A 57,671-nucleotide genomic window follows, 5' to 3' on the forward strand; every position below is an offset into this window, starting at 1 on the left:
CACACTGGAGGACGGCACCACCACGTCATAACCGCTGCCGCCGGTGAGCAACTTGGTCTCCAGCACTTCCGAAGAATCAAAGGTGTCGTAGCGCACATGGATGCCGGTTTCCTGCTCGAACCGTTGCAGGGTTTCGGGGGCGACGTAATCAGCCCAACTGTACAGATTGACCACGTTGTCTTCGGCCTGGGCCGATGCAGCCATGGCAAGGAATAGCGCGGGTAAACACAGCTTGAACACGGGAGCCATGACGAACACCTGACCGGAGGAAGTGGTTGCAGGATGCGTCGTCGGATACATTGGTGAAATATCAAGTTAATTAACCTGACTTTATGACGGAGTAATGTTTGATGCTCGGCCAACTGCATGATCTGGATCTGCAATTGTTGCGTCTGTTTGTCAGCGTGGTGGAGTGCGGCGGGTTCAGCGCAGCCCAGGGCGAGTTGGGGTTGAGCCAGTCGAGCATCAGCCAGCAAATGGCCAAGCTGGAAACCCGTCTCGGCTATCGCTTGTGCAGTCGCGGCAAGGGCGGATTCAAAATCACCCCCAAGGGCGAGCAATTGCTCAGCGCCACCCGCGGGTTGTTCCAGTCCATCGAAGCGTTCCGCCATCAATCCAACGGCGTCGCCGGACGCTTGATCGGCGAGGTGCGCCTGGGTCTGTCCGAAGCCCTGGATCAATCGGTGCTGCAACGAGTGGCCGATGCGATCCGGCGCTTCCGTGAGCGGGACGAGTCGGTGCGTATCGAACTGATCAGCGCCATGCCCGGCGAAATGGAACGCTTGCTGCTGCAACAGCGACTGGACCTCGCCATCGGTTATTTCTCACAAGTGCAAAGCGCGTTTGACTACCGCCAACTGTTCATAGAAACCCAGCACTTGTATTGCGCTCCCGGCCATCCGCTGTTCACCAACGCGCAACCGGACGATCAGGACCTCCAGGCCTGCGACCGGGTCGATCACCCCTACCGTTTCCTGCGCAGTGATGAACCCTTTCAGGGCAAGCGGTGTTCGGCGCGTTCGGAACAGGTCGAAGGCACCCTCGCCTTTATCCTTTCCGGCAAGCATGTCGGTTATTTGCCCAGCCACTTTGCCCGTGGCTGGGAAGAAAAAGGTTTGCTCAGGGCCGTACGTCGAAACGACATGAGTTTCGATGTCGCGTTTCATCTGGCCCGGCACCGGGCGCAGGTGGCCGGCGATGCGCAGAAGGCATTCGAAGAGGATTTGCTCGCCGCGTTTGCCTGAATACGCCGTGGTCTACGCTGAAACGATGCCGGTCATCACCATGCAAAAATGCACAGATAACCTGCACTTATTCGGGTTGTACAAGGCAAATTTGCACTGATACGATCCCCCATCGCTCGCGCGCGAGCATCTCGATAAAGAACAATAAAAGCAGGGAGTTAGTGATGACTGCTCAGGTTTCATCGAAGGGGCCGCTGTCCATGGATGCCATGCAAAACGAAGTGCTGGCCGAGGTGCGCAACCACATCGGTCATCTGACCCTCAATCGCCCCGCCGGCCTCAATGCCCTGACCCTGGACATGGTGCGCAACCTGCACCGCCAGCTCGACGCCTGGGCCCAGGATTCGCAAGTACATGCGGTGGTCTTGCGCGGCGCCGGCGAAAAAGCCTTCTGCGCCGGCGGCGACATTCGCTCGCTGTATGACAGCTTCAAAAGCGGCGACACACTGCATGAAGATTTCTTCGTCGAGGAATACGCCCTCGACCTCGCGATCCATCATTACCGCAAACCGGTGCTGGCCCTGATGGACGGTTTTGTCCTTGGCGGCGGCATGGGGCTGGTGCAAGGCGCAGACTTGCGCGTGGTCACCGAGAAAAGCCGTCTGGCGATGCCGGAAGTCGGCATTGGCTATTTCCCCGACGTCGGCGGCAGTTACTTCCTGTCGCGCATCCCCGGTGAACTGGGGATTTATCTCGGCGTCAGCGGCGTGCAGATTCGCGCCGCCGATGCGCTGTATTGCGGCCTGGCCGACTGGTACCTGGAAAGCGACAAGCTGGGCGTCCTGGACGAGAATCTCGACCAGCTCGAATGGCACGACACACCGCTCAAGGACCTGCAAAGCCTGCTGGCAAAACTCGCCGTCCAGCAACTACCCGACGCTCCGCTGAGTGCACTGCGGCCGGCCATCGACCACTTCTTCGCCCAACCCGATGTGCCGAGTATTGTGGAGCAACTGCGCCAGGTAAGCGTTGCCGACAGCCATGAGTGGGCCGTCACCACCGCCGACCTGCTGGAAACCCGCTCGCCACTGGCCATGGGCGTCACCCTGGAAATGCTGCGTCGCGGACGCGAGCTGCCACTTGAACAATGTTTCGCCCTTGAGCTGCATCTGGACCGCCAGTGGTTCGAGCGCGGCGACCTGATCGAAGGCGTGCGCGCCTTGCTGATCGACAAAGACAAAACACCACGCTGGAACCCGCCAACCCTCAAGGCGCTGGACGCCGAACACGTGGCGAGCTTCTTCAGCGGGTTTGACCGGAGCGAGAGCTGAGCCATGCACGATATCGAATTGAGCGAAGAGCAAGTCATGATCCGCGACATGGCCCGGGATTTTGCCCGTGGAGAAATCGCGCCCCATGCCCAGGCCTGGGAAAAGGCCGGCTGGATCGACGACGGCCTGGTGGCGAAGATGGGCGAACTGGGCTTGCTCGGCATGGTGGTGCCTGAGGAATGGGGCGGCACCTATGTCGACTACGTGGCCTACGCCCTGGCGGTAGAAGAGATTTCCGCCGGCGACGGTGCTACCGGCGCCTTCATGAGCATCCACAACTCCGTGGGCTGCGGGCCGGTGCTCAACTACGGCAGCGAAGAACAGAAACAAACCTGGCTGGCGGACCTGGCCAGCGGCCAGGTCATCGGCTGCTTCTGCCTGACCGAACCCCAGGCCGGTTCCGAGGCCCACAACCTGCGCACGCGCGCCGAACTGCGCGACGGCCAGTGGGTGATTAACGGCGCCAAGCAATTCGTCAGCAACGGCAAGCGCGCCAAGCTGGCGATTGTATTTGCCGTGACCGATCCGGACCTGGGCAAGCGTGGCATCTCGGCGTTCCTGGTACCCACCGACACCGCCGGTTTTATCGTTGATCGCACCGAACACAAGATGGGTATCCGCGCTTCCGACACCTGCGCGGTCACCCTGAACGACTGCACCATCCCTGAAGCCAATCTGCTCGGCGAGCGCGGAAAAGGCCTGGCCATCGCCCTGTCCAACCTCGAAGGCGGCCGCATCGGCATCGCCGCCCAGGCGCTGGGCATCGCCCGTGCAGCGTTTGAAGCGGCGCTGGCCTACTCCCGTGATCGTGTGCAGTTTGGCAAAGCGATCAATGAACACCAGAGCATCGCCAATTTGCTGGCCGACATGCACATGCAGTTGAACGCCGCACGGTTGCTGATCCTGCACGCCGCACGCCTGCGCACGGCCGGCAAGCCCTGCCTGTCGGAGGCGTCACAAGCCAAGCTGTTTGCTTCGGAAATGGCGGAAAAGGTCTGTTCGTCCGCCATTCAGATTCATGGCGGCTATGGCTATCTGGAAGATTATCCGGTGGAGAAGTATTACCGGGATGCGCGGATCACGCAGATCTACGAAGGGTCGAGCGAGATTCAGCGGATGGTGATTGCCCGCGAACTGAAGAACTACCTGGTGTGAAGCTCTAAAAGCATCGCGAGCAAGCCCGCTCCCACAAGGGATCTCGGAAACGCTGAGGTCCAATGTGGGAGCGGGCTTGCTCGCGAAAACGTCAGTGAAAACGCCGCATCACTTGCCTTGGAATTCCGCCTCACGCTTGGCAATAAACGCCGCCATTCCTTCCTTCTGATCCTGCGTCGCAAACGCCGCATGGAACACCCGACGCTCAAAGCGCACGCCTTCGGCCAGGCTCACTTCGAAGGCACGGTTGACGCTTTCCTTGACCATCATCGCAATCGGCAACGATTTTTTGGCGATCAACGCCGCGACTTTCAGCGCTTCATCCAGCAGCTCATCGCTCGGCACGATACGCGCCACGATGCCGCAACGCTCCGCTTCCACGGCATCGATCAAACGCCCGCTCAAGCACATTTCCATGGCCTTGGCCTTGCCCACCGCACGGGTCAGGCGCTGGGTGCCGCCCATGCCCGGCAACACGCCGAGGTTGATTTCCGGCTGACCGAACCTGGCGTTGTCGCCAGCCAGAATGAAGTCGCACATCAGCGCCAGCTCACAGCCGCCACCCAAAGCGAAACCGTTGACCGCCGCAATGATCGGCTTGCGGCGGTTGGCTACGCGGTCGCTGTCGCTGAACAGGTCGTCGATATAGATCTGCGGATAGGTCAGCTCCGCCATTTCCTTGATATCGGCACCGGCGGCGAACGCTTTTTTTGACCCGGTCAGGACGATGCAGCCGATGTTCGAATCGGCTTCCAGGCCATCGAGGGCGTGGTTCAATTCGCTGACGATCTGCGCGTTCAATGCATTCAGCGCTTGTGGACGATTGAGGGTAATCAGGCCGACGCGGCCGTGGATTTCCAACAAAATCGTTTCGTAGCTCAGCTCTTTGTCGCTCACAGGGAACTCCTTCTTATAGATTACGCGAAATGACCATGCGCTGAATATCGCTGGTGCCTTCGTAGATCTGGCAGACCCGCACGTCGCGGTAGATCCGCTCCAGCGGGAAGTCGTTGAGGTAACCGTAACCGCCAAGGGTTTGCAGCGCCGAGGAGCATACCTTCTCGGCCATTTCCGAGGCGAACAACTTGGCCATCGACGCTTCGACCAGGGCCGGTTTGCCGCTGTCGCGCAGGGCGGCGGCGTAGTGCACCATTTGTCGCGCCACGGCGATCTGGGTGGCCATGTCCGCCAGGCGGAACGCCACGGCCTGATGCTCGATGATCGGCTTGCCGAAACTCTCGCGCTCACGGGCGTAGTCACGGGCCGCTTCAAACGCGGCGCGGGCCATGCCCACCGATTGCGAAGCGATGCCGACGCGACCGCCTTCAAGGTTGGCCAGGGCAATCCTGTAGCCTTCACCCTCCTCGCCCAAACGGTTGGCCACCGGCACCTTCACGTCTTCGAAGAGGATCTGGCAGGTGTCGGACGCATGCTGGCCGAGCTTGTCCTCGACCCGCGCAACGGTGTAGCCCGGCGAGTCGGTCGGCACGATAAACGCGCTGATGCCACGCTTGCCGGCGTTCGGATCGGTCACCGCAAACACAATCACCACACCGGCATTGCGCCCGGAGGTGATGAACTGCTTGCAGCCGTTGAGTACGTAGTGATCGCCCTCGAGGCGGGCACGGGTTTTCAGGCCGCTCGCATCGGAACCCGCCTGGGGTTCGGTCAGTGCGAAGGCGCCGAGCATCGCACCGCTGGCCAGCGGTTTGAGGAAGCGTTCTTTCTGCTCATCCGTGCCGTAGTTGAGGATCGGCACACACCCCACGGAGTTGTGCACGCTCATGATGGTCGAACAGGCGCCATCGCCGGCGGCGATTTCTTCCAGGGCCATGGCGTAGGCCAGGTAACCGGTGTCGCATCCGCCCCACTGCTCTGGCACCAGCATGCCAAAGAAACCCAGCCCGGCCATCTCACCGATGGCTTCCTTGGGAAAGCGGTGTTCGCGATCCCATTCGGCAGCGAACGGTTTCAGCCGTTCCTGGGCAAAGTCCCGGGCCATGTCGCGGATTTGTTGTTGGTCGTCATTGGGGATCATGGTGAATCCTTGAATCAAGCTAAGTGCGAGTCCCTGTGGGAGCGGGCTTGCTCGCGAAGAGGCCGTGTCAGTCGACTTCTTTGTTGAATGACACACCGCTTTCGCGAGCAAGCCCGCTCCCACATGGGTTTTGCGTCTATTTCAGTACAGGCATTCCACGGCCATGGCCGTCGCTTCACCGCCGCCGATGCAAATCGCTGCGACGCCGCGTTTCAGGCCTTTCTGGCGCAGGGCCGAAAGCAAGGTCACGAGAATCCGCGCACCAGACGCCCCGATCGGGTGACCCAAGGCGCAAGCACCGCCGTGCACGTTGAGTTTCTCGTGGGGGATCTCCAGATGAGTCATCGCGGCCATGCCGACCACGGCGAAGGCTTCGTTGACTTCCACCAGATCGACGTCATTGAGCGACCAGCCGGTTTTTTTCATCAATTTCTTGATGGCGCCAATCGGTGCCACCGGGAACAGGCCCGGGGTGTCGGCGAACGCCGCGTGACCGTGAATCACCGCCAATGGTTTCAGGCCTTGTTTCTGCGCTTGCGACTGGCGCATCAGCACCAGCGCCGCCGCACCGTCGGAGATCGAACTGGAGTTGGCCGCCGTCACGCTGCCACCCTCGCGGAACGCCGGTTTCAGCGAAGCGATCTTGTCCAGTTTGGCTTTTGGCGGCTGCTCGTCATTGCTGATCACGACTTGCTCTTTGCCGACCGTCACGGTCAGCGGGACGATTTCGTCCTTGAAGCTGCCGTCCTTGATCGCCTGCTGGGCGCGGGTGGTCGAGGCGATGGCGAACGCGTCCTGGGCTTCACGGCTGAAGCCGTTGGTTTCGGCGCAGTCTTCGGCGAAGGTGCCCATCAGGCGGCCCTTGTCGTAGGCGTCTTCGAGGCCGTCAAGGAACATCGAGTCCTGCACCTTGCCATGGCCCATGCGGTAGCCGGCACGGGCGCGGTCCAGCAGGTACGGCGCGTTGGACATGCTTTCCATGCCACCGGCGACCACCACGTCGGCGCTACCAGCCAACAACATGTCGTGGGCCAGAATCGTCGCTTCCATGCCGGAACCACACATCTTGTTCAGGGTGGTGCAGCGGGTCGATTTATCCAGCCCGGCACCCAGCGCCGCTTGACGCGCCGGGGCCTGGCCAAGGCCAGCCGGCAGTACGCAGCCAAACAGCACTTCATCGACGCTATCACTGGCGACGCCGGCGCGTTCAACCGCAGCCTTGATGGCAGCAGCACCGAGTTGCGGCGCGGTCAGGCTTTTCAGATCGCCCTGGAAACCGCCCATCGGAGTACGGACGGCGCTGACGATAACGATTGGATCGTTGGATATAGTCATGACAAATCCTCCTTACTTGGCGGCCATGCGCAAGGCACCGTCGAGACGGATCACCTCGCCATTGAGCATGCTGTTTTCAATAATATGCCTGACCAGCCCGGCGTACTCGCCCGGTTTGCCCAGACGCGGCGGAAATGGCACGCCAGCCGCCAGGGAGTCGCGGACCTCCTGGGTCATACCCGCCATCATCGGGGTCTCGAAGATGCCGGGGGCGATGGTCATCACACGGATGCCGAAGCGTGCCAGTTCGCGGGCAGCGGGCAAGGTCAGGCTGACAATCGCACCTTTGGACGCCGAGTAAGCCGCCTGACCAATCTGGCCGTCGTAAGCCGCAGCAGAGGCGGTGTTGATGATCACGCCGCGCTCACCGTCGGCATCCGCTTCGGTTTCGGCAATCGCCGCTGCCGCAAGACGCAGCATGTTGAAGCTGCCAATCAGATTGACGTTGATCACCTGGCTGAAACTGGACAGCGCATGCGGACCGTTCTTGCCGAGAATCTTCTCGCCACGCACGATGCCGGCGCAATTGACCAGACCATTGACGCCGCCGAAGGCTTTGACCGTCGCTTGTACAGCCGCTTCGGCCGCCGCTTCGTTGCTGATGTCCGCCACCACGCTTTGCGCGCCAAGGCGCTGGGCCTGGGCCGCAACGGCCTCGGCGTTCATGTCCACCAGCATGACTTTCGCGCCAGCGGCGACCAGCACCTCGGCGGTGGCGGCACCGAGGCCGGAAGCGCCGCCAGTGACGATAAAAATCTTGTTCTCGATCTGCATCATTGTTTCCCTGGATTCAAGCTGGAACGTTCTTCGCCGCAGCCTCTTGAGCCTTGGCGATTTCCTGGTTGCGCAAGATAAAGCGCTGCAATTTGCCGCTTGGGGTTTTCGGCAATTCGCTGACAAATTCGATTTCACGGGGGTACGAGTGCGCCGCCAGACGCTTGCGCACGTGCTGGCGCAGCTCTTCGGCCAACGCAGGTTCTGCGCGGTATTGCGGGCTGAGCACGACGAAGGCCTTGACCAGTTCGGTGCGCTCGGGATCGGGCTTGCCAACCACGGCGGCCTCGACCACGGCCGGGTGTTCGATCAACGCACTTTCTACGTCGAACGGGCCGACCCGATAACCTGAAGTGGTAATCACGTCATCACTGCGACCGACGAAGCTGATGCTGCCGTCCGGGTTCCACTCGACGGTGTCGCCACTCAGGTAGTAGTTGCCAACGAAAGCCTTGGTCGGCCCGCCTTCGTAGCCGGCGAACCAGCACATCGGCGATTGGCTGCGGTCGATGGCCAGGATGCCCGGCTGGCCGACACCCAGCTCCTTATAGTCGTCATCCAGCACCACGATGCGATGGCCCGGCGAGGCGAAACCGGCGGCGCCCATATGAATCGGGTGTTCCAGGCCGTGGTGGTTGCACAGCACCATGCCCAGCTCGGTCTGACCGTAATGGTCGTGGATGACCACACCGAGATTGTCGGCGAACCAGCGGATCACTTCCGGGTTCAGCGGCTCGCCGGCGCTGCTGACGATACGCAGCTTGCCCTTGATCGACTTGGCGAATTCATCGCCACCGGCAATCAACAATCGATAGGCCGTCGGTGAACCGGTGAGGTTGGTAATCCCGTACTTGTTGATCACCCGGCAGGTGCTTTCGAGGGTGAACGGGCCATCGTAAAAGGTGATCGGATGGCCCATGGACATCGGCCCCGTGACACCGAAATAGATGCCATAGGCCCAACCCGGGTCGGCGACGTTCCAGAACGCGTCTTCCGGGCGCAGATCCACCGCATCACGGGTGTAGCTCTGGAATGCAACGATGGCCTTGAGCGGCACCGACAGTGCTTTCGACGGGCCGGTGGTGCCTGAGGTGAACATCAGCAGGAACGGGTCTTCGCCGGTCAGCAGCACTGGCGTGCAGTCGGCGGAATAATTGGCCAGTTCGGCCCAGAAACTGAAGTCGCCACGAACCAGGCCCTGCCCTTTGGCACCGGTGACGGTAACCGTGGTCGGGCAATCGGCGACTTCGGCGAGTTTCGGCCGGTTCACCGCATCGGTGACCACCACTTTGGCACCCGAGCAGCTCAGGCGGTGCTCGATGGCTTTGGGGCCGAACGCGGTGAATAGCGGTTGATACACCGCGCCGATGCGCCAGGTGGCGAACACGGTGATCAACAATTCGATGTTGCGTGGCAACAGGCCGGCGACCTTGTCGCCCTTCTTCACGCCCTGGGCCAGCAGATAATTGGCGAAACGCGCGGCCTTGTCCTGCAATTCGGTGAAGGTGTACGTCGCACCGGTGCCGTCGCGGCCTTCCCAGAACAGCGCGATGCGCCCCGGCAAGGCATGCCGGTCACAGCATTCGACACAGGCGTTGAGGGCCGTCAGATCGCCTGCGAGTGCGGCGTCGACGGTGTGCTGATAATTGAACTGAGAAGTAGCAGACAAGTAATCGCGCATTGCCAGAATCCCTCTGTGTTTTTGTTAGGTTGGGGGAACCGTAAACAACAGGGAAATACTCGCTCTGCTTGGGGTGGCGGGCAATGGTCAAAGCTATCAAGTTGTCTGACTGCTTTGGCCAAAGCCCTCAGGCATCAGGAAGTGAAGCGCACCCCCGGTTTAGCGCGCTCGTCCACGGTCAGCTCGAACACATCCGGGCGAGCGTAGTGACCGACCACGTCATAGTCGTAGCGGGCGCGCACCAGGTCGTCAGTGTCGATTGATGCGGAAAGCAAACCGACGCTGTCGCGCAACGGTCCGGCGAGAATGTCGCCCATGGGACCAACAATCACGCTGCCGCCAGCAATCAACGGCCGATCCGCCGGCCAGTTGGCGACGTCCAGGCCCAAGGCCCGGGGAGAGGCCTGGACTTGACAGGCACTGACCACGAAACAACGCCCCTCATGGGCGATGTGGCGCATGCTGACCTGCCACATCTCCCGTTCGTCCACGGTCGGCGCGCACCACACCTCCACGCCCTTGGCGTACATCGCGGTGCGCAGCAGCGGCATCATGTTTTCCCAGCACACCACCGCGCCGATGCGCCCGACCTGGCTGTCGATCACCGGCAGCGTCGAACCATCACCCTTGCCCCAGATCAGCCGTTCGGTGCCCGTGGGCATCAGCTTGCGGTGTTTGGCCACCAGCCCGGCCTGGGGATCAAAGTACAGCGCGGTGCAGTACAAGGTGCTGCCGGCACGCTCGATGACGCCGATCACCAGATTGGCCCCGGTGCGTGCGGACAGCGCCGCCAGCGCCTCGGTTTCCGCGCCGGGTACGTCGATGGCATTGGCAAAATAGCGCGCAAAGGCTTCGCGCCCTTCCGGCAGCCGATAACCGAGCTGCGTGCCAAAGCCCTCGCCTTTGGGATAACCACCCAGCAGCGCTTCCGGCATCACCACCAGCGCGGCGCCGGATTCGATGATCGCGTTTTCATAGGACAGGATTTGTTCCAGGGTTTCAGCCTTGCCACCGGGTAAGGCGCCGATCTGCAGGGCAGCAACGATTGATTTGGGCATTGCACAGACTCCATTGGCATCAGGTGTTGCTCATTCTCCGGCGCCACGCAATCATCAATAAAGACCGATTCACTGCTGAATGATATGAGCCAAATGAATATCACCGACATCGACCTCAACTTGCTCAAAGTCTTCGAAGCGCTGCACGAAGAGTCCAGCGCCAGCCGTGCCGCCTTGCGTCTGGGTGTGACCCAATCGGCGGTCAGCGCGGCCTTGCGCCGGTTGCGCGAGGTGTATGGCGATCAGCTGTTCGTGCGCACCGGACGAGGCCTGGCCCCCTCACTCAAGGCCAATCAGCTCAAACCGGTGGTCAGCGATGCCTTGAACAAATGCCGGCAGAGCCTGGCGATGGTCGATCCGGCCGCCCGGCAGTACGAAGGACGCTCGGTGACCGTGGGAATGTCGGATGATTTCGAAATAGCCTACGGCCGGCGGCTGATCGAAGAAATCGCCCGTTGCGCGCCGAAACTGCGGCTGATTTTCCGCCAGACCCACAGCCAGATCGTGGCTCAGGCGCTGATGGAACGCAGCATTGACCTGGCAATTACCGCGGGCGGTTTTGCCGAGCGGCTGCTCAGCCGTCAGGTCCTGGGTGAAGGTGGATATCTGTGCCTGATCGACCCTTCGACCCTGGTCGAGGGCCAGCAGAGCATCAGTCTTGAGGAGTTTGTGGTCCGCGAACACATACTGGTGTCGTCCGGCGGTTTTATCGGGATCACCGACGAGGGGCTGGCGGCGCTGGGGTTGAGTCGGCGGGTGTGCGCCTCGACCACGCATTTTGCCGCGTTGCCCCATTTGCTCAAGGGCAGCCCGGCCGTGGCGACCATTCCGGCCCATGCCGCCCGAAGCATCGCGGCGCTCAGTGGGCTGGCACTGCTGCCCTGCCCCTTGGCGTTGCCGCGCTACCCGATCGAACTGGGCTGGCGCACCAGCAACCCGCTCGACCCGGTGGTGTTGAAAGTGCGCGAGGCGATTGTCGCGTGTTTCGCGCAGGAGCTGCCGCTGGCTGCTCCTACTTGGCTGCCATCAGGCGATTGACTTCACTGCGCACCATGTTGGCGAATTCCGGGGGCGACATGCCGTCCAGTTCGGCGCGCACCCATTCCGCCCACTTGCCTTTGCGCTTGGCCCGTTCACCGAACAACCGTGCGGCCTCGCCCTTGGCTTTGCCCAGGTTGTTTTGCCAGAGTTCGAACAGACGGGATTTCTCGTCTTCAAGCGCAGCGCGCTCGGCGAGGGGTTTGTCGGCCAGATTGAAGCTCATGGGAATTTCCTGCTGCGTAAAAATGGCGACATCTTACACTGTAGGGCGAAATGTCCTGCGCCGGTTTTTTCGCAAGATGACCTCCCCGGCAAAACAGATGCAACTTTTCCGGCGACGGCAGGCTCCATCATTCACTGTCCACCTACCTGCAAGGAGTACTTCAATGGCCCGCAACACCGCCGAAGATCAAATCAAGGATCAAGCGTTCAGCGAGCTGCGATCGCTGATCGAAGAGTCGGAAAAGCTGCTGAAAAGCAGTGCCTCACTGGTCGGGGAAGAAGCGGAGACCCTACGCGGACAAATCGCCCTGAAACTCCAGCAGGCCAAGGATTCGGTGAGCAGCGTACGCGACCGCACCCTGCCCGCGGTCGAGGCCACTGAAACTTACATTGGCGGGCATCCATGGCAAACCGTGGCCATTTCCGCCGGGTTCGGTCTGGTGGTGGGGTTGTTGCTGGGCCGCCGCTAAGTACTGGCAAACACTGAACCCATGTGGGAGCGGGCTTGCTCGCGAAGGTGTCGTGTCAGCCAATATCCAGGTTGCTGACACACCGCTTTCGCGAGCAAGCCCGCTCCCACAAGCGTCAGAGCCCGGCCAGCTCCTGCAGGTTCGCCAGCGTCTGGGCATCCAGCTCGATGCCATTGGCCTGCGACCTGGCGCGCTGATGGTGACGCCGGTCACCCGGCAAACGCTTCAAGCCGACACCGTGCATTTGCCGCACCAGCTCCTGGCTGCGCTCGGCAAAACTTTGCCCTGCCGCTTTGCCCGGATCAATCACGATGAGCAACTGACCCGTCCACGGCGTCTTGGCGCCAGGATGGTTCTTCCAGTCGAATTCGAAGGAAAAGTTACCACCGGTCAGTGCCGCCGCGAGCAACTCGACCATCATCGACAATGCCGAGCCCTTGTGCCCGCCAAAAGGCAGCAACGCGCCGCCCTCAAGAATCGCTTTCGGGTCTGTGGTCGGCTGGCCGAGGCTGTCCACGCCCATCCCTGCCGGCAAGCGCTCACCCTGGCGTGCGGCAATTTGCACATCGCCATGGGCAATGGCACTGGTGGCCAGGTCGAAGACAATCGGCTCGCCATCAGCCCGCGGGGCAGCAAAGGCAATCGGGTTGGTACCGAACAGCGGCCGGTCGGCGCCGTGAGGCACCACGCAGGTCATGCTGTTGACCACGCTCAACGCCACCAGGCCCTCATAAGCGAAGGGTTCGACATCCGGCCACAAGGCCGCGAAATGGTGTGAGTTACGGATCGCCAGCACTGCAATGCCGGCACTTCGGGCTTTCTGCACCAATAGTTCACGTGCTGCCGCCAGGGCCGGTTGCGCAAAACCGTTACCGGCATCGACCCGCACAAATCCTGAAGCCACATCTTCGACCACCGGAACGGCCTGGCCATTGACCCAGCCGCTTTGCAGCGTCGAAACATAACCAGGAATCCGGAATACCCCGTGGCTGTGCGCGCCGTCGCGCTCGGCACCGGCGCAGTTTTGCGCCAGCACCCGGGCAACGTCGGCCGACGTGCCGTGACGCAGAAAAATCTTCTCGAGCAAAGCGCTCAGCGCTTCGAATGACAGGTGTGGCGAGACCGCCGTAGAGGCATGTTCGTGTGGCGCAGACATCTGAAGCTCCAGACTGATTATTGGAGGGAACAACAGCGTACAAAGACCCGCCGATTAACAACGCGCGGCAAGCGACCTGTCAACCTTTCGCTGAGGGTCAATGGCGTTTATCCGTGCCACGAATGCACACGGCCCGTGCGTTATCTATTTACCACCTGCGTCGTCCCGCCGGCTTTTAGTCTCGATGCTCAATCCACAGGCGCCTTTGAGTGGCACCTTGAACGAGACTCGACGATGTCTACACCTGTAACTCCGCTGCTTTTTCCTGAGGCGCTGACGTTGCGCGGCCTCTGGAGAGAACTGGGCAAAACCCACGGGCTGACGCTAAAGGACTTCGAATGGCTCAGCCAAATCGAACTGGCCACCCAGGCATTGCGCGATCAGCAGACGCCGCCCATGCTCGCGAAAACAATCCGGCTGAAGATCACGAAACGGGAACCTGTGGTGCTGGCCGGCAGTTTTCTGCTGAGCGCGACGCCCGATGACAATGGCGTGATTCTCTACACCCCTTACACGGGAATCAAAAAGTTCGCTGACCGTACCGCCCTGACCCGACACCTTGTGACTCGACTCAAAGCGGCCAGCGAAGAAGACGACCTGCTGGCCTTCATGGCGTTGTCCCTACGCAAGGCCGTGGTGGACGCCACCGACGTCGAACTCGACTTTCAAACCATCGACGGTGACGTGTTCGAGGACCAGCGCAACACCCTCTCCACCCAACAGCAGATCAACGACCAGGCCCTGCTCGACGAACTCAAAGCACTACCGTCCCTGACGTCGCTGCTCGATGCATGGCTGGGTGAACAGCTGGCTTCGTCTTTTCCCGGTCTGGATCAGCGCCAGACCCGGGTGAACTTCTATCTGGCAACAACGCAAGAGAACGATGATGAAAGCCGTCCAACGCGGCGCTGGGTCCACTCCCTGTCCCTGAGTGACGCCGTACTCCTGCACTATCGCCATCAGCGTTGGCCGTCCGGACAGGCCCATGAGTTTTCCCATCCGAAAAAGTCCCCGGCAAACGCCGACCAGCCACACTGGGAAGCCGCGGTCACGACGCTCTCACGCACACTGGTCAACCAGTTGGTCGGGCAGCTCGATGGTTTCTGGGCGGCGGCGAGTGCCGATGGTGCATCGCGTCGCGAATTCTTCGGCCGCGCCATCGCCGATCAGGTGCGGGTGCAACTGCTGCTCAAGCGCGAAGCCGGGATCATCAGCCCGGAGCAAAGCCAGGATTTGCACGCGTTGATCTCGCCGGCCAGCCGGACGAACCAGTCAATGACGGTCGAAACCGTGCGCCTGTGGGAGTACAAGGCCAACTATGTCGAGCTGGCCGGCTCACTGATGGTCAGCGCCAGCCATGCGTTTCTCTACACGCCCACCGAAGGCCTGCAGGTGCTCAAGGACTATCAGGACTTGTGCGATACCGTGCTCGGCAAGTTCAGCGCGGCCGGTCACGAGGATGAGCTCTATGGCCTGCTGAGCCTGGACGAACGCCAACGCTTCATCGGTTTTGATCGGCCGAATGTGACCGGGGAAGTGATTTCCGGCGCGATCTTCCACAAGCTCTTCGACGCGATTGTCACCAAGCAATTGCAGAACATCGAATATGCCCTGCAGGTGTTCCGTCACAGTGACGGCGCCGTGGACATCCACGCGCTGTTCGACAAAGCGCTGGATATCCGCTCGATGATCGGCGAACGCTTGCTGACACGGGAAACCGACGGACGCTGGAGCACCCGGCCCGTGTTGTCCGGCAATCAGCATCCCTCCATGGTGCTGGCCGATACGGCGGCAGCTTTCGGCAAGACCTTCAGCGACATCGAAACACTGATCAACGCAGACTGTGCAGCACAACCGCTCGCTTCCCTTGCCTTGCAGCGCATCTATCTGGAAAACATGAAACCCCGCCTGGCCCATGCGCTTTCCGTCGGCATCCGTGGCGAAGCCAGCGTTCGCGGGCTCAGCGCGACACTGCGGGACGCGGACCGGGCCATCGTCGAAACGGTTTTCAACCCGGATCAGGCCGGCCGGCACAATCGTCGTCCACTCAAGGGCTTCCGGCCCGATGCCTACTCGTTAACCCTGGTGTGCTCCGGTCAGAGGGATGTCCTGCCCCTGGCCCATTGCCTGCTCTTGACCGAGCGTGGCGGGCTCGACCCCTCGCATTCCGGCCGGACGATCCTGTGGACACCCGCCGAGGGCCTGGAAGTGTTTGACACCATCAGTCGTGCACGGCTGGAACTCAACCGCCGCCTGCTCGACCCGCGACATCGCCTGGCGCTGCTGGAAAACCTCACCCCGGCCCAGCACATCTTTCACCAACGCTACTCACTGGGTCCGCTACGGTTGATTGCCGGGTCCGTATTGGAGCAAGTCGCGCAATCGTCCATCGAGCACTTTCTGGCTCGCTGCGAACACGTGCGCACCTTCGAACTGAACGACACGAAGCAGAAAAAGGCCCTGAATGCCCTCACCACAACGGTCTTCAACACCAACCTGCAAAGGGCCACCTCGGTTTCCCGGGCGATCAGCCGGCGGCAGACCCTGCCCGCCTGGCTCGGCATGGCACCGCTGGAAGACCAGCGACTGCACCTTGAACTGCTGGAGCAATACCGCAACAACGTTGATGAGGACAAAGACTACTTGCACGGGATCACCCCCCTAAAGTCGTATGTGCATGAAACGCTGACGTCGTTGCTTGGCAGCCGCTTCCCTGCAAAAGCACTGGACCCCGACGACATCGAAATCACCCCCGACCTGACCCTGGCTGGCCCCGCCCGGAGCCTGACTGAGTTCGCCCTGAGCCATGTCAACATTGCGCAAGGCACCGGGTTCAACGTCAGCTCGGCAACCCCTCAAGCACTGCCCGCGGGGTTGGACCAGGCGGCGGTCCGTCAACTGTTACTGTCACTGGGCATTGCGCAGAAATACGCTAAACAAGTCTCGGACAGCCTGTCGAATCAAGCGGCTGGTGTCGAAAGCCGAATGTTACGCTTCGTCAAACAACTGCCCTGGCATCTGCTGCAACACGCCCACCAACTGAAGCTGCAGCAACGGCTGTCCGACGGAGCTTTCGATTTGCTTCGGCAAGTGCTGGACATGCCGGACGCCATCGCCCGGGCGGCCGTGCAGGGTGCGCACGCGATTGCCCGGCCTCTGGAACTGATCAAGACAACTGGTAGCACCGCCGTCAAGGCGCTGGGCCTGTATCTGATTGGCCCGGGCAGTGGCAAGGCAGGGCCGCAAATCCTCTACGCCCCTTACCACCCCGGTGGTTCACCGTTTGTCGAGTTCGCCAATGAGGCCCGCGTTGTTGCGGCGCTCAACACACCGGGGCCATTGCAGGACATGTTGATTCGGCGCCTGCCGGACAGTGAGCAAACGGTGTTTCGCAACCTGTTCGAGTCCACCGCCGGCCAGCCCAGCGAAATCACCCTCGCGTCCAGCCCCATCGACGGCAACCTGCTCACCCGCTTTTTCCATGACAACACCCAACTGCTGGCGCAGTTGCTCGCCAGCCAGTCACAGGCTACCGGTCAGTCGGACTGGGAGACGGTCAAACACCTGTTCGGCTCGAGCATTGAGCGCATCTCAGCCCTGCTGCCGGGCAAACTCGCGTATGGGCAATTTCTTTGGCAAGCCTTCAAGGACGCCCGAAATTCGGCCGAAGCCCTGCAGGACCATCACTGGGGGGCGGCATTACGGAACTTTATTGCCGGTGCCGCGCAACTCCTGTCATTGGGCCGGTTATCGCTTGAAGGATGGACCGACACCGCCCAGGCAACCGGCGAGGCGGTTGCTCAACCGGTTGCCACCCCCGTGATTGCGCAACCCTGGTCGCAAATCCGGTCGACAGCCGCGCTGCGTACTCGGCTACAACCGTTCGAAACCACGGTCGAACTGAAGGGCCTGACGAAAAGCCGCACTGATGGCACCTACCTCGAAGCGGCCAGCCAGAAAACCTTCGCCGCCATTGCCGGCAAGGTGTACGGCGTGAACAAGACCGGGGCGGTTTGGCGAATGGTCAAGGGTGAGGAAGAAGGTCCCGTGTTACGGGCAGCCTCTGACAAGCAACTGCTGATCGACCCGGATACCCACACCGTCCATTTCGGCAAAGCCCTCTCGAAAATGCACAATCAGTTTGCCCACGCTCAAATTGCCCGGGATGTGCTGAACATCGAGGCCCGGGGGATGGAAGAAATCCGCGCAAAACATCCCGAAAAAGCCCGGATGATCGTGCAAGCCATCGACATGGCTCGCTATTACGCGTTCAACAGCCTCCACAACATGGTGCAGCTGCGCAAACTTCTCCCGGGTACACGGCTGGATATGTTCCTTAAAGGTTTTTTTGGCGTTGGGCAGATCGACCAAGGGCTGCTCGACAAAATCAAACAGGCCATCGTTCCCATCTGCAACGCACTGGTCGATCCCGATGAAGACTGGATGAACTCGCAACGCTTTATCGTGGGCTCAAACCGGGACCCGAACAACAATCTCATCGCGTTTGTCCTGGACAAGGATCAACAGCGCAATGTGCACTTCACGGAACGATTCTTCGATCAGCAACTTGACTGGTACAAATCCTGTTTATCCCAGCCCTTCAACGTCGACGGCCACAGTCAGGCCGCCACGCTGATACACGAGTTTGCTCATGTGTTTTCCGAGGCCGTGGACATCGCCTACCTTGAGGCCAGGCGACCGTTCAGCGATCTGGTCGCGCCGATCACCGCCTACGGCGCCGCCATGAAGCAGTTACAGTTGGACTTCCAGCGAGCTGCCTTGTCGATGGAAACGCCGCAGGAGGAGCTGTTCGCACGCTGGAACAGTGAGCTGCAAACGTGGATCGGCCTGGATTCGATTCCGGGTTCTTATCACGTCGGCAAGGCTATCCTGAAACTAACGGGCAGCAAGACCCTGGATAAGGCACGGGAAGCTTTTTTAAACGTCCAGGATCCGAAGTTCCGAACCGATGTCATTTTGCACAATGCCGACTCGATCGCGTTTCTGATCTGCGAAATGGGCCGGCAACTGGACCCGGTACCCGTCACTTCACCCTCTGAAACCTGATCCCGACGTAACACCGCGCAAATCCCCGGATCTGCGCGGCACAGCGCTGCGTATTTTGATCTTTTTTTCACCCGTCCTATGGATACTGCTACCCGACAACAAGTGCTCCAGAGGCGAGGCGTTGAAAAAGAACTGCACATTGATAGTTAAATGCCATGACTGATGTTCTCGCAGACTTCCCCCAAGGTTAGAATGCACGAAATCAGGATGAGCCAATGACCGACCACATGCTCTCGGAAGCCGAATACGACGCTGTCACCGATGCCGCTGCACATTGGTGCATGCGTCTGCACGCCAGTGACTGCACCGAGCAAGAGCGCCAGGCGTTCGAGCAATGGCGTGATGCGCATCCGCTCCACGCCTTCGAGTACGAAGCGATGCTGGAGATCTGGGATGTCGCCGGCGACTTGCCCCGTCCCGAGCCGGTCGTGCCGCTGGTTCGCCCCCAGCGGGAAAACCCGTGGCGCCGCCTGGGCATTGCAGCGGCGGTGTGTGCCCTGGCACTGCCTTTGGCCGGTTATGGCGGCTGGCACCTGGGCTGGGTACCGAACACTTACCAGCATTTCGAAGCGACCGACAATGTTCGTACCGTCACGTTGAACGACGGCAGCCGGGTGGAGCTGAACCTGGGCAGCGAGCTGACGTACAGCAACTACAAGGATCAGCGGCAAGTCACGCTGAAAAAAGGCGAAGCTTTCTTCAGTGTCAGCCATGACACCCGTCACCCGTTTGTGGTCAAGGCCGCCGAAGGCCGGATTCGGGTGACCGGGACCCAATTCAATGTGTGGATGTACGAAGACCGGGTCAAGGTCAACCTGATCGAGGGTTCGGTACTGGTCAGCAGCAACGACGACCTGCCCGGCGACGGTTTGCGCCTTGACCCGGCAATGCAGGCCAGTTATCGCCACGGCGACTTCATCCCCCGCATCAGCCAGACCTATGACAACGACAGTTCGCTGGCCTGGCGCCAGGGCAAACTGGTGCTCGACGACCTGGCACTCAGCGATGCGCTGCCGCTGATCAATCGCTACCTGGACAAACCGTTGATGGTCGCCGACAACAGCACCGGCTCGATCCACATCGGCGGTATCTACAACATCAAAGAGATCAACGGCCTGGTGAAGTCCCTGCCGCGGGTCCTGCCGGTCTACCTGACCCGCAATCAGAACGGCAATCTGGTGGTCAACGCGATTCCGCAAAAATCCCCGAAAAGCTGAAAAGGCCGCCACCCTTGGGGGGTGCGGCCTTCAGCGTCCATGCAAAAATCCACTGCCTTACTGCGCAGTCACCTCGGCAGCCTTTGCGTACTGCTGGCGGATAGTCTGCACCTGATAGTTCGGATCGGACAGGATCTGTTGCTCGGTGAAGGGCAGCGTACTCCATTGTTTTTTCGAAAAGGCCTGCGTCTGATCCCGTGAAAACTTCGAGGCCGGGTCACTGGACAACGAGAACGCCAGGAGCCCTTTGGCCTGCGGTCCGTTTTCGTCAAAGGTCACCACTTGCAGGTAACTCGTGCCACTGACCACTTCACGCTTGCCATCGCTGCGCGGTACGCTCTGGATGGCGTTATAGACCCCCAGCGTGCCCGGCCCGCCGTGGATCGGCGTCTGTTGTCCGCCGCTGCTGACCACCTGGATATCGCCCCAGTGGCTGTCGGGTTGCAGTCCTGAAGCGTTGACTTGCTCAACCGAAGCCAGCATCGCTGCCCGTAGCGCCTTCGCCACTTGCGGGCGATCGACTGCGAGTCCACGCGGGGTATGTTGCGGATCCTGCGGATCGAAGGCGACACGCCACAGGTCTGGCACTGGCTCCAACGCCTCCATGACATTCTGGAAGTGCACAAAGCCCAGGCCGCTGTCGAGGTTGGCCTTGCGGTCCCACGCCTTGAGGCTGGCGCACAGTGGCGTGAGGTTTTTTGCATCGGCACCGAGATCCGCGGCGCAAAATTGCAGCAGGTCCGTCATCACTTGAGAGGCCAGATACACCTGGTCGTCCATCACCATCTGCTGCAGATCCGTCGGCCCGACGGTGCCGGTCAGCCTACCCAGGCGATCCAGGGCAAAACGTGAACGCAGCCCCAATGGCTGGTTGTCCTGGCTGATCAATGGCGAAAAACCGGTCAGCGGTTGTGCCGGGTTGGCCATCCATGCCGAATCGTTGGAGTGCTGGACAAAATCCTTGCGCAACAATTGCGGCAATCTGGCCGACGCAAAGATGCCCTGCTGTGGCGCCTGCGGGTCGATGTCCCAGGCACAAGCGCTGCTGGAGCCGTCGAGAATGATCATCTGCACACCCAATCGCGGGTCGCTGCATTGCGCCAGCTTGTCGACGCTGACGTTGGGCACCACCGAGAGGTTCATGTACAGCGTCTGCCCCTGATCGTCCGCCGCCAGGGTGTTGACCCACGGAATGCCCTGGATCTTGTGCACCGAAGCCTGGAAATCCTTGAGGTTTTCAGCGCGGTTCATCGCGTACCACTGCTGCAGTACGCGGTCGTTATCCAGATTGGCGTCACGCAGGCTGAAGGCGTACTGATGGTCCCAATCCAGTTTTCCCGGCCATTGCACCACCGGACCGAATTTCGAGCTGTAGACCACACGGGAAATCGCCTGGACCTGCCCGTCCGCCTGCCTGACGTTGACGGTCACAGTCTGCTTGTCCATCGGCAACGACTGGCCGTCGAGCAGATAGCGGGTCGAATCCTTGGGATCGAGTTGCAGGCGATACAGCGTGAAATGTCTGGACGAGTCCACGGTGTGGGTCCAGGCCAGATGTTGATTGAAGCCGATGTTGATCACCGGCAGGCCGGGCAACGCCGCCCCCATCACATCCAGTTTGCCGGGAATGGTCAGGTGCATCTGATAAAAACGCATGCCGCCCACCCACGGAAAGTGCGGATTGGCCAGCAACATGCCGCGTCCGTTAAAAGAACGCTCACTGCCGATAGCGACGGCGTTGCTGCCCCGGTCCAGGGCAAACCGCTGCATCCGCGTGGCGGCCACCTGGAACGCGGCCTGCGCGTTTGACGCCCGGGCCACGGCTTGGGGTGGCGTGGCACCGGCCAGGGCTTCGGCAAACTGGCCGACGCCACCTTCGACCAACAGGCGCCGGGTCAGCTTGACCAGATCCATTGCTGTGATGTCCCGCACCCAATCGCCCTGGCACTGCGGCGGCAAACCCTGGGCGCGACGTTCGCGCAAGAAGCGGTTGTACCCTGCCACATAGCCTTCGACCAACTCACGCACTTGCGGGGTCTGGGCCTGCCAGAAACCGGCGACCGCCTGCGGGGTGTTCAGCCAGTTGAAAAACACATCGCTGACCAGGTTCTCACGCGCTTCAACGGTGAGCTGATCCGCTCCGAAATACCGCGAACGTTCGCCGTTCACTGTCGTGATTTCGTTGGCCAGCAGGCACAGGTTGTCCTGGGCGTAGGCATAACCGATGCCGTAGCCAAGCCCGCGTTCGTTGTCGGCGCGGATGTGCGGCACGCCGAAACTGGTTCGACGGATGTCGGCGCTCGTTTGCGCAGGCGCACCACTCGCGCTCGCCGCAAGGCTCAGCCCCAGGCTCAGCCCCAGGCTCAACCCCAGAGTCACACCCGCCAGGCTCAACCTGGTTAACTGGCTGGAAATAATCACGCTCGCTCCTGATCGAAAAAACGATGGCCACAGGTGCGCATACCGGCGCGCTGTGCCTCCCTGTAGGGACGAAGCTCAGCACAAAAATTTAGGGTTTTACTGCACGACTGCGCAAGGACTCACGGGTTGATCACACGACGGCGACAAATTTTCTACATTTGAGCCTTCATGATTTGGGATGCTCATCCGTCTAGTCACGTAAGAGCGCCCACTTTTCCTGATCAGGCTCTGAAAAGGAGTTTTTGCAATGTATAACTCGCAACTGCCAACGGACGGTAGCGCTGCGCCAAAGGGTACTTCCATGGGAGTCAACGTATTCGAGCCGCGTACCGATCGCCACGGCAACGAGCGGATCAGAATCCTGCTCAAAAGTTTTGGCCTGCGAACCAGCCTGATCCGCCTGAAAGTCATCGATGCCCTGCTGACCGCCGCCGAAAACGACCGCAGCCTGGGTGTGCGCGGCGTGCACAGTCAATTGCTGGACCTGGATGTTCCCCTGTCCTTTCTCAGCGTGCGTGAAGTGCTAAAGCGCTTGTGCAGCGAAGGCGTGATTGTCCTCAACCCCGACAAAAGCTACAGCCTGCATCCACAGGCTGTCGCCATCCTGCGCAACCAATGATCGAATGATCAGGGCTTGACCTTGCGCCGCATCACACCATTGACGACCACGACGATCACCGCCACGCCAATGGCGATGTACTGGAACATTTTTTCGCTGATGACGCCGGTGTTCTGCAACCAGGAAAGGCCAAACATGATCCCCAGCACCACCAGGGAGATCAGAATCGAGTATTTCAAACGTTGCGACTGAGTCATTGCGGGTTCCTGAATCTGAAAATGTATCCGGTTTGTATCGATACGCATGCCAAGCGCTTACCCTGTTTTTGGGATAAGCCGCTATAAGCGGGGTCTCATGTTACAGCCGATGAAGAGTTTTAGCTTCATTGCGGCGATAACCATGAGGACTTTCAAATGTTGCGTCGAATCACACTGTTGATTCCCCTGCTTGCCATCCTGACCCTGAGCGGTTGCATTGTTTTCCCCCACGGGGGCTGGCACCACGATCACTATGGCAACCATGGCGGACCGGGTTACTACCAGCATCGTTGATAGCTGCTCAACGCCCTGAATCCTTTCTGTAAAAGTCATTGCCGGGCTGGGCACACAGCTCCACCAGCCAATCGACAAATACACGCACCCGCCGGGATAACTGGCGGTGCGGCGGATAAAGCGCCGTCATTGGCATGCCCGGTGGCGGCACCTCCCTCAGCACTTCACACAAACGCCCTTCCTCCAGTTGCCGGGCGACGTGATAGTACGGCGTCTGCACCAGACCATATCCCGCCTCGCACGCCGCCAGATAGCCATCGGCACTGTTGACCGCCACCTGCTTGGGCAGGTCGACCGGGCGCACCTGGCCATCCACGACAAACTCCAACCCATAGCGTTTTGCGCTGCTGCTGGAGAAATACTCGACGACCTGATGCCCGCGCAGGTCATCCAGGGTATTTGGCGTTCCATGCCGCTGCAGATAGTCGGGGCTGGCACAGGTCACCTGATCCATCATCACCAGCGGCCGCGCCACCAGCGAATCATCCAGCGGCTCGCCACCGCGCAACACACAATCGACACCTTCGCGAATCAGGTCGACCGGCCGGTCATTCAAGCCGATTTCCAGCTCGATCAACGGATAGCGGGCCGAAAACTGCGGCAGTGCCGGAATAACGACCAATCGCCCCACTCCCGCCGGCATGTCCACGCGCAATAAGCCCTTGGGATTATTACGGGCTGCGCTGAACACCGACTCGGTCTCTTCGAGATCCGCCAGCAATTGCACGCAACGCGGGTAATAGGCCGCACCGTCGAGCGTCAGGCTGATCTGCCGCGTGGTGCGTTGCAGCAGTTGCACCCCCAGGTGCGCCTCCAGTTGCTTGATCAGAATGGTCACCGAAGCCCGGGGCAATTGCAGGCTGTCGGCAGCCCTGGCAAAGCCACCGAGCTCGACGATTCGGGTAAAGACGCGCATGGCGTTGAAACGGTCCATTACTGGCTCCACCGACTGATTGTTTAGATTTAACGAATACTGATAGCGGTTTTAGCCGGTTTATCTTGTTTCTGTCGAGGCGAACAATGGCGATTCATTTCACAGGGAGCTGATTTCATGCACACACGTCAATTGGGAAAAAACGGTCCGCAGGTGTCGGCCATCGGCCTGGGCTGCATGGGCATGACCGATTTCTACACCACCGGCACGGACACCCGCGAAGCCACGGCCACCCTGCATCGTGCCCTGGAGTTAGGCGTCAACCTGCTCGATACCGCCGATATGTACGGCCCGCACACCAATGAAGAGTTGATCGGCAAGGCCATTGCCGGCAAGCGCGATCAGGTGTTCCTGGCTAGCAAATTCGGCATCGTCCGCGACCCGGCCAACCCCGGCGCCCGGGGCGTCAACGGTCGGCCGGAATACATTCGCCAGTCCATCGACGGCAGCTTGAAGCGCCTCGGGGTAGACACCCTCGACCTGTATTACCAGCACCGTATCGACCCGCAAGTGGCCATCGAGGAAACCGTCGGCGCCATGGCCGAACTGGTCAGTGCCGGCAAGGTCCGTTACCTGGGATTGAGCGAGGCCTCGGTGGCGACACTGGAGCGCGCACACAAGGTTCATCCGATCAGTGCGTTGCAAAGTGAATATTCGTTGTGGAGTCGTGATCAGGAAGAAAACGGTTGCCTGGCTGCCTGCCAGCGCCTGGGCGTCGCCTTTGTGCCTTACAGCCCGTTGGGGCGAGGGTTTCTGACCGGAGCATTGAAAAGCCCGGATGATTTTGCGGCGGACGATTACCGTCGTTTCAGCCCGCGCTTCCAGGGCGAAAACTTCGCGAAAAACCTGCTGCTGGTGCAGCAAGTGCAGGCACTGGCGGCAGAAAAAGGCGTGACGGCGGGGCAACTGGCGCTGGCGTGGGTACTGGCCCAGGGTGACTACCTGATTCCGATTCCGGGCACCAAGCAACGCAAATACCTGGAAGAAAACGTGGCCGCTCTGCAGGTGAGGCTGAACGCTGATGAACTGCAGGCGCTGGCGTCGGTCTTTGCCGTGAATGCCACCGCTGGCCTGCGTTATCCGGAAGAAGTGATGAAACTGCTCGACCGCTGAGATGAACCGGGGGAACACAGATAACGAAATATCTGTAGGAGCTGCCGAAGGCTGCTCCTACAGGGGAACGTGTACACCACCAACAAAATACGCCATCCATGAGACCGCAATCGTCAGCCTCCGGTATTTCAACCTGACGATTTTGTAATGCCCCCCTCATCTGCCTGACAGCGATGATCTAGCATCATTGAACAGCGGATTTCTGTAGCAATTCGAAATACTCCATGAATGCCTGACCGGAAAAAGTGGTCAGAATGCGTTTTTTGCCCGTTAGCCGAGACAAACCCCATGCGAAACCCTCTGCGTCTGATCGCCCTGAGCGCCCTGTTCATTTCCTCCCTGGCCCAGGCCGCCGACCTCATCCCGATCGAGGTTCATCGCGACGCCAATTGTGGTTGCTGCAAAAAATGGATCACTCATCTGCAAGCCAATGGCTTCAAGGTCGATGACCACGTCGAAGCCAACATGAGTGAGTTCAAGCAACAGCACGGCGTGCCACCACGCCTGGCGTCGTGCCACACGGCATTGATCAACGGCAAATTCGTCGAAGGTCATGTCCCGGCCGACCAGGTCCTGGCCTTGAGCAAGCGCGACGATCTGCTGGGCATCGCTGCGCCCGGCATGCCCATGGGTTCGCCCGGCATGGAAATGGACGGTATGAGCGATGCCTATCAGGTCATTGGCCTGAAAAAGGACGGCACTGACGTGGTGGTCGCGGACTATCCCGCCCATTGATGGTCGGCGCGTACCTCGGGCTGTTTTTCGCCGCATTCGGTGCTGCCACGCTGCTGCCGTTGCAATCCGAAGCGGTGCTGGTGGGACTGTTGCTCAGCGACCGCTACTGGCTATGGGGGCTGCTGGCGGTGGCGACAGTCGGCAACGTTCTGGGTTCGCTGCTTAACTGGTGGCTGGGGCGCGGGATCGAGCGGTTCCGCGACCGGCGCTGGTTTCCGGTGAGCCCCCGGCATCTGGAAAAAGCCCGGCTTCATTACCAACGCTATGGCCATTGGTCATTGCTGCTCAGTTGGCTACCGGTGATCGGCGATCCGCTGACGCTGGTCGCCGGTGTCATGCGCGAGCCGCTGGGGCGCTTCCTGCTGATCGTCGCCCTGGCCAAAGGCGCACGCTATGGCGTACTGGCCGTGGCGACGCTGGGCTGGATGAGTTAGTTCACCCTTTGTAGCAGCTGCCGAGCCCGCGAGGCTGCGAAGCAGTCGTAAAATCAGTCATTGCGGTACGTCAGGAAAACCGCGTCAGCTGGACTCACGACGGCTTCGCCGCCGAACGCAGCCTCGCGGGCTCGGCAGCTGCTACAGATCGCATTACCGCTTAACTGACTGGCATAAGCGGCGATTGCCTGTGTTTAATGTCGACCTAATCGACTCGATCCAGCATCGGCGGACTTTCTATGGAGCTATCCCATGTCGCGCCCCTTCCCCCGCTGGTTATCCGGCCTGCTGCTGACCGCTGCCTTGCCCGCCATCGCCCACGCCGAAGGACCGGCGTACGGCCCTGAGCTGCAAGGCTTCGATTACCCCTACACCCTCAAGCACTTCACGTTTGAATCCCAAGGCCAGGCCCTGCAAATGGGTTACATGGACGTCGCCGCCCACGGCAAGGCCAACGGTCGCAGCGTGGTATTGATGCACGGCAAGAATTTCTGCGCCGCCACCTGGGACAGTTCGATCAAAGCCCTGAGCGACGCCGGTTACCGTGTCATCGCCCCGGACCAGATCGGCTTCTGCACCTCCAGCAAACCGGCGCACTATCAGTACACCTTCCAGCAATTGGCGACGAACACTCAGCAGTTGCTCAAAACCCTGGGCATCCAGAAAGCGACCTTGCTGGGGCATTCCACCGGCGGCATGCTCGCCACCCGCTATGCCCTGCTATTCCCCGAACAGGTCGAGCAACTGGCGCTGGTCAATCCCATCGGCCTGGAAGACTGGCAAGCCCTCGGCGTGCCCTATCGCACAGTTGATCAATGGTACGAGCGCGAACTCAAAGTCAGCGCCGACGGCATCCGCAACTACCAACGCGACACCTATTACAGCGGCCGCTGGAAGCCGGAATTCGATCGCTGGGTCGACATGCTCGCCGGCCTGAATAAAGGCCCGGGGCATACGCAAGTCGCGTGGAACTCGGCGCTGATCTACGACATGATCTTCACTCAACCGGTGTACTACGAATTCCAGAATCTGAAGATGCCGACCCTGCTGTTGATCGGTACGTCCGACAGCACCGCCCTCGGCAGTGACATCGCGTCACCCGAGGTCAAGGCGAAGCTCGGGCACTACGACGTCCTCGGCAAACAAGTGGCCAAGCTGATTCCCCAGTCCACGCTGGTCGAATTCCCTGGCATGGGCCACGCGCCACAGATGGAAGAACCGGAAGAGTTCCACCAGGCCCTGCTCGCCTGGCTTGACAAGACCCACCCCGTGCGCTGAAGAGGAAAGGCTGATGCCGGTGCAGATTGCAGTGATTGATGATTGGCAGGATGTGGCGCGCAATGTAATGGACTGGTCGGTGCTGGAGAGCATCGGCCAGGTGAGTTTTCTCCATGACTACCCGACCGACAACCCGTCCCTGGCCGAGCGCCTGGCCGGGTTTGAGGTGATCTGCGTGATGCGCGAGCGCACCCGTTTCGATGAAGACCTGCTGCGCCGCCTGCCGAAACTCAAATTGCTGGTGACCGGCGGCATGCGCAACGCGGCCCTGGACCTCAAGGCCGCCGCCGCGCTGGGTATTCAGGTCAGCGGTACCGACAGCTACAAACACGCCGCGCCGGAGCTGACCTGGGCGCTGATCATGGCCGCGACCCGCAATCTGGTGGTCGAAGCCGGCGCCCTGCGTGCCGGCCAATGGCAACAACGCCTGGGTGGCGACCTTCATGGCAAGACGCTGGCCATCCTTGGTCTGGGCAGTATCGGTCAGCGTGTCGCACAATTCGGTCAGGTTTTCGGCATGCGCGTCATCGCCTGGAGTGAAAACCTCACGGCCGAACGGGCGGCACAAGTCGGTGTGACCTATGTCAGCAAGCAGGAACTGTTCGAACAGGCCGACGTGCTGTCGGTGCACCTGGTGTTGAGTGATCGCAGTCGGGGTCTGGTGGACGCACAAGCACTGGGCTGGATGAAACCCACGGCGCTGCTGGTGAACACCGCTCGCGGACCGATTGTCGATGAGGCGGCGCTGATCAAGGCGCTACAGAAGCAACGACTGGCCGGTGCCGCACTGGATGTCTTCGAGCATGAGCCACTGCCCGCCCACCATCCTTTCCGGACCCTGGACAATGTGCTGGCGACACCCCATGTCGGGTATGTGAGCCAACAGAACTACCAGCTGTTTTTTTCGCAAATGATCGAGGACATTCAAGCCTGGGCGACGGGCGCACCGATTCGTCTGCTGAGCTGATACCAAGTCATCGCTCATCGTCGGGAAAACCCCATGTGGGAGCGGGCTTGCTCGCGAAGGCGGAGTGTCAGGCAGCATTAATGTTGATTGACCCACCGCCTTCGCGAGCAAGCCCGCTCCCACAGGGATCTTCAGCGCACACGCTAAGTAAGGCACAAAACCATGCCTGCGCCCCGATATGAGCTTTCCTTGAAAACACCGCCAGAACGTAGTGAATAATTGTTCATGCTGCGGTGTTCTCAAGACAACAACCATGGACATGACATTGCCGGGGCAGACAGCCCCTTCAATTGTTCATGCCGTTTGCTGGCTCAACCATGCGCTGCATGTGGCAGGGCGCGATCTGATCTGAAACGCATGACCCTATGGAGCATTGCCCATGAATATTCGTTTTGCTGTTCTGATGACCCCACTGTTGCTGGCCGTCGCGTTGTCCGGCTCCCTCGCCCTGGCCAACGGTGGTGGCGGCGGTGACGACATGCCCAGCAGACCCAGCTGCCCGAAAGGTCAGGTGCTCGATAGTAAATCCAAGCGTTGCGTCAGGCAGACCAGCAACCTGGTGCCGGACGAAGACCGCACCAACTATGCCTATCAACTGGCCAAGGACGGGCGTTATGAAGAAGCCCTGGCCCTGCTCGACACGCTGAAACAACCGAACACGGCAAAAGCGCTGAACTATCGCGGCTACGCTACGCGTAAACTAGGACGCACCGACGAAGGCATCGGCTATTACCTGCAATCGGTGAAACTCGACCCGCAGTACGCGCAAGTCCGCGAATACCTCGGCGAGGCCTATGTGATCAAGGGCCGGCTGGATCTCGCACAAGAGCAATTGCAGCAGATCAAAGCTATCTGCGGCAACACTCAATGCGAGGAGTATCAGGACCTGGCCGAAGCCATCAACGGATCATCGAAAACCTGACAACCCGAGCGGACGGAGGTCGCCATCGCCAGCGATCAGGCAATACGAACGGAACTGAACCAGCATCTGGCGCGTTTATGGCGCTACGGCCTGTTGCTGTCCCGGCAACGGCATGTCGCCGATGACCTGGTGCAGGCCACTTGTGTGCGTGCACTGGAACGGGCCGGGCAATACGTGCAGGGGACGCGCATGGACCGCTGGCTGCTGAGCATTCTGCATTCGATCTGGCTCAACGAAATCCGCGCCCGGCGGGTGCGTCAAGGGCAGGGCTGCGTGGACGCCGATGAGGCCTTGTCGTTCGATGGTGAGTCCGTGGCGCAGACCCACGTGTTGGCAGCGCAGGTGATCCGCCGCGTCGATGCGTTACCCGAGACCCAGCGCGAAACGGTGTTTCTCGCCTACGTCGAAGGTTTGTCCTACCGCGAAGTCGCCGAAGTGCTGCAAGTGCCCATCGGCACGGTCATGAGTCGCCTGGCCGCCGCACGAGCAAAACTGGCCGAATATCCGCCGTTGCACACGGTGCCCAACCCCAACCGAGGAGAACATTGATGAACGCGAGACCCTCGGACGAACAACTGGTGGCTTACCTCGACAACCAACTCGATACCGAGCAGCGCTCGCGCATCGACGCGGCCATCATTGCCGATCCGATACTCGGACTGCGCCTGCAATGGCTGGATCGCAGCAGCCTGCCGTTCAAGGACGCCTACGATGAACTGGCCCGACAGGCGCCGGTGGATCGCCTGCAAGCCATGCTCGCCACGCTGCCCTCACCCGCCCGCCCCGCGCTCAACCGGCGCTGGTTCCTCGCCGCCGCGGCCGGACTGCTGGCCGGCGGTGTGCTCGCGGACCGTTTATTCCTCGGCTGGCAAGCGAGTCAGCAGACACACAGCTGGCGCGGTCTGGTGGCCGATTACATGGCGCTCTACGTACCTGAGACCCTGGATCACTTACCCAGTGATGACGCCGCGCAACGGGCACAACTGCGGACCATCGATGCGCGCCTGGGCCTGGACCTTGCGCCGGCAAACCTGAGCCTGCCCCGTGCCGAGTTCAAGCGTGCACAAATCCTCGAGTACGACGGCGCGCCCATCGCCCAGATCACCTACCTCGACCCGGTGCATGGGCCTATGGCGCTGTGCGTCACACGATCCAATAGCGGCAGCCGCCATTTCGCCAGCGAACGGCGGCGCGAGCTGAACATCGTGTATTGGGCCGACATGGAGCACGCCTGGATGCTGATCGGGCGTCAGCCAATGGCGGATCTGGAGGAAATGGCCAAGCTGTTGCGCTCACGCTTGAGTGTCTGATGCTGTGTAGCAGCTGCCGAGCGTGCGAGGCTGCGTTCGAGGACGCAGTCCTCGCACCCCCTGAGAGTGCGGTTTACCTGAGTCTGCGACTGCTTCGCAGCCGAACGCTGCCTCGCAGGCTCGACAGCTGCTACGGATAACCGCACAGTGTGGTCGATGTTGCTTGAGTGTCTGATTTTACGTAGCAGCTGCCGAGCGTGCGAGGCTGCGTTCGAGGACGCAGTCCTTGCAGCCCTTGAGCGTGCGGATTACCTGAGTCTACGACTGCTTCGCAGCCGAACGCTGCCTCGCAGGCTCGACAGCTGCTACAGGACTCAAACCAACGTCGGCAACCACAACCGAAACCTCGCCCCGCCCAGCGGTGAGGCTTGCACCGTCAGCGTGCCGCCCTGGGCCTCCAGTGCGCGGCGGCTGATCGCCAGTCCCAGACCGAAGCCGCCCGTGGCGCGGTCACGACTGCGGTCGAGGCGGTAGAACGGTTCGAAGATCCGCTCGCGCTCATCATCCGGAATGCCGATGCCGTCATCGTCGACCCGGATTTCACAGCCGCCGGCATAGACTTGCACACCGATCTGAATACGCTTTTCGCAGTAGCGCATGGCGTTGCGCAGCAGGTTTTGCAGGGCCCGGGCGGTCAGGCGCGGGTCCAGGCTGAAGCGTTCGAACTGGCCGTGGAGCAATACGTCGATGACCGTGTCCGGGGATTGTTCGTCGTCGATGCTGCCCAGAATGCTGTCAATGAATTCGTCTAGCGACACCTCGACTTGCTCCGGCACCCGCGCCGGGTTTTGCAGGCGGCTGTAGGACAGCAACTCCAGCACCAGTTCATCGAGCTCACGAATGTGATCGACCAATCCTTGCAGGCGTTCGCGACTGGTGGCCGGCAAGTCATCGGACAGGGCCAGCGCCAGGCCGAAGTCCAGGCGTGTCAACGGTGTGCGCAGTTCATGGGAGACTGCGTTGAGCAGATCGCGCTGCTGGTTCAACAGGTTCTCGATATCGCCGGCCATGGTGTCGAAGACATTGGCCAGACTGCCGATGTTGGAACTCGGGGCAATCTGCGTGCGCTCGCTCAAGTGGCCCTTGCCGAAGCGTTCCGCCGCGCTTTTCAGGCGTTCCAGGTCGCGCCAGTGCGGGCGCAACCACAGCAACAGGCAGGCGAGCATGGTCGCGCCGATCAGCACGTTGATGCTCCAGTACAACAGGCTGACGTCCATCGGGTCCGGCGGCACCACCATTTGCACCACCGTGTGCTCGTTCAGTGGTGCCACTGCCAAAGTGCGCCAGCCCCAGTCGCCGATCCGCACAACGTTCTCGCCGCGCTGCAATCGCTGCTGCTCATCAAGGGAAAAATCCGCATCGTCGTTGCCGCTAAGGACGATGTGCAGCGGATGAAACTCCTTGTCCATGTCTGCGGCCAAGACCGGCCATTGTTCGGTCGGCACGGCCTTGAACTGTTTGACGATCAGGGTTTGCAAGCCTCGGGAATAATCGAGGTTGTAGGTCATGAAGCGCTCATGAAAGACCTTGATCACCAGATCCGGCACCAGATAAATCGCCGCGCTGAATGAGACGATGGTCACCAGGTACAAACGAAAGAGGATTCTGAACATCGGCTCAGCATTCCCACTCGGAACGACTGAACAGGTAACCCTTGCCCCACACGGTCTTGATCTTGCGCGCCTCGCCGGCGTGATCGTCGAATTTGCGCCGCAACTTGGAGATCGCCACGTCCACCGAACGGTCGGTGCCATTGAATTCGATGCCGCGCAGGCGTTGCAGGATCTTGTCGCGGCTCATCACTTCACCGGCATGCCGGGCCAGTACCACCAGCAGGTTGTACTCACCGCTGGACAGTTCCACCATTTGCTGGCGCCAGGTCACGGCGCGTTCGGACAGATCGATGCACAGGTTGCCCATCAGAATGCGGTCATTGGCGGTTTGCGGCTCGCTGAGGCTGCTGCGGCGCAGCAAGGTCCGCACCCGGGCCAGCAGCACCCGCGGTTCGCAGGGCTTGGTCACGTAGTCGTCGGCGCCCATTTCCAGGCCCAGTACCTGGTCGTGGCTGTCGTCGCGGGCGGTGAGCATCAGGATCGGCAAGGTCGCGGAATCGGCGCGCAACAGGCGACAGACCTGCAAACCGTCGAGGCCAGGCAGCATCAGGTCGAGGATCACCAGGTCCGGCGGATTGAGCCGTGCACGTTCACGCACATGATCACCGCGACCGATCACGCTGACGGAGTAACCGTTGCGTTCCAGGTAGCTGGCAATCAGTTCGGCGAGGGCGGTGTCGTCTTCGACCAGGAGGATGTTGGGCATTGGGTGTTTCCAGAAAGAGCCGTGGCGCCAGATGAGCCGCTATCGCGAGCAAGCTCGCTCCCACAGTGGTTGGTGGTGTTCACAACATGTGTGTTCACATCAAATCCCTGTGGGAGCGAGCTTGCTCGCGATAGCAATCTATTTGGCGCAATAGAAATCAAGGACTGAAGGATATACGCCCTCACCCACACATGAGTAAAACCCTTACACAATTTCACACAGCACCAACAAAGCTTCACCGCTACCCTCGCCTTCGCCCGGTAGGATGCCGGGAGTCTTTAATGGGGTATTACATGTCGAAGAATCTGCTTGCCAGGCTCAGCCTGATTGCACTGGCGTTGACATTGGCTGCGTGTGACAAGTCCTCGAACGCCGAGGAGCAGGCACCGCTGGCCACGGTGCGCATCGAAACCATCGAAGCGCGGCCACTGACCATCAGCAGCGAACTGAGCGGGCGGATTGCCGCACCGCGCATGGCCGAAGTGCGTGCCCGTGTGGCCGGCGTAGTCTTGCAGCGGACCTTCCGTGAAGGCAGTGATGTGAAACAGGGCGATGTTTTGTTCCGCATCGACCCGGCGCCATTCAAGGCTGACCTGGACAGCGCCGAAGCGGCGTTGCGCAAGGCCGAGGCCAACGCGTTCCAGGCCAGATTGCAGGAACAGCGCTACGCCCAGTTGATCGACGACAAGGCCATCAGCGGTCAGGATTACGACAACGCCCGGGCCAATGCGCGGCAGACCGCCGCCGATGTTGCCGCCAGTAACGCTGCCGTGGAACGGGCCAAACTGAATCTTGGTTACGCCACCGTCACCGCGCCGATTTCCGGGCGCATCGGCCGGGCGCTGGTCACCGAAGGCGCGCTGGTCGGGCAGAACGAAACCACGCCGTTGGCGTTGATTCAGCAGTTGAACCCGATTCATGCCGACCTGACCCAGTCCACCCGCGAACTCAACGAACTGCGCCGCGCCTTCCGTTCCGGCCAGTTGCAGCAGGTCGGCCAGGACCAGGCCAAGGCCACGCTGATTCAGGACGACGGCAGCCTCTACCCGCTGCCGGGCAAAATGCTGTTCAGCGACATCACCGTCGACCCGGGCACCGGCCAGATCATCCTGCGCAGCGAGTTCCCCAACCCCGACCTCGACTTGCTGCCGGGCAGTTTCGTCCGTGTACGCCTGGAACAAGCGGTCAACCAGCAAGGCATCAGCGTGCCGCAACGGGCCATCCAGCGCGACAGCGCTGGCATCGCCCAAGTGCTGCTGCTCGACACTGAACAGAAAGTCGGGCAGCAACCGGTCGAACTGGGCGCCGTGCAGAACGATCGCTGGATCGTCACCGCAGGCCTGAAAGCGGGCGACCGCATCGTCATCGAGGGCCTGCAACACGCCCGCGTCGGCGAAAAAGTACGGATCGACGACACCCCTCTTCCACTTGCCCAGGTGACTGGTCAGTAAGCAGGATGCTTTTTTATGCCGCAGTTCTTTATCGACCGCCCGGTATTCGCCTGGGTGGTTGCCCTGTTCATCCTGCTGGCCGGTGCGCTGGCCATTCCGCAACTGCCGGTGGCGCAATACCCCGATGTCGCGCCGCCACAAATCGAAATCTACGCCGTGTATCCGGGCGCTTCGGCGCAAACCGTGGACGAGAGCGTGGTCAGCCTGATTGAAGAAGAACTCAACGGCGCCGATCACCTGTTGTATTTCGAGTCCCAGAGCAGCCTGGGCAGCGCCACCATCAAGGCGACCTTTCAGCCCGGCACCAACCCGGAACTGGCACAGGTCGATGTGCAAAACCGCCTGAAAGCCGTGGAGTCACGCTTGCCGCAAGCGGTGACCCAGCAAGGTTTGCAGGTAGAGAAAGTCTCCTCCGGTTTCCTGCTGTTGATCACCCTGACGTCCAGCGACGGCAAACTCGACGACGTAGCGCTCAGCGATTACCTGGCGCGCAACGTGATGAACGAGATCAAGCGTCTGGACGGCGTCGGCAAGGCACAGTTGTACGGTGCCGAGCGGGCGATGCGGATCTGGATCGACCCGCAGAAACTGATCGCCTTCAACCTGACGCCGGCGGACATCAACGCCGCCATCGTGGCGCAGAACGCCCAAGTGTCGGCAGGCAGCATCGGCGATCTGCCAACCCGAACCACCCAGGAAATCACCGCGACCATTCTGGTCAAGGGGCAGTTGTCGACCCCCGAAGAGTTTGCCGACATCGTCCTCAAGGCCAACCCGGATGGTTCTACCGTACGCATCGGCGATGTGGCACGGGTCGAGATCGGTAGCCAGGAATACCAGTTTTCCACGCGCCTGAACGGCAAGCCGTCCACCGCCGTCGCCGTGCAGTTGTCGCCCGGCGCCAACGCGCTGAACACCGCGACCCTGGTGCGGGCGAAAATGGATGAGCTGTCGCGCTACTTCCCGGCGAACGTCGAATACAAGATCCCGTACGACACCTCGCCCTTTGTCAAAGTGTCGATCACCAAGGTCGTCTACACCCTCGGCGAGGCCATGCTGCTGGTGTTCGCGGTGATGTTCCTGTTCCTGCAAAACATCCGCTACACGCTGATTCCGACACTGGTGGTGCCGGTGGCGTTGATGGGCACTTTTGCGACGATGCTGGCGCTCGGGTTTTCGATCAACGTGCTGACCATGTTCGGTATGGTGCTGGCCATCGGCATTCTGGTGGACGACGCCATCGTGGTGGTGGAGAACGTCGAGCGGATCATGGCCACCGAGGGCTTGGCGCCCAAGGACGCCACGCGCAAGGCCATGAAGCAGATCACCGGGGCAATCATCGGCATCACCCTGGTGCTGGTCGCGGTGTTCATTCCGATGGCCTTCATGCAGGGTTCGGTCGGGGTGATTTACCAGCAGTTCTCGCTGTCGATGGCCACCTCGATCCTGTTCTCGGCATTCCTCGCCCTGACCTTGACCCCGGCCTTGTGCGCGACGTTGCTCAAGCCGATTGCCAAAGGCGAGCACCATGAAAAAACCGGTTTCTTTGGCTGGTTCAACCGTCGTTTCGAGCAACTGACCGGGCGCTATCAAGGCTGGGTCGCCTATGCGCTGAAACGCAGCGGGCGCTTTCTGCTGATCTACGGCGTACTGCTGGTGGGTCTTGGCGTGTACTTCAGTCGCCTGCCCTCTTCGTTCCTGCCGGTGGAAGACCAGGGTTACACCATCACCGACATTCAGCTACCACCGGGGGCGAGCAAGAACCGTACGGTGCAGGTGGCCGAGCAGGTTGAAGCGCACAACGCCGGGGAACCGGGCATTCGGGACAGCGTGGTGATTCTCGGTTTCAGCTTCTCCGGCAGCGGGCAGAATGCGGCGCTGGCGTTCAGCACGCTGAAAGACTGGTCCGAGCGGGGCAGTGACGATTCGGCCGGCTCGATTGCCGACCGGGCCAACGTCGCCCTCAGCCAGATCAAGGACGCGGTGACGTTTGCCGTACTGCCGCCGCCTGTCGATGGCCTCGGCACCTCCAGCGGTTTCGAATTCCGCCTGCAGGATCGCGGCGGTCTCGGTCATGCGAAGTTGATGGAGGCCCGTACCGCGTTACTCGCGGCGGCCGAAAAAAGCCCGATCCTGATGAACGTGCGCGAAAGCGCCCTGGCCGAGGCACCGCAGGTGCAACTGATCGTCGACCGCAAACAGGCCAACGCGCTGGGTGTGTCTTTTGCCGACGTCGGCAACGTGCTGTCCACGGCCGTAGGCTCGGCCTACATCAACGACTTTCCCAATCAGGGGCGGATGCAGCGCGTCGTGGTGCAGGCCGAGGGCGACCAGCGCAGCCAGGTGGCTGACCTGCTGAAGATCCACGTGCGCAACACCCATGAAAAAATGGTGCCGTTGTCAGCCTTCGTGCAGGCCACGTGGACTCAGGGCCCGGCGCAGCTGACCCGCTACAACGGCTACCCGGCGATCAGCATTTCCGGTGAGCCGACGCCGGGCCACAGCACCGGTGAGGCCATGGCCGAGATCGAGCGTCTGGTGGCGCAAGGCCCGGCCGGCCTGGGCCAGGAATGGACCGGTTTGTCATTGCAGGAACGTTTGTCCGGCAGTCAGGCGCCGATCCTGCTGGGGCTGTCGCTGTTGATCGTGTTCCTGTGCCTGGCGGCGTTGTACGAGAGCTGGTCGATCCCGACCTCGGTACTGCTGGTGGTGCCGCTCGGTGTGCTCGGAGCGGTGCTGGCCGTGACCTTGCGCGGGATGCCCAACGACGTGTTCTTCAAGGTCGGGCTGATCACCATCATCGGCCTGTCGGCGAAGAATGCGATCCTGATCATCGAGTTCGCCAAGAGCCTGTACGACGAAGGCCACGACCTGATCGACGCGACCCTGCAAGCGGCACGCCTGCGGTTGCGGCCGATTGTCATGACCTCGCTGGCGTTCATCCTTGGCGTGGTGCCGTTGGCGATCGCGACCGGCGCCAGTTCGGCGAGCCAGCAGGCCATCGGCACCGGGGTGATCGGCGGGATGATCACGGCGACTCTGGCCGTGGTATTCGTGCCGGTGTTTTTTGTGGTGGTGATGAAACTGGTGCGCAGGCGCCATAAAAACATCTGATCAACACCACTGTCCCAATGTGGGAGCGGGCTTGCTCGCGAAGAGGCCGTCACATTCGACATCCGTGTTGATTGACAGTCCGCCTTCGCGAGCAAGCCCGCTCCCACAAGGGATCTCCGTGATTTCAAGATTGTGCCCACCTGGGCTAAGGTGTTGGCATAGCCCCAACCCCATCGAGCCTCCATGTCCTTCCTCACCCGCACCCACCCTCGCCTGTCCGCCGCCATCCTGCTCGGCATCGCGGTGGGCATTCTGGCTCCGGCCGATTCGCTGATCAGCAAGATCCTCTTCGGTTGGAATGCCGGCGTCTGGATCTACCTGCTGTTGATGTTCTGGCTTACCGTGCGTTCGAAAGCGACTGACGTAAAACGCATCGCCGAAATCGAGGACGAAAACGCCGGGCTGGTACTGGCACTCGTGTGCATCGCGGCATTGGCCAGCCTGGCGACCATCACCTTCGAACTGGCTGGCAGCAAAGACCTGGAAACCACGCGCAAGCTGTTGCACTACGGCTTCACCGCCCTGACGGTGATCGGCTCGTGGCTGCTGATCGGGGTGATTTTCAGCGTTCATTACGCGCGACTGTTCTACACCTGGAGCGGCAAGGAGCCGGCATTGCGCTTTGCCGAAGGCCTGACGACCCCCAATTACTGGGACTTCCTGTATTTCTCCTTCACCGTCGGCGTAGCGGTGCAGACCTCGGATGTCGGCGTGGCGACCCGGGAGTTGCGCAAGATTGTACTGGCGCAATCGTTGATCGGTTTTCTGTTCAACACGGCGATCCTTGGATTCTCGATCAACATTGCCGCCGGGCTGTTCAACTGACAGCTGCACAAACGTTCTAGTCATCGTCCTGAATCCGCCCGTCGGTATAAATCGACTCGGGGGCTTGACGAGGCATTGGGTTTTGGTGTCTTCTGAAACCGGTTTCAGCGCTATCTCACGAAGCGCTTGGCCTTATAAATCCAATAAGAAGGTTTCAAACCGTGAACGATTTCTCCGCCGCCCAGCGCAGCCGCGTGACCATGCTCGACGTGGCCGAACACGCCAAGGTTTCCAAGGCCAGCGTTTCGCGGTTCATCGGTGAAGACCGCGCCCTGCTCTCCGATGCCATTGCCCAACGCATCGAGCAGGCGATTGCTGAATTGGGCTATCGCCCGAACCAGATGGCCCGCGGCCTCAAACGCGGGCGCACCCGTCTGATCGGCATGCTGGTGGCCGATATCCGCAACCCTTATTCAATTGCCGTGATGCACGGGGTGGAAACCGCCTGCCGTCAGCACGGCTATAGCCTGGTGGTGTGCAACACCGACCGCGATGACGAGCAGGAGCGTCAGCACCTGGCCCTGCTGCGCTCCTACAACATCGAAGGCCTGATCGTGAACACCCTCGGCCATCACCGTGACGAGTTGCACGAACTGCACCGGGAAATGCCCCTGGTGCTGGTGGACCGCAAGGTCGAACACCTTGAGAGCGACATGGTCGGGCTGGACAATCCGGCAGCCGTTGAAATGGCCCTCGCCCATCTTGAAGAGCGCGGTTATCGCGATGTGTTGCTGGTCACCGAACCGTTCGATGGCACCAGTTCGCGGATCGAACGGGTTGGCAGTTTCAAGGCGCAAATTGCCCTGCGCCCGGCCCTCCATGGCAGCATCATCGAAACCGGCAGCGAACTGACCGCACAACTTAAAACCTTTCTCGACACGCCCGGCCCTGGCCCGAAAGCGCTGTTTTGCGCGAACGGGATTGCGGCGCTGGCCTGCACCCATGCGTTGCGTGAGCTCAAGTGCAAGCTGTTCGAGGATGTGGGTCTGATTGCTCTGGATGATCTGGATTGGTATCCGTTGGTGGGTAGCGGGATAACCGCACTGGCCCAGCCGACCACCGAGATTGGCGCCAGTGCGTTTGAGTGTTTGCTCAAGCGGTTGCGCGGGGATGACGGGGCGGTGAGGACTTTGGATTTTTCGGCGCGGTTGATTGTTAGAGGGTCGACCTTGGGGAACTCTCGGTGAATGTTATGGCCTCTTCGCGAGCAAGCCCGCTCCCACAGGGGGAATGCACTCCTCTGTGGGAGCGGGCTTGCTCGCGAAGGGGCCATCAAGATCACCCACTATTTTTTTGAACAAAAATGAAACCGGTTTCAGAGGTAAAACAACAATGAACAAACCAGCTGTTTCCATCAGCCTGTCGAGCTACGGCGCCGACCTTGTGCGCCAACGCGGCCAAGGCAGTTTCATCAAAATACTGGCCGCCGCCGGCGCCACGCGCATCGAATGGCGCGAAGAATTGCTGACCGGCGAAGTGCCCGCGCAACTGGCGGAGGTGACCCGGGCCGAGGGCCTGGAGAGTGTGTATTCCTCGCCGATGGAACTGTGGCTGGCTGGTCAACCGAAGCCCAACCCTGAACTGATCCGCGCCCTGCCACGCGCCGAGGCGTTCGGCGCCAAATGGTTGAAAGTGTCGCTGGGTTATTTCACTGACAACTGCGACCTGCAAACCCTCGCCCGAGTGCTGGACGCCAGCCCCGTGCAGTTACTGGTGGAAAACGACCAGACCTTGCACGGCGGTCGCATCGAGCCGTTCCAGCGTTTTTTCGCGGACGTCGAACAGCACAAGCTGCCGATCAAAATGACCTTCGATATCGGCAACTGGCGCTGGCAGGACCAGTCCGCCGCCAGCGCTGCGCGCCTTCTCGGACGCCATGTCGGCTATGTGCACTGCAAAGCGGTTACGCGTCGCGCCGACGGCAAGCTGGTCGCCATCCCGCCGACCGCCAGCGACTTGCAACAGTGGGAGCAGCTGCTGCGACACATGGCCCAAGGCGTTATGCGTGCCGCGGAATATCCGCTACAAGGCGATGACCTGGTGCAACTGACCCGCGAACATGTGGCCGCCCTCGCCCACCTCGGCCAATCGCAGTTGGAGAGCGCTCATGTCTGAGATCGATATCCTCTCGTTCGGCGAGACCATGGCGATGTTCGTCGCCGAGCAGGCGGGTGATCTGGCCGAGGTCAGCGCTTTCCACAAACGCATCGCCGGGGCTGACAGCAATGTTGCGATCGGTTTGTCGCGGCTGGGTTTCAAAGTGGCGTGGTTGAGCCGGGTCGGGGCCGATTCGTTGGGTCGGTTCGTGGTCGATACTCTGGAAAAAGAAGGCCTGGATTGCCGTCACGTCGACATCGACACCACCCACCCGACCGGTTTTCAACTCAAGTCCCGCACCGACGATGGCAGCGATCCGGTGGTCGAGTACTTCCGCCGTGGTTCGGCGGCCAGTCACCTGTCACCGCACTCGATCGTGCCCCAATTGCTCAAGGCCCGGCACCTGCACGCCACCGGCATTCCCCCGGCGCTGTCGGAAACGGCCCGGCAGATGTCGTTTGAATTGATGACCTGCATGCGCGATGCCGGGCGCAGCGTGTCCTTCGACCCGAACCTGCGTCCCAGCCTGTGGGCCAGCAAGCAACAAATGATCACCGAGATCAACCGCCTCGCCGCCCTCGCCCATTGGGTGCTACCCGGGTTGAGCGAAGGGCGCTTGCTGACCGGCTTTGAAGACCCGGCCGACATCGCCGCGTTCTACCTCGACCAGGGCGCTGAAGCCGTGGCGATCAAGCTGGGGCCGCACGGCGCTTACTACCGCACGCGCCTGGATGCCGGTTTCGTCGCCGGGGTGCCGGTGGAAACGGTGGTCGATACGGTGGGTGCCGGCGATGGTTTTGCCGTGGGCATGATCAGCTCACTTCTGGAAAACCATAGCTTTGCCGATGCCGTGAAGCGCGCCAACTGGATTGGCAGCCGGGCGGTGCAGAGTCGGGGGGATATGGAGGGGTTGCCGACTCGAGCCGAGATGGATGTCGAATTTGAGGCCGCCTTCGCGAGCAAGCTCGCTCCCACAGGGGATTTATGTCGAACGTAGATCCAATGTGGGAGCGAGCTTGCTCGCGATGAGGCCAGTACAGGCACTGAAGATCCAACCGTTACCTGCTGCGACAAAAACAACAAGCTCAGGAGCACCACTCATGAAAACCGCAACGCTCGCCACCCGCCGCTGGTGGTACATCATGCCCATCGTGTTCATCACCTATAGCCTGGCGTATCTGGATCGCGCCAACTACGGCTTTGCCGCCGCCTCCGGCATGGCCGCCGACCTGATGATCACGCCGGGCCTGTCGTCGATGCTCGGCGCGCTGTTCTTCCTCGGCTACTTTTTCTTCCAGGTGCCTGGCGCGATCTACGCGCAGAAACACAGTGTGAAGAAGCTGATTTTCGTCAGTCTGATCCTCTGGGGCAGCCTCGCGACTTTGACCGGTATCGTCTCCAACGCCTATTGGCTGATCGTCATTCGCTTCATGCTTGGCGTGGTTGAGGCCGCGGTGATGCCAGCGATGCTGATCTATCTGTGCCACTGGTTCACCCGTGCCGAACGCTCGCGGGCCAACACCTTCCTGATTCTCGGCAACCCGGTGACCATGCTCTGGATGTCGGTGGTCTCGGGCTATCTGGTGCAGCACTACAGCTGGCGCTGGATGTTCATCGTCGAAGGTTTGCCAGCGGTGTTGTGGGCATTCATCTGGTGGCGCCTGGCCGATGATCGCCCGTCACAAGCCAAGTGGCTCAACGACCAGGAAAAACAGGACCTGGAAAGCGCACTGGCCGCCGAACAGGTCGGCATCAAGGCCGTGAAAAACTACGCCGAAGCGTTCCGCTCACCCAAAGTGATCATCCTGGCCCTGCAGTTTTTCTGCTGGAGCATTGGCGTCTACGGCTTCGTGTTGTGGCTGCCGTCTATCCTCAAGGCTGGCGCGCAGATGGACATGATTCAGGCCGGCTGGCTGTCGGCGCTGCCGTACCTGGCGGCGGTGATCGGCATGCTGCTGGTGTCCTGGGGTTCGGACAAACTGCAAAAACGTAAACGTTTCGTCTGGCCACCACTGCTGATTGCTTCGATTGCCTTCTATGGTTCCTACGCCTTGGGTGCTGAACACTTCTGGTGGTCCTACACCCTGCTGGTGATTGCCGGCGCCTGCATGTACGCGCCTTACGGACCTTTCTTCGCAATCATTCCGGAGATCCTCCCGGCCAACGTCGCGGGCGGTGCCATGGCGCTGATCAACAGCATGGGCGCCCTCGGTTCCTTTGGCGGCTCCTGGCTGGTCGGTTACCTGAACAGCTCCACCGGCTCGCCTGGCGCCTCGTACCTGTTGATGAGCGGCGCGCTGATGTTCTCGGTGCTGCTGACCATTTTCCTCAAGCCCGGCGCCAGCGATCGGGAGCGGCCCGCAGCCACGGTAACGCGCACCGCCACGGCACATTCCTGAATTGAAGTTGAGATCTCGAAGATGAAAAAGCAGGTCGTCCTGTACAAGAAACTCTCGCCGCTGCTGATGGCTCGCCTGCACGAGCTGGCCGACGTGACGCTGATCGAAAGCCTTGATGCCGAGGGCCTGGGCAAACTGCGCGATGCCCTGCCCCGCGCCCACGGCTTGCTGGGTGCCAGCCTGAAACTGGACGCCGAGCTGCTCGATCTGGCACCTGACCTTCAAGCCATTGCCAGCGTCTCGGTGGGTGTCGATAACTACGACATCGACTACCTGACCAAGCGGCGCATCCTGCTCAGCAACACGCCGGACGTGCTCACCGAAACCACCGCCGACACCGGTTTCGCCCTGATCCTGGCAACGGCCCGGCGCGTAGTGGAATTGGCAAATATGATTCGCGAAGGCAATTGGACCCACAACATCGGCCCCACGCATTTCGGCAGTGACGTGCACGGTAAAACCCTGGGCATCATTGGCATGGGTCGCATTGGCGAGGCGCTGGCCCAGCGCGGGCACTTCGGTTTCGGCATGCCGGTGATTTATCACAGCCATTCGCCAAAACCGGCTGTGGAGCAGCGTTTCAATGCGCAATACCGGACCCTGCCCGAACTGCTGCAACAAGCGGACTTCATCTGCCTGACGCTGCCACTGACCGCGGATACCGAAGGCCTGATCGGCGCCGAACAGTTCGCCCTGATGCGCCCGCAGAGCATCTTCATCAACATCTCCCGGGGCAAGGTAGTGGACGAAGCGGCGCTGATTGAAGCCTTGCGTGCGGGACAGATTCGCGCGGCGGGACTGGATGTGTTCGAGCGCGAGCCGTTGAATCCCGACTCGCCACTCTTACATCTGGACAACGTGGTAGCGACACCGCACATAGGCTCGGCGACCCATGAAACCCGGGAGGCCATGGCCAAGTGTGCGGTGGACAATCTATTGGCAGCACTGGCGGGTGAACGGCCGGTGAATCTGGTGAATGGAGCGGCGTGGCGAGGCTGAGGCAGCCTCCCCTGTAGCAGCTGGCGCAGGCTGCGCCAGCTGCTACAGGGCGAGTGGTGGCATCAGGCGCGGCGTGCTTCGAGCGCGTCCGTGGCACACAGCGCGATGCGTCGGCAGGCATCCGCCAGTTTCTGCTGGTCTACCACCAGACCAATGCGGATGTGTCCCGCCACACTGGGCCCAAATGCTTCCCCCGCCAGCACCGACACGCCATAGTCCTCCAGCAGTCGCTCGGCGAAGTGCTGGGCCGACAAACCAGTCTGGCGTACATCGGCCATCACGAACATGCCGCCATCGGGCCGAACCGCATGGATACCGGGGCATTGCTCCAGGCTGGCGCACACCAGGTCGCGACGCTGGCGATACTCCTCGCGCATCAGCGCCACTTCCGGCAGGTCTTGTTCAAGGGCCAGTTGCGCGGCGTTCTGAACGAAATCCGGAATGCCGAACAGCATGCACAGCGACAGATTCACCAAGTGTTCGCACAAGGATTCAGGCCCGATCACCCAGCCCACCCGCCAGCCGCTCATGGCGTGGGACTTGGACAGGCTGTTGATCGTCGCCGTGCGTTCGGCCATGCCTGGCAGGCTCGCCGGGCTGATGTGTTCGCCTTCGTAGAGCAAATCGCTGTAGACCTCGTCACTAATCAGCCACAGGTCATGGCGAACGCACAGCGATACCAACGCTTTCCAGGTCGCCAGCGGCAGGCTGGCACCGGAAGGATTGTTCGGACTATTGAGTAGAATCGCGCGGGTCTTGGGCGTGATGGCTGCCGCCACGTCAGCCGGATCGACCCGAAAGCCGTTTTGCGAGCGCACCGCCACCGGCACCACTTTGGCCCCGCAGGCGCCGAACACGCCTTCGTAGGTCACGTACATCGGTTCGGCGACAATCACTTCGTCACCCGGATCGAGCAGGCATTGCGCAACCGAATACACCGCGCACTGCGCCCCCGGAAACACGATGACATTGTCGCCACCCACCGCTTGACCACTGCGCTGGCGATGACGTCGCGCGACGCTGTCGCGCAGCCCTTGACTGCCGCGCACCGCCGGATAGTGGGTGTCACCGGCCAGCAAGCTGTCGATGGCAGCGCGGACGATAGGCTGCGGGGTGTCGAAATCCGGGTCACCGATCGACAGCAGCAAGACATCGACGCCCTGCTCGCGCAACGCCAGCGCTCGATCGTGAATCTGCCAGGCCGCCGCTCCGTCTCCGGCGATTCGTTGAGTCAAGGCTGAATAGCGCATGTCGTTCTCCTGTCGCGCGGGTGCTCCAGCCTCAACCCTATCTCAATTCAGGAAATGCGCCACTATTGCAGGGATACCCTTTATTCTTCGGGCCCGATCCGCACCCGGGCTCTGGCCACCCGCCACACCCGAGCCACATCGCTCGCCCGCTCACGCAGCAAACGCGGTGCTTCGGCACAAGCCTGCTCGAGGGTCATCGGCCCGCTCGCCAGGGCAAACGCCGCGTCGATGCCATGCTCATAGAGCGCCTGATAACCGTCGCCCAGCGTGCCGGCAATGACGATGACCGGCACGCCGTGTTGCCTGGCGACACGCGCCACACCAAACGGCGTCTTGCCGCGCAGGGTTTGCGCATCGAAACGCCCTTCCCCGGTGATCACCAGATCGGCGCCTGCAACCGCCTCGGCCAGGCCCACCAACTCGGCAACCACCTCGACCCCGGCCTTGAATTGCGCGCCCAGGAACGCTTTGGCGGCAAACCCCAAGCCACCTGCCGCGCCACTGCCCGGCTCATCCCGGACATCGTTGTTCAAGGCTGTCGCGCAATGCCCGGCAAAGTGCCCGAGAGCGCGGTCCAGTTGCTCGACCTGTGCGGGCGAGGCGCCTTTTTGCGGGCCAAAAATCGCCGAGGCGCCGTGGGGACCGCACAGCGGGTTGTTGACGTCGGCGGCGATGTCGAAGCGTACCTGCGCCAGTCGCGGATCGATGTCGCTCAGGTCAATGTGCGCCAATTGCGCAAGGGCGAGGCCGCCCGGTGACAGCGTCTGCCCCCGGGCGTCCAGCAGTTTCACGCCCAGGGCCTGCATGGCTCCGGCACCGCCGTCATTGGTCGCACTGCCGCCAATCGCCAGGATCACCCGTTGTGCACCGGCATCCAGCGCGGCGCGGATCAATTGCCCGGTACCGAAAGTGCTGCTGATGCACGCATCCCGTTGCGCCACCGGGACCAACTGCAAACCGCTGGCCTCGGCCATTTCGATGATCGCGGTGTGGCTCTGCGGCAACCAGCCCCAGGCGGCATCCACCGTTGTTCCCAGCGGCCCGCGAACCGTGGTGCGACGCAGTTCGCCTTCGCAGGCGGCAAGAATCGACTCGACAGTCCCTTCCCCGCCGTCGGCCATCGGGCATTTGATCAATTGAGCATCCGGCCACACCTGCGCCAGCCCCAACGCGATGGCATCGGCCACGCCTTGAGCGCTGAGGCTGTCCTTGAACGAATCGGGGGCGATCACGATTTTCATGGGAATTCTCCAGTTCCAATGTCCACATGCTGCCAGCCGTCATGAACAATAACGCCGGTCCGCTGCACAAGCGGCGCTGACGTTTCTTGTTCATTTCCACAAAGTACCTGCTTTTTGTGGGAGCGGGCTTGCTCGCGAAGGCAGCGTGTCAGCAGCATCAATGTGGACTGACACAGCGCTTTCGCGAGCAAGCCCGCTCCCACAGGAAATGTGTGTGGTTCAGCTGTTCGCGTCTGTCTGGGGAAGCAGTTGCACGCCGAGGTACAGTGCGAGCATGCCGTCCAGGCGTAGAGGATCAACCCCGCTCAGTTCGGCGATGCGTTCCATGCGATAACGCAGGCTGTTGCGATGAATTCCCAGCGCATCGGCGCAGGCCTGGCTCTGGCCGTCGTGTTCGCACCAACTGCGCAGGGTCGCCAGCAACTGACCATTGCTGTCCTTGGCAATGACCTTGCGCAGCGGGTTGAGCAATTCATCGAGGGCGTCGTCGTTGCGGTGGCGCCAGAGCATCACCGGTAGCCGATAGCGGGTCAGCGTCAGCAGTCTGGAGCGCGGCAACACATCGCGACCGTAGGCCAGCAAGTCACCGACCCGGCGATAGCAGCGGCGCAAACCCGCCAGTCCATCGGCCTGACCACCCACGGCTATGCGCAGGATGTTCCAGCCCAGGCCGTCGAGTTTGTCCAGCAAGCGCTCGTTCTCGATCGTCTGGCTGGCTGGCCGGCACCAGAGCAACGAGGTTTTGGCCGAACTCACGCACCAACTGTCGGGGTAACGGCTCGTCAACCAGGCACTGAGTGCCTCGACGGTTTGCCCCGGAGCGTGCTCCAGGCCCAGTTCGAACAGGTATGGCACTCGGGTCATCCGTGGCTTGAGGCCCAACTGCTGCGCTTCATCGACCAGTCGCGGAGAATCCCCGGCTTCGCTGAGCAGCAGCGCCAGCAAATCATCGCAGCGCTGGCGCCGCCATTGCTGTTCGGCCTGCTGGTTGCGCTGGCCCACCAGCATTTCGGCGGTCATGCGCACCAACTCGGCGTAGGTGCGCAGTTGCTCGGGTTCGCCGGTGATACCCAGTACGCCGATCAGGCGCTGATCAAGCCACAACGGCAGGTTGATGCCCGGCTGCACGCCCTTGAGATGAATCGCCGTCTGCGCATCGATCTCCACCACGCGGCCGTTGGCCAATACCAATTGCGCCCCCTCATGTCGGGTGTTGACCCGCTCTGGTTCGCCACTGCCGAGGATCAAGCCCTGGCTGTCCATGACGTTGACGTTGTACGGCAGGATAGCCATCGCCCGGTCGACGATGTCCTGGGCCAGGTCGTGATCGAGTTCGAACATGCAAGTGATCCTTGAAGACGGTGATGGAACGGGTTGTTCACCCGCACAGGCCTTGGTTGCAAACCCTGTGCTCAGGCACAAAGACAGCCACCATAAGGGTGGTCGAGACTCTCAGGGCGATCAACGTTACCCTTTGCATCGCAAAAAATCATAATAATGAGAGAGCCGCCATGACACAGAGCGCCGTAGCGTCCGACGCCATCGCTGACGACAAAAACGCTGTCTATAAGCGCATTACCCTGCGTTTGATCCCCTTCATTTTCATCTGCTACCTGTTCAACTACCTCGACCGGGTAAACGTTGGATTCGCCAAGCTGCAGATGCTCGACGCGCTGAAGTTCAGCGAGACCGTGTACGGCCTCGGCGCCGGCATCTTCTTTATCGGTTACGTGCTGTGCGGCGTGCCAAGCAACCTGGCCCTGACCAAATTCGGCCCGCGGCGCTGGATCGCGCTGATGATGATCGCCTGGGGCATGCTGTCGACCTGCCTGCTGTTCGTCACCACCCCGACCGAGTTCTATACCCTGCGCCTGTTCACCGGCGCAGCCGAAGCCGGGTTCTTCCCGGGCGTGGTGTTGTATCTCTCGCAATGGTTCCCGACCTTCCGCCGGGGCCGCATCATGGCCTTGTTCATGTCGGCGATCCCGGTATCCGGCCTGCTCGGCAGTCCATTCTCCGGCTGGATTCTCAACCACTTCGGCGCAGGCCAGGGCGGCTTGGCCGGTTGGCAGTGGATGTTCCTGCTGCAAGGCATTCCGACCGTGATCCTCGGTGCGCTGGCTTATTTCCTGCTCAGCGACAGTTACGCCAATGCGAAATGGCTGACCCCGTTCGAGCGTTCGGTGCTGGAAGCCGACCACGCCGAGGACCTGGCCAACAAACCGAAAACCACGACTGATTCGCTACTGGCGGTATTCAAGAACCCGGCGATCTGGGCCTTCGGCCTGATCTATTTCTGCATCCAGAGCGGTGTATACGCGATCAACTTCTGGCTGCCATCGATCATCAAGAACCTGGGCTTCAGCGATAACCTGGTGATCGGCTGGCTCAGCGCGATTCCCTACCTGCTGGCGGCAGTGTTCATGCTGATCGTTGGCCGCTCGGCGGACCTGCGCAAAGAACGTCGCTGGCATCTGGTGGTGCCGATGCTGATGGGCGCGCTGGGGCTGCTGATCGCGGTGAACTTCGCCGCCAACCCGGCCATCGCGATTCTCGGCCTGAGCATCGCCACCATGGGCGCCCTCACCGGCCTGCCGATGTTCTGGCCGGTGCCGACCGCCCTGCTCAGTGCGGGCGCCGCTGCGGGTGGCCTGGCGTTGATCAACTCCATGGGGCAGATGGCCGGTTTCCTCAGCCCGTACCTGGTGGGCTGGGTCAAGGACAGCACCGGCTCGACCGATGCGGCGCTGTACCTGCTGGCGGGCGTGATTGTCTGCGGCAGTCTGCTGGCGTTGCGCATGACCCGTACCCTGCGTGCCTAAACACCACCTCCCCCCTGTGGGAGCGGGCTTGCTCGCGAAGAGGGAGTGTCAGGCAACATCAATGTCGTCTGATACACCGCCTTCGCGAGCAAGCCCGCTCCCACATTTGATCTGGTGTGTTCGATATTTCAGTTTGATCCCTGCGGTTGTTCTGGTATCTGATTGAGCCTTTCCCACTGGTAAAAGGATTTGCTCATGAGCTATCGCACACTGGGTCATTCGGGTCTGCAGGTGTCCCCCCTGACCCTGGGCACCATGATGTTCGGCGAACAGACCAGCACCGAAGATTCCCTGCGAATCATCGACAAGGCCTGGGACCAGGGCATCAATTTCATCGACACCGCCGACGTCTACACCAATGGCCGTTCCGAGGAAATCGTCGGCGAGGCCATCGCCAGCCGCCGCCATGAATGGGTGCTGGCGACCAAGGTCGGTTTCGGTCCCGTGGACGGCGTTCCCAACCGCAGCGGCCTGAGCCGCAAGCACCTGTTCAACGGCATCGATGCCAGCCTGACGCGCTTGGGCACCGACTACCTCGATATCTACTACCTGCACCGCGAAGACCACAATACGCCGCTGGAAGTCACGGTATCGGCCATAGGCGATCTGATTCGCCAAGGCAAAATCCGCTATTGGGGCCTGTCGAACTACCGTGGCTGGCGTATCGCCGAAGTGATTCGCGTGGCCGACAGGCTGGGGGTCGACCGGCCGGTAATCAGCCAGCCGCTGTACAACATCGTCAACCGCCAGGCTGAAACCGAGCAGATCACTGCTGCACAAAACTATGGTCTTGGCGTGGTGCCCTACAGCCCGCTGGCGCGCGGGGTACTCAGCGGCAAATACGCGCCGGACGTGACACCGGACGCCAACAGCCGTGCCGGGCGTCAGGACAAGCGCATCCTGGAAACCGAATGGCGCGTCGAATCCCTGCGTATCGCCCAGCAAATCCAGCAATACACCCAGCAGCGCGGAGTCGGCATCGTCGAGTTCGCGATTGCCTGGGTGCTGAACAACAACGCAGTCACCTCAGCCATTGTCGGGCCGCGCACCGAAGCGCAGTGGGACGCCTACACTAAGGCGCAGGCGGTGAAAATCACGGCACAGGACGAAGCGTTCATCGATTCACTGGTGACGCCGGGGCATGCGTCGACACCGGGGTTCAATGATGTGAGCCATTTTGTGTCGGGGCGTACACCGCTCATTAGCTGACACAACACAAGACAACATGTGGGAGCGGGCTTGCTCGCGAAAGCGGTTTTCCAGCCAACATCAACGTTGAATGTTAAGCAGTCTTCGCGAGCAAGCCCGCTCCCACAATTGGACCGTGTTGATTGATTGGTCAATATTCGGCCCGAAAAACACGTATCCTCCGCCCCCCGTTTCACCTTCAACATCGCGAGGACAGTTTGTCTAAAGGTATCGCTCTATCGGTTTCAGCTTCGGTGCTGTTTGCCGTCATGTATTACTACACGTCGCTGCTCACCCCGTTGAGCGGCGTGGAAATATTCGGTTGGCGGATGCTGCTGACCGTGCCCTGCATGACCGTGTTCATGGTGTGGTCCGGTGAGTGGAAACGCGTGCTCGAGATTGTGCGGCGCGCCATTGCCAACCCGAAATTGATTGGCGCGCTGATCGCCTCCTCTGCCCTGCTCGGCGTGCAACTGTGGCTGTTCATGTGGGCGCCGCTCAACGGCTACAGCCTCGACGTATCACTCGGCTACTTTCTGTTGCCGCTGACCATGGTCCTGACCGGCCGCCTCGTCTATGGCGATCGCCTGTCTTATCTGCAAAAAATCGCCGTGGTGTTCGCCTGCCTGGGCGTAATCAACGAGGTGTATCAGGTCGGTGGTTTTTCCTGGGCGACCTTGCTGGTCTGCATTGGCTATCCGACCTACTTCGTCCTGCGCAAACGGCTGGCGGCGGACAATCTCGGCGGCTTGTGGCTGGACATGGCATTGACGCTGCCGGTGGCCTTCTGGTTCGTTCAGAATGGCGCACAAGGTTTCGGTGTGTTTGACCAGCATCCATGGTTGTCCCTGTTGATTCCGATACTCGGCGTGATCAGCGCGTCGGCACTGGTGGTCTACATCGTTGCCAGCCGCCTGCTGCCGTTCAGCCTGTTCGGCTTGTTGAGCTACGTCGAACCGGTGCTGCTGCTGGGCGTGGCGTTGCTGCTGGGAGAGAGCATCAAGGCCGGCGAATGGCTGACGTACATCCCGATCTGGATGGCCGTGCTGGTGCTGGTGTTCGAAGGGTTCAAGCACCTGGTGCGACAACACAGACCTTAAGGCACACACAAAACAATGTGGGAGCGGGCTTGCTCGCGAATGCGGTGTGCCAGCCAGCTTAGTTGGCGACTGACACACCGCTTTCGCGAGCAAGCCCGCTCCCACAGTTTTATCGGTGTAACGGTTTAGTCAGTGGAGAGAACACCACGACGAACCTGGTCACGCTCGATGGATTCGAACAGCGCCTTGAAGTTGCCTTCGCCGAAACCGTCGTCGCCCTTGCGCTGGATGAACTCGAAGAACACCGGCCCCATCAGGGTTTCCGAGAAGATCTGCAACAGCAGACGCTTGTCTCCCGACTCGGACGAACCGTCCAGCAAAATGCCCCGCGCCTGCAGTTCACCCACCGGCTCGCCATGGTTCGGCAAGCGGCCTTCGAGCATTTCGTAGTAGGTGTCTGGCGGCGCGGTCATGAAGCGCATGCCGATGCTTTTCAGGTGATCCCAGGTCTTGAGCAGGTCATCGGACAGGAAGGCAACGTGCTGGATGCCCTCGCCGTTGAACTGCATCAGGAATTCTTCGATCTGCCCGGCGCCCTTGGACGATTCTTCGTTCAGCGGGATGCGGATCATGCCATCCGGTGCGGTCATGGCCTTGGAGGTCAGGCCGGTGTACTCGCCCTTGATGTCGAAGTAGCGGATTTCGCGGAAGTTGAACAGCTTCTCGTAGAAGTTGGCCCAGTAGGCCATGCGACCGCGATACACGTTGTGGGTCAGGTGATCGATGATCTTCAGGCCGGCACCGACCGGGTGGCGGTCAACGCCTTCGATGAACACGAAGTCGATGTCATAGATCGAGCTGCCTTCACCGAAACGGTCGATCAGGTACAGCGGCGCGCCGCCGATGCCTTTGATCGCCGGCAGGTTCAGTTCCATCGGGCCGGTTTCAATGTGGATCGGCTGGGCGCCGAGTTCCAGGGCACGCTTGTAGGCTTTTTGTGAATCCTTGACGCGGAACGCCATGCCGCACACTGACGGACCATGCTCGGCCGCAAAGTACGACGCCACGCTGTGAGGTTCATTGTTGAGGATCAGGTTGATCGCGCCCTGGCGATACAGGTGCACGTCCTTGGAACGGTGGGTCGCCACCTTGGTGAAACCCATGATCTCGAAGATCGGCTCCAGGGTGTTCGGGGTCGGCGATGCGAGCTCGATGAATTCAAAGCCCATCAGGCCCATTGGGTTTTCGTATAAATCTGCCATGGTTGGCGCCTCATCATTTTTTATCAATTAACTAAGGTTAGTTGTAAGCAATGCTGAGACCGGTGGGTGGCGCACAGGAGATGCCCCGCACACTGCGGGCGAGAAAATCACCGTAGATCAGTTGAAACCCGAATATCTTCATTTTCGACCCAAGGCTCTTGCGGGCGAGGCTTCTGCTGCCAGAAGACGATTATTATTGTATGCGTAACCGGATTCTACACAGCGTAAATAGATTTGTCCGCCTTCTGTATCAAATCCCCTTTTTCCTTGCTCGCGCAAGAGGTTTATTGCAGAGGAAAATCCCCGCCAGAATCAGCCCGCCGCCCAGGCACATTGCCAGCGTCAGTGGCTCATCCAGCAGCAGCGCGCCAAGGATTACCGCTGTCAGCGGGTTCAAGGCAATGAACACTCCGGAACGTGTCGCGCCGATTTTGCGAATGCCGTCGTAGTAGCCGATGTAGGCCAGCGCCGAACCCAACACGCCGAGGTACAAAAGACTTAACCATTGCGGTGCCCCGAGGTTGGCGATCGCGGTGACACTCACCTCGCCACGGACAATGCAGGCTATCCAGAGCATGACAGTGCCCAGCAGAATCGAATAGGTCACCGTTTGCAGCGGCCCCAGTGTCTGGTTCAGCTCTCTGGAGAACAGCGAGTAGATCCCCCAGCCGAGGACGCAGCCGAAAATCAGCAGATCACCGATCCAGGCATCGGCGCCGCCGGCCAATAATTGCGGGTCGCGACTGACGATCACCATGCTCGCGCCAGCCATGCAAATCGCAATGCCGGCGACTTTCGCCCGGTTCAATCGCTCCTTGAACAGCAGCCAGGAAGCCAGGCCGATCACAGCCGGATTCAGCGCCACGATCAAGGACGCCCGTGAAGCGTTGATGTAATGCAAGCCATAAAAGAAGCACAGGTTGTAAAAAAAGATCCCGAAAAAGCCAAGCAACAGTAATTGCAACCATTGCCGGGCGCTGGGCCGGACCAGCGGTATCCGCGCCATGCGTACAAACAGTAGCAACGCCACACTGGCCAGTAAAAACCGCAGGCTGGCGGCCAGTAGCGGGCTAAGGCCGTCGGCCAGAAAGCGTCCGGCAACGAAAGTGCCGCCCCACACCATGGTGACCGCCGCCAGTTTCAGATACACCGGCAAATCCGAGGGCTTTGACAGGGTTTGCTCGCAGATCGTCATACAATTCCAGGGCCGGATGTCAGAGAGATGACGTATCATTCGACTAATACCCAGTCATCGTAAAATGAGCAAACACTCATGACCCTCTCTCAACTGGAGATTTTCTCCCTCGTGGCCGAACTCCACGGCTTCACGGCAGCGGCCAATCGCCTGGGAATTTCCCAATCGGCGGTGTCCCATGCCTTGAAGTCCCTGGAGCAGGAATTGGGTGTCGAGTTGTTGCGCCGGCATCAATCCCGGGTCGAATTGAGCGATATTGGCCAGCAACTGTTGTTGCGCGCCCGCGCAATGCTGGGCCTGGCCAACACCCTGCGCCAGGAAGCGGCCGATGCGCGGGGCATGAAACGCGGCACACTGCGCATCGGCTCCTTCGGCCCGACGTCATCGATCAAGTTGCTGCCGTTGATTCTGCAGCAGTACCGCGCCGCTCATCCCGGCATCGAGGTGCATATCGACGAGGGTCCTGACCGCCAGGTACTCCAGTGGCTGGAAGAACGACGGATCGACATCGGTTTCGTGGTGTTGCCCGAGGAGCGCTTCGACACGATCGCGCTGATCGAAGACCAGATGGTAGCGTTGCTGCCCGCCAGCCATCCGCTGGCGACTTACGACAGCCTGAGCCTGGACGATCTGTGCCAGGCCCCGTTTGTGCTGACCGAGGCCGGTTCATCGGAGCTGGTTTCACGCTTGTTTAGCGCGACCCGGCTGACGCCCAACATACGCTATCGCTGTTCGCAGCTGATGAGCACCCTGGATGTCGTCGCTCGCGGTGACGGGGTGACGGTGGTTGCCGAGGGCTCATTACCCCATCAAATTGACAGCCGCTGCGTGAAAAAACCGCTGTCGCCTGCAGTGTCGCGGCAGGTCGGCCTGGCGGTGCTCGATCGACGCCAGGCCTCCCCCGCGACGCTGGCCTTTATCAAGCTGGCCGAAAGGCTCGACCTGCGTTGAGCGGCATAACTGCCAAGCGCCAACTATCATGGCCCATACCCGAACTCTTCATGGAAGGCGTATTGCCCTGCCAGCGTTTGAGAGCCTTACTACTTCGTGACAGGATTCGCGAATGCCGTTGAAAGCCAAAACCCGCAGTCGCAGCACAAGAATTGCTGTGACCCTGATCAGTGGATTGCTCCCCGTACTACTGGGGGCCGCCATTCTTTACATGCAAGCTGGGCGTGCGCTTAAACAAGACACCGAACAAACTGCCGAAGCCGCGATTCGCCAGTTCGACTTGATGCTCGACAACACCGCCCAGGCCGCTCGCGAACTGCTGCCGCTGGCCGGTCAACGTTGTAGCGACGTCAACCTGTCTCTGCGCGAGCAGGTCACTCGTCGCCCATTCGTGCGATCAACCAATCTGGCGTGGGACAACAACCTCTACTGCAGCTCGTTGTTCGGCGACTATCAGGAAAAGGTCAAGCCCGGAGACTACACCCAGGGCGCCTTATGGCTCATGAACGGCAATGCGGTGACGCCCGACACCGCCGTGCTGGTGTACCGGCTGAGCGAAGGCAAAAAAGGTGCGCTGGCGACCATCGATGGTTATCACTTGAGCAATATTCTGCGCCTGATAGGCGGCAAGACCATGCTATTGCTGCAAGTTGGCCCGGACTGGATGTCCGTCGATGGCAAGGTTCACACCGGCGCGCTGCCTGAGTTGCCCGTTGCGCAAAGTCGTTTGACCTCCGGGCGCTATGCCTTTGCGGTGCAAGCCGGCTTCCCCGAAGGCGAAACCTGGCGATACATGAGCAGCAAATATCCACCGTTGTTCAGCTTGTTGCTGTTCTTCGGTGTGATTGCCGGGTCAATTGGTCATTTCCTGCAGCAGCGCTCCTCGGCACCCACCCAGGAAATGCAACGGGCACTGGAAGCTGCAGAGTTCATTCCGTATTTCCAGCCCGTGGTGCGTGGCGCCAGTAAAAGCTGGTCCGGCACTGAGGTGCTGATGCGCTGGAAACATCCGAAGGAAGGCCTGGTGCGTCCGGATCTGTTCATCCCGTTTGCCGAGCACTCAGGACTGATCGTGCCGATGACCCGCTCGCTGATGCAACAAACCGCCGCCCTGCTGGCACCGCAATCCGCCAGATTCAACAAACCGTTTCACATTGGCATCAACATCACCGCCAGCCATTGCCAGGATCTGGAGCTGGTCAAGGATTGTCGCGAGTTTCTCGACGCGTTCGAGCCGGGCTCGATCTATCTGGTACTGGAACTGACCGAGCGCGAACTGATCGAGCCCACGGCCATTACCCTGCAACTGTTCGAGCAACTTCGCGAACTGGGCGTGAAAATCGCCATCGACGACTTCGGCACGGGTCACTCAAGCCTTGGCTACCTGCGGCAGTTCAACGTGGACTTCCTGAAAATCGACCAGAGCTTCGTCGCCATGATCGGCATCGACACACTCTCCAGCCACATCCTGGACAGCATTATCGAACTGGCGGTCAAGCTCGACCTTGCCCTGGTGGCCGAAGGTGTCGAAACCCGTGAGCAGAGTGATTACCTGAGCGCTCATCAGGTCAACTTCCTGCAAGGTTATCTGTTCGGCAAACCCATGCCGGGTGCGGAATTCATTAGTGCATTAAGCAACCATTAACTAGCGGATTTAACCGGAAAAATAACGATTGCACGCACCAATTTGAATCAAAACACTACTGTAGTTACATGAAGAAAAAGACAGGATTTACTCTTGACCAATTAACTACTACAATTTTTCATGCCTGCGCTAAATTGGCAGGTGAGCCACTATCACCGAGTCGCTTCAAGGCTCTTGGCTTATAGCTTTGTTTGCGGTTGGTATCAGCCAAATACACTATTGGAGTAAAGATATTGTCCAGACTCGCTGAATTCCGTGCAGCCGAAAAGGCCCTTCAAGAACAGCTCAAGCAGTTGGAATCCCTGAAGAACGATGCCGGGCTCAAGAAAGAAATCGAATTCGAAGAGAAGCTCCAGGGTTTGATGAAAACCTATGACAAGAGCCTGCGCGATATCATCGCCATTCTCGATCCGAAACCGGCAAAATCCGGCCTGCAGCAGGCAACCGCACCAAAAACCCGCCGCGCCCGTGTGGTCAAGGTTTATCAGAACCCGCACACCGGCGAACTGATTGAAACCAAGGGCGGCAATCACCGCGGCCTGAAAGCCTGGAAAGAACAGTACGGTGCAGCCACCGTTGATTCCTGGCTGCGCGGCTAACTCTCGCTGCGACAAAAAAGCCCTGCTTATGCAGGGCTTTTTCATGGGCTATCTAAATGCCGGAGGGCGGGCGCCCCACATTTACCTAACTGCCAACAACTTTTTGCTTAATCCATTTAGGTATCTAAAAATTTCTTCATGCATCAAAAAAGCACTGTCGCTTACTAAAGCTTCAAGCTGTTACGGGCTGCGTCTATTTCATCCTGGCTCGCCTTATAAGCCTCGGCCTGCCCCGCATAGGAAAGAACATAGGCCTTATCTGCATCCACCGCGGCCACCAATGTTTGAGAAATCACATGCCTGCCGTTTTGCGTAATGGTG

At 60.6% G+C, this 57,671-nt stretch carries 51 protein-coding genes (2 of these 51 running past the window's edge); 31 read left to right on the forward strand and 20 right to left on the reverse strand.

The window, feature by feature from the left end; translation table 11 throughout:
* On the reverse strand, window positions 1-249 hold the 5' end (the start) of the coding sequence (locus tag ABIA48_RS01425; RefSeq protein ID WP_429486700.1) for a polyamine ABC transporter substrate-binding protein. The gene continues 843 nt to the left of window position 1, outside the view; the window shows 249 of its 1,092 coding nt (coding positions 1-249); it begins with the start codon at window positions 247-249; its stop codon lies beyond the left edge, outside the window.
* A gap of 101 nt (window positions 250-350) precedes the next feature.
* Between ABIA48_RS01425 and ABIA48_RS01430 the strand changes: the two genes are divergently transcribed.
* The 3 genes from ABIA48_RS01430 to ABIA48_RS01440 all read left to right on the forward strand — a co-directional run bounded on the left by ABIA48_RS01430 (window position 351) and on the right by ABIA48_RS01440 (window position 3,670).
* Window positions 351-1,244, forward strand: a complete 894-nt coding sequence (locus tag ABIA48_RS01430) for a LysR family transcriptional regulator (protein WP_429486702.1) — start codon at window positions 351-353, stop codon at window positions 1,242-1,244.
* 164 nt (window positions 1,245-1,408) lie between these two features.
* Window positions 1,409-2,515 (forward strand): enoyl-CoA hydratase/isomerase family protein, encoded by a 1,107-nt coding sequence (locus ABIA48_RS01435; protein ID WP_429486704.1) that lies wholly within the window; start codon window positions 1,409-1,411, stop codon window positions 2,513-2,515.
* Between the two features lie 3 nt (window positions 2,516-2,518).
* On the forward strand, window positions 2,519-3,670 hold the full coding sequence (locus ABIA48_RS01440) for an acyl-CoA dehydrogenase family protein (protein ID WP_007983608.1): 1,152 nt from the start codon (window positions 2,519-2,521) through the stop codon (window positions 3,668-3,670).
* 108 nt (window positions 3,671-3,778) lie between these two features.
* Here ABIA48_RS01440 and ABIA48_RS01445 read toward each other — a convergent pair whose 3' ends face one another.
* The 6 genes from ABIA48_RS01445 to ABIA48_RS01470 form a co-directional block, all read right to left on the reverse strand.
* Entirely contained in the window at window positions 3,779-4,552 is a 774-nt protein-coding gene (locus ABIA48_RS01445; protein WP_429492765.1) for an enoyl-CoA hydratase, read from the reverse strand.
* A gap of 28 nt (window positions 4,553-4,580) precedes the next feature.
* On the reverse strand, window positions 4,581-5,708 hold the full coding sequence (locus tag ABIA48_RS01450) for an acyl-CoA dehydrogenase (RefSeq protein WP_007983604.1): 1,128 nt from the start codon (window positions 5,706-5,708) through the stop codon (window positions 4,581-4,583).
* Between the two features lie 141 nt (window positions 5,709-5,849).
* Window positions 5,850-7,043 (reverse strand): acetyl-CoA C-acyltransferase, encoded by a 1,194-nt coding sequence (locus tag ABIA48_RS01455; protein ID WP_429486706.1) that lies wholly within the window; start codon window positions 7,041-7,043, stop codon window positions 5,850-5,852.
* Between the two features lie 12 nt (window positions 7,044-7,055).
* The gene (locus ABIA48_RS01460) at window positions 7,056-7,817 is read right to left on the reverse strand and encodes an SDR family NAD(P)-dependent oxidoreductase (protein WP_429486708.1); all 762 of its coding nucleotides are present in this window, start codon (window positions 7,815-7,817) and stop codon (window positions 7,056-7,058) included.
* Between the two features lie 16 nt (window positions 7,818-7,833).
* Window positions 7,834-9,498, reverse strand: coding sequence for an AMP-binding protein (locus tag ABIA48_RS01465; protein ID WP_429486710.1), 1,665 nt, complete (start codon window positions 9,496-9,498; stop codon window positions 7,834-7,836).
* Between the two features lie 134 nt (window positions 9,499-9,632).
* Window positions 9,633-10,556 (reverse strand): carbon-nitrogen hydrolase family protein, encoded by a 924-nt coding sequence (locus tag ABIA48_RS01470; RefSeq protein WP_429486712.1) that lies wholly within the window; start codon window positions 10,554-10,556, stop codon window positions 9,633-9,635.
* An 84-nt stretch (window positions 10,557-10,640) separates the two neighbouring features.
* On the opposite strand from ABIA48_RS01470, the gene ABIA48_RS01475 reads away from it, so the two are divergent.
* Window positions 10,641-11,594 carry a LysR substrate-binding domain-containing protein gene (locus ABIA48_RS01475; protein ID WP_429486714.1) on the forward strand — a complete coding sequence of 318 codons (954 nt, stop codon included), beginning with the start codon at window positions 10,641-10,643 and terminating at the stop codon, window positions 11,592-11,594.
* On the opposite strand, the gene ABIA48_RS01480 is transcribed toward ABIA48_RS01475, so the two are convergent.
* On the reverse strand, window positions 11,569-11,820 hold the full coding sequence (locus ABIA48_RS01480) for a hypothetical protein (RefSeq protein ID WP_007983592.1): 252 nt from the start codon (window positions 11,818-11,820) through the stop codon (window positions 11,569-11,571). The two genes, ABIA48_RS01475 and ABIA48_RS01480, sit on opposite strands and share 26 nt — an antisense overlap.
* Window positions 11,821-11,983: 163 nt before the next feature.
* Between ABIA48_RS01480 and ABIA48_RS01485 the strand changes: the two genes are divergently transcribed.
* Window positions 11,984-12,289 carry a DUF883 family protein gene (locus ABIA48_RS01485; protein WP_429486716.1) on the forward strand — a complete coding sequence of 102 codons (306 nt, stop codon included), beginning with the start codon at window positions 11,984-11,986 and terminating at the stop codon, window positions 12,287-12,289.
* Between the two features lie 115 nt (window positions 12,290-12,404).
* Here the strand turns inward: ABIA48_RS01485 and ABIA48_RS01490 are convergent, their stop codons facing one another.
* Complete coding sequence (locus tag ABIA48_RS01490) at window positions 12,405-13,445, reverse strand: Ldh family oxidoreductase (protein ID WP_007983587.1); 1,041 nt, start codon at window positions 13,443-13,445, stop codon at window positions 12,405-12,407.
* Between the two features lie 234 nt (window positions 13,446-13,679).
* Here ABIA48_RS01490 and ABIA48_RS01495 point away from each other — a divergent pair, with 234 nt between their 5' ends.
* Window positions 13,680-18,512 (forward strand): dermonecrotic toxin domain-containing protein, encoded by a 4,833-nt coding sequence (locus ABIA48_RS01495; RefSeq protein ID WP_429486718.1) that lies wholly within the window; start codon window positions 13,680-13,682, stop codon window positions 18,510-18,512.
* 215 nt (window positions 18,513-18,727) lie between these two features.
* Window positions 18,728-19,729, forward strand: coding sequence for a FecR family protein (locus ABIA48_RS01500; protein ID WP_429486720.1), 1,002 nt, complete (start codon window positions 18,728-18,730; stop codon window positions 19,727-19,729).
* Between the two features lie 57 nt (window positions 19,730-19,786).
* Here the strand turns inward: ABIA48_RS01500 and ABIA48_RS01505 are convergent, their stop codons facing one another.
* A complete protein-coding gene (locus tag ABIA48_RS01505) occupies window positions 19,787-22,150 on the reverse strand; it encodes an acylase (protein ID WP_429486722.1) in 2,364 nt (787 codons plus the stop codon).
* 247 nt (window positions 22,151-22,397) lie between these two features.
* On the opposite strand from ABIA48_RS01505, the gene ABIA48_RS01510 reads away from it, so the two are divergent.
* Window positions 22,398-22,769 (forward strand): fe2+ zn2+ uptake regulation protein, encoded by a 372-nt coding sequence (locus tag ABIA48_RS01510; protein WP_429486724.1) that lies wholly within the window; start codon window positions 22,398-22,400, stop codon window positions 22,767-22,769.
* An 8-nt stretch (window positions 22,770-22,777) separates the two neighbouring features.
* On the opposite strand, the gene ABIA48_RS01515 is transcribed toward ABIA48_RS01510, so the two are convergent.
* Window positions 22,778-22,966 (reverse strand): hypothetical protein, encoded by a 189-nt coding sequence (locus ABIA48_RS01515; RefSeq protein ID WP_007983579.1) that lies wholly within the window; start codon window positions 22,964-22,966, stop codon window positions 22,778-22,780.
* A 156-nt stretch (window positions 22,967-23,122) separates the two neighbouring features.
* Between ABIA48_RS01515 and ABIA48_RS01520 the strand changes: the two genes are divergently transcribed.
* Entirely contained in the window at window positions 23,123-23,260 is a 138-nt protein-coding gene (locus ABIA48_RS01520; protein ID WP_007983577.1) for a hypothetical protein, read from the forward strand.
* A 7-nt stretch (window positions 23,261-23,267) separates the two neighbouring features.
* On the opposite strand, the gene ABIA48_RS01525 is transcribed toward ABIA48_RS01520, so the two are convergent.
* The gene (locus ABIA48_RS01525; protein ID WP_429486726.1) at window positions 23,268-24,194 is read right to left on the reverse strand and encodes a LysR family transcriptional regulator; all 927 of its coding nucleotides are present in this window, start codon (window positions 24,192-24,194) and stop codon (window positions 23,268-23,270) included.
* Window positions 24,195-24,311: 117 nt separating this feature from the next.
* Here ABIA48_RS01525 and ABIA48_RS01530 point away from each other — a divergent pair, with 117 nt between their 5' ends.
* The 8 genes from ABIA48_RS01530 to ABIA48_RS01565 all read left to right on the forward strand — a co-directional run bounded on the left by ABIA48_RS01530 (window position 24,312) and on the right by ABIA48_RS01565 (window position 30,953).
* A complete protein-coding gene (locus ABIA48_RS01530; RefSeq protein WP_429486728.1) occupies window positions 24,312-25,307 on the forward strand; it encodes an aldo/keto reductase in 996 nt (331 codons plus the stop codon).
* 288 nt (window positions 25,308-25,595) lie between these two features.
* Entirely contained in the window at window positions 25,596-26,042 is a 447-nt protein-coding gene (locus ABIA48_RS01535) for a DUF411 domain-containing protein (protein WP_429486730.1), read from the forward strand.
* A complete protein-coding gene (locus tag ABIA48_RS01540) occupies window positions 26,042-26,476 on the forward strand; it encodes a YqaA family protein (RefSeq protein WP_429486731.1) in 435 nt (144 codons plus the stop codon). The genes ABIA48_RS01535 and ABIA48_RS01540 overlap by 1 nt, the downstream gene beginning before the upstream one ends.
* A 252-nt stretch (window positions 26,477-26,728) precedes the next feature.
* Window positions 26,729-27,754 (forward strand): alpha/beta fold hydrolase, encoded by a 1,026-nt coding sequence (locus ABIA48_RS01545; protein WP_429486733.1) that lies wholly within the window; start codon window positions 26,729-26,731, stop codon window positions 27,752-27,754.
* Between the two features lie 13 nt (window positions 27,755-27,767).
* A complete protein-coding gene (locus ABIA48_RS01550) occupies window positions 27,768-28,721 on the forward strand; it encodes a D-2-hydroxyacid dehydrogenase family protein (RefSeq protein WP_429486735.1) in 954 nt (317 codons plus the stop codon).
* 379 nt (window positions 28,722-29,100) lie between these two features.
* On the forward strand, window positions 29,101-29,643 hold the full coding sequence (locus ABIA48_RS01555) for a tetratricopeptide repeat protein (RefSeq protein ID WP_429486737.1): 543 nt from the start codon (window positions 29,101-29,103) through the stop codon (window positions 29,641-29,643).
* A 66-nt stretch (window positions 29,644-29,709) separates the two neighbouring features.
* The gene (locus tag ABIA48_RS01560) at window positions 29,710-30,192 is read left to right on the forward strand and encodes an RNA polymerase sigma factor (protein ID WP_429492767.1); all 483 of its coding nucleotides are present in this window, start codon (window positions 29,710-29,712) and stop codon (window positions 30,190-30,192) included.
* The gene (locus ABIA48_RS01565; protein WP_429486738.1) at window positions 30,192-30,953 is read left to right on the forward strand and encodes a transcriptional regulator; all 762 of its coding nucleotides are present in this window, start codon (window positions 30,192-30,194) and stop codon (window positions 30,951-30,953) included. The genes ABIA48_RS01560 and ABIA48_RS01565 overlap by 1 nt, the downstream gene beginning before the upstream one ends.
* A 314-nt stretch (window positions 30,954-31,267) precedes the next feature.
* Here ABIA48_RS01565 and ABIA48_RS01570 read toward each other — a convergent pair whose 3' ends face one another.
* Window positions 31,268-32,566, reverse strand: coding sequence for an ATP-binding protein (locus ABIA48_RS01570; protein ID WP_429486740.1), 1,299 nt, complete (start codon window positions 32,564-32,566; stop codon window positions 31,268-31,270).
* Window positions 32,567-32,570: 4 nt separating this feature from the next.
* Window positions 32,571-33,272 carry a response regulator gene (locus ABIA48_RS01575; protein WP_429486742.1) on the reverse strand — a complete coding sequence of 234 codons (702 nt, stop codon included), beginning with the start codon at window positions 33,270-33,272 and terminating at the stop codon, window positions 32,571-32,573.
* Window positions 33,273-33,565: 293 nt separating this feature from the next.
* Here ABIA48_RS01575 and ABIA48_RS01580 point away from each other — a divergent pair, with 293 nt between their 5' ends.
* From ABIA48_RS01580 to ABIA48_RS01615, 8 genes are all read left to right on the forward strand, one after another.
* Window positions 33,566-34,723 carry an efflux RND transporter periplasmic adaptor subunit gene (locus ABIA48_RS01580; protein WP_429486743.1) on the forward strand — a complete coding sequence of 386 codons (1,158 nt, stop codon included), beginning with the start codon at window positions 33,566-33,568 and terminating at the stop codon, window positions 34,721-34,723.
* A 15-nt stretch (window positions 34,724-34,738) separates the two neighbouring features.
* A complete protein-coding gene (locus tag ABIA48_RS01585) occupies window positions 34,739-37,837 on the forward strand; it encodes a multidrug efflux RND transporter permease subunit (protein ID WP_429486745.1) in 3,099 nt (1,032 codons plus the stop codon).
* A 183-nt stretch (window positions 37,838-38,020) separates the two neighbouring features.
* Entirely contained in the window at window positions 38,021-38,662 is a 642-nt protein-coding gene (locus ABIA48_RS01590) for a DUF1345 domain-containing protein (RefSeq protein ID WP_429486746.1), read from the forward strand.
* A gap of 161 nt (window positions 38,663-38,823) precedes the next feature.
* Window positions 38,824-39,849 carry a LacI family DNA-binding transcriptional regulator gene (locus ABIA48_RS01595; RefSeq protein ID WP_429486748.1) on the forward strand — a complete coding sequence of 342 codons (1,026 nt, stop codon included), beginning with the start codon at window positions 38,824-38,826 and terminating at the stop codon, window positions 39,847-39,849.
* A gap of 145 nt (window positions 39,850-39,994) precedes the next feature.
* Complete coding sequence (locus ABIA48_RS01600) at window positions 39,995-40,777, forward strand: sugar phosphate isomerase/epimerase family protein (RefSeq protein ID WP_429486750.1); 783 nt, start codon at window positions 39,995-39,997, stop codon at window positions 40,775-40,777.
* On the forward strand, window positions 40,770-41,756 hold the full coding sequence (locus ABIA48_RS01605) for a sugar kinase (protein WP_429486751.1): 987 nt from the start codon (window positions 40,770-40,772) through the stop codon (window positions 41,754-41,756). Before ABIA48_RS01600 ends, ABIA48_RS01605 begins: the two co-directional genes overlap by 8 nt.
* Window positions 41,757-41,859: 103 nt before the next feature.
* Window positions 41,860-43,158, forward strand: coding sequence for an MFS transporter (locus tag ABIA48_RS01610; protein ID WP_429486752.1), 1,299 nt, complete (start codon window positions 41,860-41,862; stop codon window positions 43,156-43,158).
* A 21-nt stretch (window positions 43,159-43,179) separates the two neighbouring features.
* Window positions 43,180-44,157 (forward strand): 2-hydroxyacid dehydrogenase, encoded by a 978-nt coding sequence (locus ABIA48_RS01615; protein ID WP_429486753.1) that lies wholly within the window; start codon window positions 43,180-43,182, stop codon window positions 44,155-44,157.
* A 62-nt stretch (window positions 44,158-44,219) separates the two neighbouring features.
* Here ABIA48_RS01615 and ABIA48_RS01620 read toward each other — a convergent pair whose 3' ends face one another.
* The 3 genes from ABIA48_RS01620 to ABIA48_RS01630 all read right to left on the reverse strand — a co-directional run bounded on the left by ABIA48_RS01620 (window position 44,220) and on the right by ABIA48_RS01630 (window position 47,989).
* Complete coding sequence (locus tag ABIA48_RS01620; RefSeq protein WP_429486755.1) at window positions 44,220-45,407, reverse strand: pyridoxal phosphate-dependent aminotransferase; 1,188 nt, start codon at window positions 45,405-45,407, stop codon at window positions 44,220-44,222.
* Between the two features lie 80 nt (window positions 45,408-45,487).
* Entirely contained in the window at window positions 45,488-46,648 is a 1,161-nt protein-coding gene (locus ABIA48_RS01625) for a glycerate kinase (RefSeq protein WP_429486757.1), read from the reverse strand.
* A 219-nt stretch (window positions 46,649-46,867) separates the two neighbouring features.
* Entirely contained in the window at window positions 46,868-47,989 is a 1,122-nt protein-coding gene (locus ABIA48_RS01630) for a sugar diacid recognition domain-containing protein (RefSeq protein WP_429486759.1), read from the reverse strand.
* Between the two features lie 170 nt (window positions 47,990-48,159).
* Between ABIA48_RS01630 and ABIA48_RS01635 the strand changes: the two genes are divergently transcribed.
* From ABIA48_RS01635 to rarD, 3 genes are all read left to right on the forward strand, one after another.
* Window positions 48,160-49,470 (forward strand): MFS transporter, encoded by a 1,311-nt coding sequence (locus ABIA48_RS01635; RefSeq protein WP_429486761.1) that lies wholly within the window; start codon window positions 48,160-48,162, stop codon window positions 49,468-49,470.
* Between the two features lie 195 nt (window positions 49,471-49,665).
* A complete protein-coding gene (locus tag ABIA48_RS01640) occupies window positions 49,666-50,679 on the forward strand; it encodes an aldo/keto reductase (RefSeq protein WP_429486763.1) in 1,014 nt (337 codons plus the stop codon).
* A 197-nt stretch (window positions 50,680-50,876) separates the two neighbouring features.
* The gene (gene rarD, locus ABIA48_RS01645; RefSeq protein WP_429486765.1) at window positions 50,877-51,758 is read left to right on the forward strand and encodes an EamA family transporter RarD; all 882 of its coding nucleotides are present in this window, start codon (window positions 50,877-50,879) and stop codon (window positions 51,756-51,758) included.
* Window positions 51,759-51,883: 125 nt separating this feature from the next.
* Here rarD and hppD read toward each other — a convergent pair whose 3' ends face one another.
* Together hppD and ABIA48_RS01655 are read right to left on the reverse strand one after the other, a co-directional pair.
* Window positions 51,884-52,960 (reverse strand): 4-hydroxyphenylpyruvate dioxygenase, encoded by a 1,077-nt coding sequence (gene hppD / locus ABIA48_RS01650; protein ID WP_007979060.1) that lies wholly within the window; start codon window positions 52,958-52,960, stop codon window positions 51,884-51,886.
* A 250-nt stretch (window positions 52,961-53,210) separates the two neighbouring features.
* Window positions 53,211-54,155 carry a DMT family transporter gene (locus ABIA48_RS01655; protein ID WP_429486767.1) on the reverse strand — a complete coding sequence of 315 codons (945 nt, stop codon included), beginning with the start codon at window positions 54,153-54,155 and terminating at the stop codon, window positions 53,211-53,213.
* 78 nt (window positions 54,156-54,233) lie between these two features.
* Between ABIA48_RS01655 and ABIA48_RS01660 the strand changes: the two genes are divergently transcribed.
* The 3 genes from ABIA48_RS01660 to ABIA48_RS01670 all read left to right on the forward strand — a co-directional run bounded on the left by ABIA48_RS01660 (window position 54,234) and on the right by ABIA48_RS01670 (window position 57,350).
* Window positions 54,234-55,106 (forward strand): LysR family transcriptional regulator, encoded by an 873-nt coding sequence (locus tag ABIA48_RS01660; protein WP_429486769.1) that lies wholly within the window; start codon window positions 54,234-54,236, stop codon window positions 55,104-55,106.
* Window positions 55,107-55,218: 112 nt separating this feature from the next.
* Entirely contained in the window at window positions 55,219-56,751 is a 1,533-nt protein-coding gene (locus ABIA48_RS01665) for an EAL domain-containing protein (protein ID WP_429486771.1), read from the forward strand.
* 233 nt (window positions 56,752-56,984) lie between these two features.
* Window positions 56,985-57,350, forward strand: a complete 366-nt coding sequence (locus ABIA48_RS01670) for a histone-like nucleoid-structuring protein, MvaT/MvaU family (protein WP_429486773.1) — start codon at window positions 56,985-56,987, stop codon at window positions 57,348-57,350.
* Window positions 57,351-57,514: 164 nt separating this feature from the next.
* On the opposite strand, the gene ABIA48_RS01675 is transcribed toward ABIA48_RS01670, so the two are convergent.
* On the reverse strand, window positions 57,515-57,671 hold the final stretch of the coding sequence (locus ABIA48_RS01675) for a DUF4946 domain-containing protein (RefSeq protein ID WP_429486775.1). Its footprint extends 362 nt past the window's final position; the window shows 157 of its 519 coding nt (coding positions 363-519); its start codon lies off the right edge, out of view — the gene reads right to left on this strand; it ends in the stop codon at window positions 57,515-57,517.

Origin of the sequence: Pseudomonas sp. S30_BP2TU TE3576 (genome assembly GCF_050436025.1) — a bacterium.
GTDB lineage: Bacteria > Pseudomonadota > Gammaproteobacteria > Pseudomonadales > Pseudomonadaceae > Aquipseudomonas.

Bases quoted from the DNA above. Each gene is read 5' to 3' on its own strand.
- ABIA48_RS01430 (WP_429486702.1), top strand. From the start codon at position 351: ATGCTCGGCCAACTGCATGATCTGGATCTGCAATTGTTGCGTCTGTTT.
- ABIA48_RS01435 (WP_429486704.1), top strand. From the start codon at position 1,409: ATGACTGCTCAGGTTTCATCGAAGGGGCCGCTGTCCATGGATGCCATG.
- ABIA48_RS01440 (WP_007983608.1), top strand. From the start codon at position 2,519: ATGCACGATATCGAATTGAGCGAAGAGCAAGTCATGATCCGCGACATG.
- ABIA48_RS01450 (WP_007983604.1), bottom strand. From the start codon at position 5,708: ATGATCCCCAATGACGACCAACAACAAATCCGCGACATGGCCCGGGAC.
- ABIA48_RS01455 (WP_429486706.1), bottom strand. From the start codon at position 7,043: ATGACTATATCCAACGATCCAATCGTTATCGTCAGCGCCGTCCGTACT.
- ABIA48_RS01460 (WP_429486708.1), bottom strand. From the start codon at position 7,817: ATGCAGATCGAGAACAAGATTTTTATCGTCACTGGCGGCGCTTCCGGC.
- ABIA48_RS01465 (WP_429486710.1), bottom strand. From the start codon at position 9,498: ATGCGCGATTACTTGTCTGCTACTTCTCAGTTCAATTATCAGCACACC.
- ABIA48_RS01470 (WP_429486712.1), bottom strand. From the start codon at position 10,556: ATGCCCAAATCAATCGTTGCTGCCCTGCAGATCGGCGCCTTACCCGGT.
- ABIA48_RS01475 (WP_429486714.1), top strand. From the start codon at position 10,641: ATGAGCCAAATGAATATCACCGACATCGACCTCAACTTGCTCAAAGTC.
- ABIA48_RS01480 (WP_007983592.1), bottom strand. From the start codon at position 11,820: ATGAGCTTCAATCTGGCCGACAAACCCCTCGCCGAGCGCGCTGCGCTT.
- ABIA48_RS01485 (WP_429486716.1), top strand. From the start codon at position 11,984: ATGGCCCGCAACACCGCCGAAGATCAAATCAAGGATCAAGCGTTCAGC.
- ABIA48_RS01490 (WP_007983587.1), bottom strand. From the start codon at position 13,445: ATGTCTGCGCCACACGAACATGCCTCTACGGCGGTCTCGCCACACCTG.
- ABIA48_RS01495 (WP_429486718.1), top strand. From the start codon at position 13,680: ATGTCTACACCTGTAACTCCGCTGCTTTTTCCTGAGGCGCTGACGTTG.
- ABIA48_RS01500 (WP_429486720.1), top strand. From the start codon at position 18,728: ATGACCGACCACATGCTCTCGGAAGCCGAATACGACGCTGTCACCGAT.
- ABIA48_RS01510 (WP_429486724.1), top strand. From the start codon at position 22,398: ATGTATAACTCGCAACTGCCAACGGACGGTAGCGCTGCGCCAAAGGGT.
- ABIA48_RS01515 (WP_007983579.1), bottom strand. From the start codon at position 22,966: ATGACTCAGTCGCAACGTTTGAAATACTCGATTCTGATCTCCCTGGTG.
- ABIA48_RS01520 (WP_007983577.1), top strand. From the start codon at position 23,123: ATGTTGCGTCGAATCACACTGTTGATTCCCCTGCTTGCCATCCTGACC.
- ABIA48_RS01525 (WP_429486726.1), bottom strand. From the start codon at position 24,194: ATGGACCGTTTCAACGCCATGCGCGTCTTTACCCGAATCGTCGAGCTC.
- ABIA48_RS01530 (WP_429486728.1), top strand. From the start codon at position 24,312: ATGCACACACGTCAATTGGGAAAAAACGGTCCGCAGGTGTCGGCCATC.
- ABIA48_RS01535 (WP_429486730.1), top strand. From the start codon at position 25,596: ATGCGAAACCCTCTGCGTCTGATCGCCCTGAGCGCCCTGTTCATTTCC.
- ABIA48_RS01540 (WP_429486731.1), top strand. From the start codon at position 26,042: ATGGTCGGCGCGTACCTCGGGCTGTTTTTCGCCGCATTCGGTGCTGCC.
- ABIA48_RS01545 (WP_429486733.1), top strand. From the start codon at position 26,729: ATGTCGCGCCCCTTCCCCCGCTGGTTATCCGGCCTGCTGCTGACCGCT.
- ABIA48_RS01550 (WP_429486735.1), top strand. From the start codon at position 27,768: ATGCCGGTGCAGATTGCAGTGATTGATGATTGGCAGGATGTGGCGCGC.
- ABIA48_RS01555 (WP_429486737.1), top strand. From the start codon at position 29,101: ATGAATATTCGTTTTGCTGTTCTGATGACCCCACTGTTGCTGGCCGTC.
- ABIA48_RS01565 (WP_429486738.1), top strand. From the start codon at position 30,192: ATGAACGCGAGACCCTCGGACGAACAACTGGTGGCTTACCTCGACAAC.
- ABIA48_RS01570 (WP_429486740.1), bottom strand. From the start codon at position 32,566: ATGTTCAGAATCCTCTTTCGTTTGTACCTGGTGACCATCGTCTCATTC.
- ABIA48_RS01575 (WP_429486742.1), bottom strand. From the start codon at position 33,272: ATGCCCAACATCCTCCTGGTCGAAGACGACACCGCCCTCGCCGAACTG.
- ABIA48_RS01580 (WP_429486743.1), top strand. From the start codon at position 33,566: ATGTCGAAGAATCTGCTTGCCAGGCTCAGCCTGATTGCACTGGCGTTG.
- ABIA48_RS01585 (WP_429486745.1), top strand. From the start codon at position 34,739: ATGCCGCAGTTCTTTATCGACCGCCCGGTATTCGCCTGGGTGGTTGCC.
- ABIA48_RS01590 (WP_429486746.1), top strand. From the start codon at position 38,021: ATGTCCTTCCTCACCCGCACCCACCCTCGCCTGTCCGCCGCCATCCTG.
- ABIA48_RS01600 (WP_429486750.1), top strand. From the start codon at position 39,995: ATGAACAAACCAGCTGTTTCCATCAGCCTGTCGAGCTACGGCGCCGAC.
- ABIA48_RS01605 (WP_429486751.1), top strand. From the start codon at position 40,770: ATGTCTGAGATCGATATCCTCTCGTTCGGCGAGACCATGGCGATGTTC.
- ABIA48_RS01610 (WP_429486752.1), top strand. From the start codon at position 41,860: ATGAAAACCGCAACGCTCGCCACCCGCCGCTGGTGGTACATCATGCCC.
- ABIA48_RS01615 (WP_429486753.1), top strand. From the start codon at position 43,180: ATGAAAAAGCAGGTCGTCCTGTACAAGAAACTCTCGCCGCTGCTGATG.
- ABIA48_RS01620 (WP_429486755.1), bottom strand. From the start codon at position 45,407: ATGCGCTATTCAGCCTTGACTCAACGAATCGCCGGAGACGGAGCGGCG.
- ABIA48_RS01625 (WP_429486757.1), bottom strand. From the start codon at position 46,648: ATGAAAATCGTGATCGCCCCCGATTCGTTCAAGGACAGCCTCAGCGCT.
- ABIA48_RS01630 (WP_429486759.1), bottom strand. From the start codon at position 47,989: ATGTTCGAACTCGATCACGACCTGGCCCAGGACATCGTCGACCGGGCG.
- ABIA48_RS01635 (WP_429486761.1), top strand. From the start codon at position 48,160: ATGACACAGAGCGCCGTAGCGTCCGACGCCATCGCTGACGACAAAAAC.
- ABIA48_RS01640 (WP_429486763.1), top strand. From the start codon at position 49,666: ATGAGCTATCGCACACTGGGTCATTCGGGTCTGCAGGTGTCCCCCCTG.
- hppD (WP_007979060.1), bottom strand. From the start codon at position 52,960: ATGGCAGATTTATACGAAAACCCAATGGGCCTGATGGGCTTTGAATTC.
- ABIA48_RS01655 (WP_429486767.1), bottom strand. From the start codon at position 54,155: ATGACGATCTGCGAGCAAACCCTGTCAAAGCCCTCGGATTTGCCGGTG.
- ABIA48_RS01660 (WP_429486769.1), top strand. From the start codon at position 54,234: ATGACCCTCTCTCAACTGGAGATTTTCTCCCTCGTGGCCGAACTCCAC.
- ABIA48_RS01665 (WP_429486771.1), top strand. From the start codon at position 55,219: ATGCCGTTGAAAGCCAAAACCCGCAGTCGCAGCACAAGAATTGCTGTG.